This is a genomic window from Desulfobacterales bacterium, assembly GCA_034520365.1.
In the GTDB taxonomy this organism is placed as follows: Bacteria; Desulfobacterota; Desulfobacteria; order Desulfobacterales; family Desulfosalsimonadaceae; genus M55B175.
In genome coordinates, this window is sequence record JAXHNP010000006.1 from 689,388 (window position 1) to 745,191 (window position 55,804).

Annotated in this window: 61 protein-coding genes, 2 tRNA genes and 1 pseudogene (2 of these 64 only partly in view); 53 read left to right on the plus strand and 11 right to left on the minus strand. The window is 49.8% G+C overall.

The window, feature by feature from the left end:
- On the plus strand, positions 1-774 hold the 3' portion of the coding sequence (locus U5L07_11095; protein MDZ7832288.1) for a LamG-like jellyroll fold domain-containing protein. The gene continues 7,449 nt to the left of window position 1, outside the view; 774 of the gene's 8,223 nt are visible here — the last part of the coding sequence; the start codon falls outside the window, past its left edge; its stop codon occupies positions 772-774.
- 206 nt (positions 775-980) lie between these two features.
- Here U5L07_11095 and U5L07_11100 read toward each other — a convergent pair whose 3' ends face one another.
- The gene (locus U5L07_11100; GenBank protein ID MDZ7832289.1) at positions 981-1,184 is read right to left on the minus strand and encodes a hypothetical protein; all 204 of its coding nucleotides are present in this window, start codon (positions 1,182-1,184) and stop codon (positions 981-983) included.
- A 141-nt stretch (positions 1,185-1,325) separates the two neighbouring features.
- On the opposite strand from U5L07_11100, the gene U5L07_11105 reads away from it, so the two are divergent.
- From U5L07_11105 to U5L07_11210, 22 genes and pseudogenes are all read left to right on the plus strand, one after another.
- Positions 1,326-2,560, plus strand: a protein-coding gene (locus U5L07_11105; GenBank protein MDZ7832290.1) for an ISAzo13 family transposase whose coding sequence is annotated in 2 segments (ribosomal slippage) — positions 1,326-1,512 and positions 1,512-2,560 — 1,236 coding nt in all. Because the reading frame shifts where the segments join, the coding sequence is not laid out codon by codon here.
- A gap of 554 nt (positions 2,561-3,114) precedes the next feature.
- Positions 3,115-3,366 carry a UPF0175 family protein gene (locus U5L07_11110; protein MDZ7832291.1) on the plus strand — a complete coding sequence of 84 codons (252 nt, stop codon included), beginning with the start codon at positions 3,115-3,117 and terminating at the stop codon, positions 3,364-3,366.
- A 50-nt stretch (positions 3,367-3,416) separates the two neighbouring features.
- Complete coding sequence (locus U5L07_11115) at positions 3,417-3,749, plus strand: hypothetical protein (GenBank protein MDZ7832292.1); 333 nt, start codon at positions 3,417-3,419, stop codon at positions 3,747-3,749.
- 12 nt (positions 3,750-3,761) lie between these two features.
- Positions 3,762-3,992, plus strand: coding sequence for a DUF4926 domain-containing protein (locus U5L07_11120; GenBank protein ID MDZ7832293.1), 231 nt, complete (start codon positions 3,762-3,764; stop codon positions 3,990-3,992).
- Positions 3,993-4,715: 723 nt separating this feature from the next.
- Complete coding sequence (locus U5L07_11125) at positions 4,716-6,005, plus strand: ATP-binding protein (protein ID MDZ7832294.1); 1,290 nt, start codon at positions 4,716-4,718, stop codon at positions 6,003-6,005.
- Positions 6,006-6,364: 359 nt separating this feature from the next.
- Positions 6,365-6,595: a hypothetical protein gene (locus U5L07_11130; protein ID MDZ7832295.1), complete on the plus strand. Its 231-nt coding sequence runs from the start codon at positions 6,365-6,367 to the stop codon at positions 6,593-6,595.
- 7 nt (positions 6,596-6,602) lie between these two features.
- Complete coding sequence (locus U5L07_11135) at positions 6,603-6,977, plus strand: PIN domain-containing protein (GenBank protein MDZ7832296.1); 375 nt, start codon at positions 6,603-6,605, stop codon at positions 6,975-6,977.
- Positions 6,978-7,516: 539 nt separating this feature from the next.
- Positions 7,517-7,858, plus strand: a complete 342-nt coding sequence (locus U5L07_11140; protein ID MDZ7832297.1) for a HigA family addiction module antitoxin — start codon at positions 7,517-7,519, stop codon at positions 7,856-7,858.
- A 9-nt stretch (positions 7,859-7,867) separates the two neighbouring features.
- Complete coding sequence (locus tag U5L07_11145; protein MDZ7832298.1) at positions 7,868-8,272, plus strand: type II toxin-antitoxin system RelE/ParE family toxin; 405 nt, start codon at positions 7,868-7,870, stop codon at positions 8,270-8,272.
- 146 nt (positions 8,273-8,418) lie between these two features.
- Positions 8,419-8,589 (plus strand): hypothetical protein, encoded by a 171-nt coding sequence (locus U5L07_11150; GenBank protein ID MDZ7832299.1) that lies wholly within the window; start codon positions 8,419-8,421, stop codon positions 8,587-8,589.
- A gap of 86 nt (positions 8,590-8,675) precedes the next feature.
- Complete coding sequence (locus tag U5L07_11155; GenBank protein MDZ7832300.1) at positions 8,676-8,927, plus strand: UPF0175 family protein; 252 nt, start codon at positions 8,676-8,678, stop codon at positions 8,925-8,927.
- Positions 8,928-9,274: 347 nt separating this feature from the next.
- Positions 9,275-10,794: pseudogene (gene istA / locus U5L07_11160) on the plus strand (IS21 family transposase).
- A gap of 229 nt (positions 10,795-11,023) precedes the next feature.
- The gene (istB, locus tag U5L07_11165; protein ID MDZ7832301.1) at positions 11,024-11,755 is read left to right on the plus strand and encodes an IS21-like element helper ATPase IstB; all 732 of its coding nucleotides are present in this window, start codon (positions 11,024-11,026) and stop codon (positions 11,753-11,755) included.
- Positions 11,756-11,772: 17 nt separating this feature from the next.
- On the plus strand, positions 11,773-12,225 hold the full coding sequence (locus U5L07_11170; protein MDZ7832302.1) for a hypothetical protein: 453 nt from the start codon (positions 11,773-11,775) through the stop codon (positions 12,223-12,225).
- A gap of 12 nt (positions 12,226-12,237) precedes the next feature.
- A complete protein-coding gene (locus tag U5L07_11175) occupies positions 12,238-12,468 on the plus strand; it encodes a DUF4926 domain-containing protein (GenBank protein ID MDZ7832303.1) in 231 nt (76 codons plus the stop codon).
- Between the two features lie 905 nt (positions 12,469-13,373).
- Positions 13,374-14,735 carry an ATP-binding protein gene (locus tag U5L07_11180; protein MDZ7832304.1) on the plus strand — a complete coding sequence of 454 codons (1,362 nt, stop codon included), beginning with the start codon at positions 13,374-13,376 and terminating at the stop codon, positions 14,733-14,735.
- A 316-nt stretch (positions 14,736-15,051) separates the two neighbouring features.
- Positions 15,052-15,354 (plus strand): BrnT family toxin, encoded by a 303-nt coding sequence (locus tag U5L07_11185; GenBank protein ID MDZ7832305.1) that lies wholly within the window; start codon positions 15,052-15,054, stop codon positions 15,352-15,354.
- On the plus strand, positions 15,351-15,611 hold the full coding sequence (locus U5L07_11190; GenBank protein MDZ7832306.1) for a BrnA antitoxin family protein: 261 nt from the start codon (positions 15,351-15,353) through the stop codon (positions 15,609-15,611). Before U5L07_11185 ends, U5L07_11190 begins: the two co-directional genes overlap by 4 nt.
- A gap of 377 nt (positions 15,612-15,988) precedes the next feature.
- Entirely contained in the window at positions 15,989-16,315 is a 327-nt protein-coding gene (locus U5L07_11195) for a nucleotidyltransferase domain-containing protein (protein MDZ7832307.1), read from the plus strand.
- Between the two features lie 497 nt (positions 16,316-16,812).
- A complete protein-coding gene (locus tag U5L07_11200; protein ID MDZ7832308.1) occupies positions 16,813-17,127 on the plus strand; it encodes a nucleotidyltransferase domain-containing protein in 315 nt (104 codons plus the stop codon).
- Positions 17,124-17,510: a HEPN domain-containing protein gene (locus U5L07_11205; GenBank protein MDZ7832309.1), complete on the plus strand. Its 387-nt coding sequence runs from the start codon at positions 17,124-17,126 to the stop codon at positions 17,508-17,510. Before U5L07_11200 ends, U5L07_11205 begins: the two co-directional genes overlap by 4 nt.
- Before the next feature lie 380 nt (positions 17,511-17,890).
- Positions 17,891-19,072, plus strand: coding sequence for an ATP-binding protein (locus U5L07_11210; GenBank protein MDZ7832310.1), 1,182 nt, complete (start codon positions 17,891-17,893; stop codon positions 19,070-19,072).
- Here U5L07_11210 and U5L07_11215 read toward each other — a convergent pair.
- A complete protein-coding gene (locus U5L07_11215; protein ID MDZ7832311.1) occupies positions 19,055-20,050 on the minus strand; it encodes a transposase in 996 nt (331 codons plus the stop codon). The genes U5L07_11210 and U5L07_11215 overlap by 18 nt on opposite strands.
- Between U5L07_11215 and U5L07_11220 the strand changes: the two genes are divergently transcribed.
- The gene (locus U5L07_11220; GenBank protein MDZ7832312.1) at positions 20,049-21,662 is read left to right on the plus strand and encodes an ankyrin repeat domain-containing protein; all 1,614 of its coding nucleotides are present in this window, start codon (positions 20,049-20,051) and stop codon (positions 21,660-21,662) included. The two genes, U5L07_11215 and U5L07_11220, sit on opposite strands and share 2 nt — an antisense overlap.
- Positions 21,663-21,981: 319 nt before the next feature.
- The gene (locus U5L07_11225) at positions 21,982-22,923 is read left to right on the plus strand and encodes a glycosyltransferase family 2 protein (protein MDZ7832313.1); all 942 of its coding nucleotides are present in this window, start codon (positions 21,982-21,984) and stop codon (positions 22,921-22,923) included.
- Positions 22,924-23,205: 282 nt separating this feature from the next.
- On the opposite strand, the gene U5L07_11230 is transcribed toward U5L07_11225, so the two are convergent.
- From U5L07_11230 to U5L07_11240, 3 genes are all read right to left on the minus strand, one after another.
- Positions 23,206-25,125, minus strand: coding sequence for a PQQ-binding-like beta-propeller repeat protein (locus U5L07_11230; GenBank protein MDZ7832314.1), 1,920 nt, complete (start codon positions 25,123-25,125; stop codon positions 23,206-23,208).
- Positions 25,126-25,512: 387 nt separating this feature from the next.
- The gene (locus tag U5L07_11235; GenBank protein MDZ7832315.1) at positions 25,513-25,884 is read right to left on the minus strand and encodes a type II toxin-antitoxin system PemK/MazF family toxin; all 372 of its coding nucleotides are present in this window, start codon (positions 25,882-25,884) and stop codon (positions 25,513-25,515) included.
- Entirely contained in the window at positions 25,878-26,126 is a 249-nt protein-coding gene (locus U5L07_11240) for a CopG family transcriptional regulator (GenBank protein ID MDZ7832316.1), read from the minus strand. Before U5L07_11240 ends, U5L07_11235 begins: the two co-directional genes overlap by 7 nt.
- Positions 26,127-26,444: 318 nt before the next feature.
- Between U5L07_11240 and U5L07_11245 the strand changes: the two genes are divergently transcribed.
- The 4 genes from U5L07_11245 to U5L07_11260 all read left to right on the plus strand — a co-directional run bounded on the left by U5L07_11245 (position 26,445) and on the right by U5L07_11260 (position 29,737).
- A complete protein-coding gene (locus U5L07_11245) occupies positions 26,445-26,675 on the plus strand; it encodes a nucleotidyltransferase domain-containing protein (protein ID MDZ7832317.1) in 231 nt (76 codons plus the stop codon).
- The gene (coaBC, locus tag U5L07_11250) at positions 26,672-27,853 is read left to right on the plus strand and encodes a bifunctional phosphopantothenoylcysteine decarboxylase/phosphopantothenate--cysteine ligase CoaBC (protein ID MDZ7832318.1); all 1,182 of its coding nucleotides are present in this window, start codon (positions 26,672-26,674) and stop codon (positions 27,851-27,853) included. The genes U5L07_11245 and coaBC overlap by 4 nt, the downstream gene beginning before the upstream one ends.
- A 353-nt stretch (positions 27,854-28,206) precedes the next feature.
- On the plus strand, positions 28,207-28,479 hold the full coding sequence (locus U5L07_11255; GenBank protein MDZ7832319.1) for a type II toxin-antitoxin system HicB family antitoxin: 273 nt from the start codon (positions 28,207-28,209) through the stop codon (positions 28,477-28,479).
- Between the two features lie 310 nt (positions 28,480-28,789).
- A complete protein-coding gene (locus tag U5L07_11260; GenBank protein MDZ7832320.1) occupies positions 28,790-29,737 on the plus strand; it encodes a Gfo/Idh/MocA family oxidoreductase in 948 nt (315 codons plus the stop codon).
- Positions 29,738-30,220: 483 nt separating this feature from the next.
- Here the strand turns inward: U5L07_11260 and U5L07_11265 are convergent, their stop codons facing one another.
- Positions 30,221-30,754 (minus strand): hypothetical protein, encoded by a 534-nt coding sequence (locus tag U5L07_11265; GenBank protein MDZ7832321.1) that lies wholly within the window; start codon positions 30,752-30,754, stop codon positions 30,221-30,223.
- Between the two features lie 190 nt (positions 30,755-30,944).
- Between U5L07_11265 and U5L07_11270 the strand changes: the two genes are divergently transcribed.
- The 21 genes from U5L07_11270 (at position 30,945) to U5L07_11370 (ending at position 48,540) form a co-directional block, all read left to right on the plus strand.
- Positions 30,945-31,301, plus strand: coding sequence for a 50S ribosome-binding protein YggL (locus U5L07_11270; GenBank protein MDZ7832322.1), 357 nt, complete (start codon positions 30,945-30,947; stop codon positions 31,299-31,301).
- A gap of 435 nt (positions 31,302-31,736) precedes the next feature.
- Positions 31,737-32,294, plus strand: a complete 558-nt coding sequence (locus tag U5L07_11275; GenBank protein MDZ7832323.1) for an acyltransferase — start codon at positions 31,737-31,739, stop codon at positions 32,292-32,294.
- Between the two features lie 132 nt (positions 32,295-32,426).
- On the plus strand, positions 32,427-33,128 hold the full coding sequence (locus tag U5L07_11280; GenBank protein MDZ7832324.1) for a uracil-DNA glycosylase: 702 nt from the start codon (positions 32,427-32,429) through the stop codon (positions 33,126-33,128).
- A 332-nt stretch (positions 33,129-33,460) separates the two neighbouring features.
- On the plus strand, positions 33,461-33,790 hold the full coding sequence (locus U5L07_11285) for a Rho termination factor N-terminal domain-containing protein (protein MDZ7832325.1): 330 nt from the start codon (positions 33,461-33,463) through the stop codon (positions 33,788-33,790).
- A gap of 17 nt (positions 33,791-33,807) precedes the next feature.
- On the plus strand, positions 33,808-34,395 hold the full coding sequence (locus tag U5L07_11290; GenBank protein MDZ7832326.1) for a haloacid dehalogenase: 588 nt from the start codon (positions 33,808-33,810) through the stop codon (positions 34,393-34,395).
- Positions 34,392-35,339, plus strand: coding sequence for a site-specific tyrosine recombinase/integron integrase (xerA, locus tag U5L07_11295; GenBank protein MDZ7832327.1), 948 nt, complete (start codon positions 34,392-34,394; stop codon positions 35,337-35,339). The genes U5L07_11290 and xerA overlap by 4 nt, the downstream gene beginning before the upstream one ends.
- A 269-nt stretch (positions 35,340-35,608) precedes the next feature.
- Positions 35,609-36,148 (plus strand): ATP-dependent protease subunit HslV, encoded by a 540-nt coding sequence (gene hslV / locus U5L07_11300; GenBank protein MDZ7832328.1) that lies wholly within the window; start codon positions 35,609-35,611, stop codon positions 36,146-36,148.
- Positions 36,149-36,401: 253 nt separating this feature from the next.
- Positions 36,402-37,811 (plus strand): ATP-dependent protease ATPase subunit HslU, encoded by a 1,410-nt coding sequence (hslU, locus tag U5L07_11305; protein ID MDZ7832329.1) that lies wholly within the window; start codon positions 36,402-36,404, stop codon positions 37,809-37,811.
- A 2-nt stretch (positions 37,812-37,813) separates the two neighbouring features.
- On the plus strand, positions 37,814-38,689 hold the full coding sequence (gene argB, locus U5L07_11310; protein MDZ7832330.1) for an acetylglutamate kinase: 876 nt from the start codon (positions 37,814-37,816) through the stop codon (positions 38,687-38,689).
- On the plus strand, positions 38,686-39,870 hold the full coding sequence (locus tag U5L07_11315) for an acetylornithine transaminase (GenBank protein ID MDZ7832331.1): 1,185 nt from the start codon (positions 38,686-38,688) through the stop codon (positions 39,868-39,870). The genes argB and U5L07_11315 overlap by 4 nt, the downstream gene beginning before the upstream one ends.
- Positions 39,871-40,066: 196 nt before the next feature.
- The gene (argF, locus tag U5L07_11320; protein MDZ7832332.1) at positions 40,067-40,978 is read left to right on the plus strand and encodes an ornithine carbamoyltransferase; all 912 of its coding nucleotides are present in this window, start codon (positions 40,067-40,069) and stop codon (positions 40,976-40,978) included.
- Between the two features lie 205 nt (positions 40,979-41,183).
- Positions 41,184-41,447, plus strand: coding sequence for a hypothetical protein (locus U5L07_11325; GenBank protein ID MDZ7832333.1), 264 nt, complete (start codon positions 41,184-41,186; stop codon positions 41,445-41,447).
- Entirely contained in the window at positions 41,440-42,645 is a 1,206-nt protein-coding gene (locus tag U5L07_11330; protein MDZ7832334.1) for an argininosuccinate synthase, read from the plus strand. Before U5L07_11325 ends, U5L07_11330 begins: the two co-directional genes overlap by 8 nt.
- Positions 42,646-43,252: 607 nt before the next feature.
- Entirely contained in the window at positions 43,253-44,641 is a 1,389-nt protein-coding gene (argH, locus tag U5L07_11335) for an argininosuccinate lyase (protein ID MDZ7832335.1), read from the plus strand.
- Between the two features lie 342 nt (positions 44,642-44,983).
- Positions 44,984-45,319, plus strand: a complete 336-nt coding sequence (locus U5L07_11340) for a hypothetical protein (GenBank protein ID MDZ7832336.1) — start codon at positions 44,984-44,986, stop codon at positions 45,317-45,319.
- Positions 45,320-45,326: 7 nt separating this feature from the next.
- Complete coding sequence (folK, locus tag U5L07_11345) at positions 45,327-45,851, plus strand: 2-amino-4-hydroxy-6-hydroxymethyldihydropteridine diphosphokinase (protein ID MDZ7832337.1); 525 nt, start codon at positions 45,327-45,329, stop codon at positions 45,849-45,851.
- A 21-nt stretch (positions 45,852-45,872) separates the two neighbouring features.
- Entirely contained in the window at positions 45,873-46,520 is a 648-nt protein-coding gene (gene fsa, locus U5L07_11350; GenBank protein ID MDZ7832338.1) for a fructose-6-phosphate aldolase, read from the plus strand.
- Between the two features lie 21 nt (positions 46,521-46,541).
- Positions 46,542-47,108, plus strand: a complete 567-nt coding sequence (pgsA, locus tag U5L07_11355; GenBank protein ID MDZ7832339.1) for a CDP-diacylglycerol--glycerol-3-phosphate 3-phosphatidyltransferase — start codon at positions 46,542-46,544, stop codon at positions 47,106-47,108.
- Between the two features lie 14 nt (positions 47,109-47,122).
- Entirely contained in the window at positions 47,123-48,127 is a 1,005-nt protein-coding gene (locus U5L07_11360; GenBank protein MDZ7832340.1) for a 4Fe-4S binding protein, read from the plus strand.
- A gap of 254 nt (positions 48,128-48,381) precedes the next feature.
- A tRNA-Gly gene (locus tag U5L07_11365) sits at positions 48,382-48,456 on the plus strand.
- 9 nt (positions 48,457-48,465) lie between these two features.
- Positions 48,466-48,540 (plus strand) — tRNA-Cys (locus U5L07_11370).
- Between the two features lie 4 nt (positions 48,541-48,544).
- Here the strand turns inward: U5L07_11370 and U5L07_11375 are convergent.
- Complete coding sequence (locus U5L07_11375) at positions 48,545-49,186, minus strand: MOFRL family protein (GenBank protein MDZ7832341.1); 642 nt, start codon at positions 49,184-49,186, stop codon at positions 48,545-48,547.
- A gap of 21 nt (positions 49,187-49,207) precedes the next feature.
- Positions 49,208-49,408 (minus strand): hypothetical protein, encoded by a 201-nt coding sequence (locus U5L07_11380; protein ID MDZ7832342.1) that lies wholly within the window; start codon positions 49,406-49,408, stop codon positions 49,208-49,210.
- 394 nt (positions 49,409-49,802) lie between these two features.
- Here U5L07_11380 and U5L07_11385 point away from each other — a divergent pair, with 394 nt between their 5' ends.
- The 3 genes from U5L07_11385 to U5L07_11395 are packed head-to-tail and all read left to right on the plus strand — an operon-like array spanning position 49,803 to position 53,438.
- Positions 49,803-52,037, plus strand: coding sequence for a dynamin family protein (locus U5L07_11385; protein ID MDZ7832343.1), 2,235 nt, complete (start codon positions 49,803-49,805; stop codon positions 52,035-52,037).
- A gap of 10 nt (positions 52,038-52,047) precedes the next feature.
- Positions 52,048-52,833: a ParA family protein gene (locus U5L07_11390; GenBank protein ID MDZ7832344.1), complete on the plus strand. Its 786-nt coding sequence runs from the start codon at positions 52,048-52,050 to the stop codon at positions 52,831-52,833.
- 2 nt (positions 52,834-52,835) lie between these two features.
- Positions 52,836-53,438, plus strand: a complete 603-nt coding sequence (locus U5L07_11395) for a TetR/AcrR family transcriptional regulator (protein ID MDZ7832345.1) — start codon at positions 52,836-52,838, stop codon at positions 53,436-53,438.
- On the opposite strand, the gene U5L07_11400 is transcribed toward U5L07_11395, so the two are convergent.
- The 3 genes from U5L07_11400 to cheB form a co-directional block, all read right to left on the minus strand.
- On the minus strand, positions 53,429-54,040 hold the full coding sequence (locus U5L07_11400) for a RecX family transcriptional regulator (GenBank protein ID MDZ7832346.1): 612 nt from the start codon (positions 54,038-54,040) through the stop codon (positions 53,429-53,431). The genes U5L07_11395 and U5L07_11400 overlap by 10 nt on opposite strands.
- Before the next feature lie 12 nt (positions 54,041-54,052).
- Entirely contained in the window at positions 54,053-55,573 is a 1,521-nt protein-coding gene (locus U5L07_11405; GenBank protein MDZ7832347.1) for a dynamin family protein, read from the minus strand.
- A 122-nt stretch (positions 55,574-55,695) separates the two neighbouring features.
- Positions 55,696-55,804, minus strand: partial view of a chemotaxis-specific protein-glutamate methyltransferase CheB gene (gene cheB / locus U5L07_11410; protein ID MDZ7832348.1) — the end only. Its footprint extends 962 nt past the window's final position; only the last 109 of its 1,071 coding nucleotides appear in the window; its start codon lies off the right edge, out of view; the stop codon is at positions 55,696-55,698.

The window sequence follows — 55,804 nt, forward strand, 5'->3', positions numbered from 1 at the left end:
AGCATTGTTGTTGACGCTACCAACAACTGGTGGGGAGCGGATAATGGCCCCAGCAGCGTAGGCGGGGGCGGTGCCAGCGGTTCAGGCGTCGGTGTTTGGAGTGATGTCATTTATGATCCGTGGATCATTAAGGTGACTAATTTTTGGATTAATTCAGAAGACAAGAGCGCTTCGGATCCAATTGTAGATGTCCTCAATTTTCATACGGTCACCTCGCATGGCAATGTTCAACATGAAAATCCGTTCGGTGAGAATTCGGCCATCGCCTACGACGGTTCCGGAGATTACCTGAGCGTGCCGGCCAGTGCGGACTGGGATTTCGGCGGGGAGGATTTCACCATCGACCTGTGGGTGAATCCGGCTTCCGTCTCCGGCTACAACGGTCTGTTGAGTGCCTTTGAATGGATTTCGGGCTCAACACATGACGCGTACAAGCTCTACATAGACGACGGCGTCTTCACGTTTGATGTCAGGGACGAAGGCACCTGGACGGTTCTCACGGGGGCCACTCCCGCCAGTGTGGGCGCGTGGTACCACGTGGCGGCGGAACGGGACGGGGATGAGTTGACGCTCTACGTGAACGGATTGGCCGAGGACAGCGAGACGTTTACCGGCTCGGCAAACTCCTCGGGGGCGGGCTTGGTCGTCGGGCGGCATATCACGAACTTAAATAACTATTACTTCAGCGGCCACATGGACGAAATCCGGGTGGCCAAGGGCACGGCTCGATTTGGTGGTGATTTTTCCACTGAATTGCCCAATGATCCCAAGTAATTAAACTCAATTTTTCAATAACTTAAATTCAGCCCCTGCCCAGCGATTACTGCTGAGCAGGGGCTGTTTAGCTTTTGCGGTGTGAATTGGGTGTCATGAATTGGGTGTCAAACCTTGAATTGTGAATTAAAAGTTCACGGTTCGTGGTTTAGGGTTCAAGGTTCATGGTTCGGAACTATGGCCATGTAGCGGAAGGCTTCAGCCTTTCAGGTGTAGGGTTCGTAATTAAGCACCAAAAAGAAAAAAGCACCAAATCTCAAATTACAAATTACAAACAAGAACCAAATTGCAATGACCAAAATTTCAAACAAACGGCGGCTTGAGATAAGCGCAGTTGTCATGTTTTCTGGTTGACCTTGAGCAATATCACTGAGGTGAAAAAATGGAAGAATACACAGTGAAAAGGCCATTAAAAAGGCCGCCAACCCATCCGGGGGAAATTCTGCGGGAAGATGTATTGATAAATCTTGGGTTATCGGTAAGGTAATAAGTTAAAATAAAATATACAAATATGTTGACTTTTGTTTCACTTCCATACTACAGTCAAATGTATGGAAACTCAACAGAAAGAAGATCTGATCAGTCAGGTGAAAAAAAGGTTCGAGTTGATGGCGGCTCATTTGTCAGAAAAGGACAAAAGGATATGGGCTGCATCAGAAGCCAATACAATTGGCAGAGGAGGAGATACCATTGTTTGCCAGGCAACAGGTATGTCACGTGTGACCATCGGAAAAGGAAAAAGGAACTGACGGGTAAAGCAGATGGAAGCAAAAAACGCATACGTAAATCTGGGGGTGGGCGTAAGCGTCTGGTGGATAAAAATCCTGCATTGATTAAAGACCTTGATATGCTAATAGATCCGCTTACCAGAGGCGATCCGGAATCTCCTCTCAGATGGACCTGTAAAAGTACCTATAAACTATCAGAAGCCCTTCGTAAAAGAGGGCATAATGTGTCCCAGAAGACTGTGTATTTGATGCTTCAGGAAATGGGTTACAGTATGCAGGCCAATCGAAAAATTAAGGAGGGAAAACAAAGTCCGGATCGGGATGCACAGTTCAATTTTATATATGAGCAGGTAAAAGAGTTTCAAGGCGATGGTCAGCCTGTTATTTCAGTCGATGCCAAGAAAAAAGAAAATATTGGCCAATATAAAAACACCGGTATGGAGTGGGAACCCGCCGGGCAACCAACCGATGTGAACACATATGACTTTCCGGACAAAGAGAAAGGTAAAGCTTGTCCTTACGGTATCTATGATTTGACACGTAATGAGGGATGGGTAAGCGTCGGTATAAGTCGAGATACAGCACAATTTGCGGTTGAAAGCATTCGGCGTTGGTGGAATGAAATGGGCTGTTTCAGGTATCCCGGCGCTACCCGGTTGCTGATCACAGCAGACGGCGGTGGCAGTAACGGCTACCGAGTTCGTTTGTGGAAAAAAGAGGTTCAGTCTCTGGTAAATGAATTGGGAATTACGATCAGTATTTGTCATTTTCCGCCCGGGACAAGCAAATGGAATAAAATCGAGCATCAAATGTTTTCTTTTATGAGCAAGAACTGGCGGGGACGACCATTAGATAGCCTTGGGACTATAGTCAATCTGATTTCAAACACCACAACCCAAAAAGGCCTGAAAATAGAGGCTGATATTGATGATACGCAATATGAAAAAGGTCTTAAAGTTGGTGATGATGAAATGGCTCAGCTAAACATTGAGCGAGCGAGTTTTCATGGTGAATGGAATTACAAAATAATGCCTCAGGAAGTCATGTATACTGGATAAAATTTGTACACTTTATTTTAACTTAGATACTAAGCGAAGCAGCACGAAAACTCGGGGTTTCTCGACAGCAGTTGCATCGCATCTTAGCCTGCACGCATCCGATTACAATAGAAATGGCTCTTCGAATCGGCAAATTTGTTGGAAACGGGCCTGGCATATGGTTACGTATGCAGCAGGCGCATGATCTTTGGCAAGCTGAGCAACGAATGAGGGATCAGTTATCAAAAATTGAACCGGCTTCACCTGATTATTGCAACAATCAAGATTGTCTATGAATGGTTTTATAAAGGAGTTCACGGTTCACAGTTCACGGTTCAGGGTTAAATTCCAAATCTCAAATTACAAATAACAAACAAGCACCAAGCAGAATTAAGCACCAAATAACAAAACACAAATTTCAAACAAGCACCAAATCTCAATGACCAAAAATCGAAAATTCCGCTCCCTGCCTTTTCTGCCTGCAATTGACTTTGCATGGGAACATATTTAAAATATAGATAATGATGTTGATGCCATAGATATTGATTTTCGATTATTCGATTAGGGGAAGGGTTATGACCATGACGAAATTGACCATAGAGGTGCCGGAGACAGCGTTTGCGGCATTCAAGCAGACGCCGGCTGAATTCGTCCGGGCAATGAAAATGACAGCTCTTGTTAAGTGGTATGAAGAGGGCAAGATTTCACAGTCCAAGGCAGCCGAAATCGCGGGTATATCCCGGCAGGAGTTTCTTGAACATTTATATGAGCATAAAATTTCACCGTATCAGCTTGCCCCTGAGGAATTAATCGATGAAGTCGGATAAGCTTGTAGTCAATGCTTCTCGGCCTATGGGATGATACATGATAGAGTGGCATGAAAGTTCCTAACTGTAAAAATGCTGAGGTTCCAGAGAGCAAGATTGTTGATTATCTTCTTTCTCAAAGGCATCCAGAGGGAGGGCCAAAGGCAAGGTTTTTCTTCGGATGGGGGTTCACGGTAGAAGCACGGGGCGTTCTCGCTTCAGCTTTGATAAAGCAAGTCAATGAAAACGATTACGCCAATGCCGAGGAGGGAAGGCATGGAACAAAGTACATTGTCGAAGCTCCGATCGAATCACCAAAAGGAGCAACCACTCCGGTGAAAACAATCTGGATGATCGCGGAAGGCACGAAACATCCTCGATTGATCACCGCATATCCAGCATGATAGAGGAAAGAAATGATAAAGGAACACGATAGAGTCATTCTAACGGAAGCGATTGAAGAACATGGGCTTGAGGCTGGTGACATCGGAGCCGTAGTTTATGTTCATGGCAAAGGAGAAGCCTTTGAGGTGGAATTCGTGACCCTGGACGGAAAAACAGCCGCAGTCTTGGAGTTGGAGTCACATCAGGTGAGATTTGCAACTGCGCGAGAAATCCCCCACGCAAGGCCTCTCTCCGCTGCCTAAGGAAGACTCGGGCGAACAACAGGATCCAGGATTCAGGCTGATACAAAAAACTGGCCAAATCTAGTGCATTGAGCGGCTTGGTTTCTCGGTTGTTTCGGCGGTTCAAGGTTTACAGTTCAGGGTTCACAGTTCACAGTTCACGGTTTGCAATTAAGCACCAAAAATAATTAAGCACCAAATCTCAAATTCCAAATTACAAACAATGGCCAAAAAACAATGACCAAAATTTCAAACAAACGGCGGCCTGAGATAAGTGCACTTGTCATTTCGGGCGGGAGCGGGCAATGTTTTATTAAAGATCCCTCGTCGCTGTCGCTCCTCGGGATGACAGGGGGTAGGGGCTTTCGCTCTTAGGGATGACAGTGAAGGGTGTCAAACCTTGAATTGTGAATTAAAAAAGGGAAGTTCAGAGTTCACAGTTCACAGTTCAGGGTTCAGGGTTCACGGTTCAGTCGAAGCACCAAACAGGAAAAAGCACCAAAAAGAAAAAAGCACCAAATAACAAAACACAAATTTCAAACAAGCACCAAAAATGAAAAGCACCAAATAACAAATCACAAATAATAAACAAGCACCCAAATCAGAAGCATCCGATAACAAAAAATAATCAATCAAATCTCAATGACCAAAATTTCAAACAAGGGCAGCGGAAGGGTTTTGTTCCGAAAAAGTTAAAACTATTTCGGAATATTGGTCCGAAATCGTTTGGCGAAAAAGGTGTGTATGTTTAAAGACAGGCTTGTATATCCGGAACTGGAAAAACAGAAAGACAATCAAAAGATTACGGTTCTGGTGGGCGCAAGGCAAGTGGGCAAGACGACCCTGATGCACCGGCTGTATGAGTCGTTTGCTAAAAAACACCCCTGCCTGTTTTTGGATCTGGATATCTATTCCAATTATGAGCGTGTCAGCTCTTACGAAAACTGTATTAACACGCTCAAATTGAATGGGTACCAGGGGACAGGCGATGAGTTGTTTATCCTTTTTCTGGATGAGTTTCAACGATATGCGGACATCAGCCGGGTGTTGAAAAATCTCAGCGACCATCATCCGGATATCAAGATTTATGCATCCGGCTCCTCTTCACTGGCCATAAATGAACAGATCCAGGAAAGCCTGGCCGGCCGAAAACGGGTTCTGCGGATATATCCGTTAAATTTCAGGGAGTATCTGCATTTTATCGAGCGGCCTGACTTGATCCAAAAACTTGACAATTTGTCAAATATTCAATCCGACCGGCTTTTTGAGCTCATCCCGGAAGCTTTCCAGGAACTGGAGCGCTTCATGATTTATGGCGGCTATCCGGAAGTAGCACTGGTGCCGGACAATGAAAAACAGGCGGTGCTGGCCTCGATCTTTGATCTCTATGTCAAAAAAGATCTGGTGGATTTTTTGAAGATTGAACGAATTCAGCATGCCAGGACACTGATTCGACAGCTTGCGGTCAATCATGGCCAGCAGGCCCGTTTCAGTCAGTTGTCCCAAGTGGCCGGTATTGATGATAAGACAACGAAAAACTATATCGAAATCCTCAAGGAGACATTTCTGATCACGGTTCATACCCCCTGGTTTACCAACCGGAACAAGGAATTGGTCAAAATGCCCAAGATATATTTTTTAGACAGCGGGGTTCGGAATTTTTTTGTCAATAATTTCAATGCCGGTGATGTCCGGTCGGATATGCCGTATATTTTTGAAGGGTTTGTGATTTCCGAATTGATCAAATCAGGGGTCGCATCCGAAAATATTAAATTCTGGCGCACGAAAAACAAGCAGGAAGTCGATATGGTATTAGATGACGGCAGTGTGATCACGCCTGTTGAAATAAAATACAAAAAACGACTCAAGCCATCAGACTACAACGGGCTTTACCGGTTCAGGCAGGCCTATCCCGAATGCGGGACGCCTTTCATGGTGAATCCGGCGAGCAACCGGCCGGCGGAAAGCGGCGTGCTGCGGGTATCTCCTTTTGAGTTGAACCGGGTGAGAAGGGTGTCAAACCTTGAATTGTGAATTAAAAAAGGGAAGTTCAGAGTTCACGGTTCACAGTTCAAGGTTCACGGTTCACAGTTCACAGTTCACGGTTCAGGGTTCAGGGGTCGCAGTTCGCTGTTCACAGTTTACGGTTCAAATTATGAGCAAGCACCAAAAAAATAGAAGCACCAAATAACAAATCACAAAATGCAAACAAACATCAAATCTCAAAAACTGAAATTCAAAACAAATCCCATGTGCTTGCGCCTGCCGTTTCGAAAGGCATTATAGGCGGGCCTTTTTGCGTTGATTCGCTTTTAATATTTGACATCATTTCGGTGAGTGATATACATATATATATATCATATATTAGGTCTGCTGGTAAGAGAGGTTAGGAAATGGGCAGTAAACGGACAATAATTACGCTTGAAGAATCAAACAAATCTTGGTTGGAAGCTTACAGCGCATCTGAAGGGATCTCCATGGCCGAGGCGATTCGAAGAGGGATTAAATGCTTAAAAGCTAATGAAAATAGAAAGCTTTATAATGACTTGGTTAATAAAACCAGGGGCAAATGGAAAAAGGGAGACGGGCTTGATTACCAGCGACAAGTAAGATCTGAATGGTAGATGGGTCATGATTAAACGGCTTTTAGATTCTGTCATTCTTATTGACCACCTGAATACCATTAATGTCGCTTCTGATTTTATCCGATCTCTTTCGCCTGAGGAGACTGCCATTTCAGTCATCACTTATGCTGAAATTATGGTTGGCGTCAAACCAGCGGACAAGGCGTTGGTGAAGTCATTTCTTTACCAGTTTACCATCTTTCCCATTGATATCAGCATTGCAGAAATTGCATCTGACTTAAGGCAAAAACATGGTTGGAAATTGCCGGATGCATTTCAGGCAGCGATTGCAGTGCACCACAATATTCAACTCACAACAAGAAATACAAAAGACTTTTCATCTGCCAAACATAACTTTGTCGAGATCCCCTATACATTATGACTTTGGAAGGGTTCAGGGTTCAGTCGAAGCACCAAACAGGAAAAAGCACCAAATAACAAATCACAAATTACAAACAAGCACCAAATCTCAATGACCAAAATTTCAAACAAGCGGCGGCCTGAGATAAGCGCACTTGTTATTGTCGAGCGGGAGCGAGAAATTTTTACATGAAAGATCCCTCGTCGCTGGCGCTCCTCGGGATGACAGTATGTGAAGGGTGTCAAACCTTGAATTGTGAATTAAAAAAGAAGAGTTCACGGTTCAGGGTTCACAGTTCACAGTTCACGGTTCAGGGTTAAATTCCAAATCTCAAATCACAAATTACAAACAAGCACCAAGCAGAATTAAGCACCAAATAACAAAACATAAATTTCAAACAAGCACCAAATCTCAATGACCAAAATTTCAAACAAACGGCGGCCTGAGATAAGCGCAGTTGTCATTTATCGAAGCGTGCCGGCATGCCGGCGGGGGTAAATCTGTTGGCCTCGCCGTTATGTTTTCTGGTTGACCTTGAGCAATATCACTGAGGTGAAAAAATGGAAGAATACACGGTGAAAAGGCCGTTAAAAAGGCCGCCAACCCATCCGGGGGAAATTCTGCGGGAAGATGTATTGATAAATCTTGGGTTATCGGTAAGCGAAGCAGCACGAAAACTCGGGGTTTCCCGACAGCAGTTGCATCGCATCTTAGCCTGCACGCATCCGATTTCAATAGAAATGGCTCTTCGAATCGGCAAATTCGTTGGAAACGGACCTGGCATATGGTTACGTATGCAGCAGGCGCATGATCTTTGGCAAGCTGAGCAACGAATGAGGGATCAGTTATCAAAAATTGAACCGGCTACATCTGATTATTGCAACAATCAAGATTGTCTATGAAATGTCAATATTTCCAAGGTTGCCCGGCGAAAACTCAGGCAGCTCGAAATCGCCAATCACCTTGAGGATTTAAGAATTCCCCCCGGCAATCATTTAGAGGCGCTTAAAGGCAGTCGTGCCGGTCAATATAGCATTCGCATTAATGATCAGTGGCGGATCTGCTTTCGCTGGTCGAATGGATTCGCATGTGAAGGGTGTCAAACCTTGAATTGTGAATTAAAGAAGGGAAGTTCAGAGTTCAGGGTTCACAGTTCACAGTTCAGGGTTCAGGGCTCGGTCGAAGCACCAAAAAGAAAAAAGCACCAAAAAGAAAAAAGCACCAAATCTCAAATTACAAATTACAAACAAGAACCAAGCAGAATTAAGCACCAAATAACAAAACACAAATTTCAAACAAGCACCAAATCTCAATGACCAAAATTTCAAACAAACGGCGGCCTGAGATAAGCGCAGTTGTTATTATCGAGCGGGAACGAGAAATTTTTACATGAAAGATCCCTCGTCGCTGGCGCTCCTCGGGATGACAGGGTGGAGGTTGGCGCTGCTCGGGATGACAAGGGATGGGAATTGTGCTCCTCGGGATGACAGGGGGGCTGGCGCTCCTTGGGATGACGGGGGGAGGTGCTAAAGTTAAAGATATTGAGCAACAAATAATAAATTCCAAAAAACAAACCAATCCCGATGACCAAAATTCGGAAATCCCCCTCCCTGCCTTTTCTGCCTGCAATTGACTTTGCATGGAAACCTATTTAAAATATAGAAAATGATGTTGATGCCATAGATGTGGATTTTCGATTATCCGATGCGAGGAAGGGCTATGACCATGACGCAATTGATCATAGAAGTGCCGGAGACAGCGTTTGCGGCATTCAAGCAGACGCCGGCTGAATTCGCCCGGGCAATGAAAATGACAGCTCTTGTTAAGTGGTATGAAGAGGGCAAGATTTCACAGTCCAAGGCAGCCGAAATCGCGGGTATATCCCGGCAGGAGTTTCTTGAACATTTATATGAGCATAAAATTTCACCGTATCAGCTTGCCCCTGAGGAATTAATCGATGAAGTCGGATAAGCTTTTAGTCAATGCTTCTCGGCCTATGGGATGATACATGATAGAGTGGCATGAAAGTTCCTAACTGTAAAAATGCTGAGGTTCCAGAGAGTGCATATTCCGGATGATTTCGGCCACCAATTCCGATTCATCTCGGCCACCAATTCCGGATGATTCCGGCCAGTGATTCCGATTGATGTCGGCCACCGATTCCGACGGAAGTCGGCCGGTGATTCCGATCCATTTCGGCCACCCATCACAAGTAATTTTTTGAGCAAAGCTTCGCTGGTGAACAAAAATTATTAGCGGTAAGTTGTGCCTCTTTTAATCATTCAAAGGAGGTGCAAATGCCAGCGGAGCGAATCACCATGCGAAAAATCAAAGAAGTTTTACGTCTCAAATTCGAATGCAGACTCAGTAACCGAAAGATTGCCAACAGTACTTCCATCGCCCGGAGCACGGTAGGCGATTATATCCAGCGGGTCAAGGCTGCGGGCCTTGGCTGGCCGCTTCCGGAGGATATGGATGATGCGCAATTAGAAAAGATCCTGTTTGACCAGGTGCCCTGCACGTCCAAGGATCACCGGCCGCCTTTAAATTTCTCCTATGTCCACCAGGAGCTCAAACGCAAGGGCGTGACCCTCATGCTGTTATGGCATGAATATAAAGCCCAAAACCCCCAAGGCTATCAATACAGCCAGTTCTGTCATCTCTATCGCCAATGGCGCGATAAACTGGACCCGGTCATGCGCCAGGACCACCGGGCAGGAGAAAAGCTCTTTGTCGACTACAGCGGCATGACCGTGCCGATTACCGATTCCGGCAGCGGCACCACCTCCGAGGCCCAGATCTTTATCGCCTGTATGGGGGCTTCCAATTACACCTACGCCGAAGCAAGCTTGAGTCAAAACCTGTCGGACTGGATTGATTCCCATGTCCGGGTATTTGAATTTTTAGGCGGTGTGCCGGAGCTGGTCATCCCCGATAATCTCAAAAGCGGTGTGAACAAGGCCTGTCGATATGAGCCGGATCTAAACCCCACGTATCTGGATATGGCCAATCATTATGACACCGCTGTTATCCCGGCCCGGGTCCGGGCACCAAGGATAAAGCCAAGGCTGAGGTCAGCGTCCAGATTGTGGAACGCTGGATTTTGGCCAGGCTTCGCAACCGGACGTTCTTCAGTGTCACCGAGTTAAACCGGGCGATCGATGAGCTTTTGGTTGAGCTAAACAACAAGTCCTTCCAGAAACTGCCGGGAACCCGAAAAAGCGTGTTTGAGTCCATGGACAAGCCGGCTTTAAAACCGCTGCCCATGGCACGGTATCAGTTTGCCCAATGGAAAAAAGCCCGGGTGCATGTTGATTATCATGTGGAAGTCGACGGCCATTATTACAGTGTGCCTTACCAGCTTATGAAAAAGCAGCTCGACGTCAGGATAACCGCCAATACCGTGGAATGCTTTTATAAGGGCAAAAGGGTGGCCAGTCATGCCTCAAGCGACCGGATGGGCCGGCATACCACGCTCAAGGAACATATGCCCAAAAAGCACCAGCAATATGCGGAATGGACGCCTGAGCGCCTGGTGCGCTGGGCTGGTAAAATCGGCCCCCATACGGCTGAGTTGATCGAAAAAGTGATGGCTGTTCGTATCCATCCTCAGCAGGGCTTTCGCAGCTGTCTGGGCATTCTTCGGCTGGGCAAAAGCTATGGGGAGGAGCGGCTTGAAGCCGCTGCCTGTCGGGCCAATCAAATCGGCGGCAAAAGCTATAAAAGCGTGGAGTCCATCCTGAAGAACGGGCTGGATCGCAAGCCCCTGGCCGAGGAAGAGTCTTCGGGGAAGCCGATTGACCACGCCAACATCAGGGGCGGGAAATATTACGAGTAAAAGGTATGGATCTGATCTTAATTGGGGGCGCTGCCCCCAAACCCCCGGGGTTAACGCATTATGGACCAAAGTATGAGAGATGGGCCGCACGCAGGGTACGGCCCTCATACTTCGGTCACCCTGGCCGGCGCTCGGGTCGCTCCCCAGCGTTGCCCTATCCTCCGGCAAAGGCGGATATCAATATAGCCTATTCATTAAACTTTGAAAAGATAAAAAAGGAAAATATATCATGTTGACCCATCCGATTATGGACAAATTACAGGCAATGAAGTTCTACGGCATGCGAAAGGCATTTGAAGAGCAACTGCAGACGGCTGATATCGAAAAGTTCTCCTTTGAAGAACGCTTGGGTCTGCTTGTGGATCGAGAACATACAGAAAGGCAGGATAGACAGCTAAAGACCCGGCTGAAAAAAGCCAAGCTGCGGCATCAGACCAGTATGGAGGACATAGATTATACCTATCCCCGGGGGCTGGATAAGCAGTTCATATTATCGCTTGCCGCCTGCGAATGGTTAAAAGCCCGTCACAATGTATTTATCACCGGGCCGACCGGGATCGGAAAATCGTATTTGGCCTGCGCACTTGCCCACAAGGCCTGTCTGGAAGGATATAGTGCGTTGTATCTGCGGGTGCCGAAATTGTTCTCCGAGCTGAGTCTGGCCAAAGGCGACGGCCGTTACGGCAAACTTTTGGCCGGCTTCGCCAAAACGCACTTATTAATCCTCGATGACTGGGGCTTATCAAACCTTACCAAGGAGCAGCAGCGGGATTTTCTTGAAATCATAGAGGATCGCTGTGAGATCCACTCAACAGTAATCACCAGCCAGCTGCCGGTATCGCATTGGCACGAGGTCATCGATGATCCGACCCTGGCCGATGCCATCCTCGACCGCCTGGTTCACAATGCATACAAAATCAATCTGAAAGGAGACTCTATGCGGAAGAAAAAAGAAAGTTGACTTAAAGCGAGTAATTTGTGAAGGAAAAGACAGCGTCGCTTTGCTCCGAAAAAGTGGCCGACATCATCCGGAACGAGTGGCCGGAATCAATCGGAACAGGTGGCCGACTTCGTCCGGAACAGGCGGCCGGAATCGCCCGGAATGAGTGGCCGAGTTCGCCGGAATACGCACCAGAGAGCAAGATTGTTGATTATCTTCTTTCTCAAAGGCATCCAGAGGGAGGGCCAAAGGCAAGGTTTTTCTTCGGATGGGGGTTCACGGTAGAAGCACGGGGCGTTCTCGCTTCAGCTTTGATAAAGCAAGTCAATGAAAACGATTACGCCAATGCCGAGGAGGGAAGGCATGGAACAAAGTACATTGTCGAAGCTCCGATCGAATCACCAAAAGGAGCAACCACTCCGGTGAAAACAATCTGGATGATCGCGGAAGGCACGAAACATCCTCGATTGATCACCGCATATCCAGCATGATAGAGGAAAGAAATGATAAAGGAACACGATAGAGTCATTCTAACGGAAGCGATTGAAGAACATGGGCTTGAGGCTGGTGACATCGGAGCCGTAGTTTATGTTCATGGCAAAGGAGAAGCCTTTGAGGTGGAATTCGTGACCCTGGACGGAAAAACAGCCGCAGTCTTGGAGTTGGAGTCACATCAGGTGAGATTTGCAACTGCGCGAGAAATCCCCCACGCAAGGCCTCTCTCCGCTGCCTAAGGAAGACTCGGGCGAACAACAGGATCCAGGATTCAGGCTGATACAAAAAACTGGCCAAATCCTAGTGCATTGAGCGGCTTGGTTTCTCGGTTGTTTCGGCGGTTCAAGGTTTACAGTTCAGGGTTCACAGTTCACAGTTCACGGTTTGCAATTAAGCACCAAAAATAATTAAGCACCAAATCTCAAATTCCAAATTACAAACAATGACCAAAAAACAATGACCAAAATTTCAAACAAACGGCGGCCTGAGATAAGTGCACTTGTCATTTCGGGCGGGAGCGGGCAATGTTTTATTAAAGATCCCTCGTCGCTGTCGCTCCTCGGGATGACAGGGGGTAGGGGCTTTCGCTCTTAGGGATGACAGGGGGAGGGGCTGGCGCTCCTCGGGATGACAGGTGACAGGTGAAGGGTGTCAAACCTTGAATTGTGAATTAAAGAAGAAAAGTTCACAGTTCAGAGTTCACGGTTCATAGTTCAGGGTTCATAGTTCAGGGTTCAGGGTTCGGAGTGCAGGGTTCAGTCGAAGCACCAAAAAGAAAAAAGCACCAAATCTCAAATTACAAATTTCAAACAAGCACCAAAAATAATTAAGCACCAAATTACAAAACACAAATTTCAAACAAGCACCAAATCTCAATGATCAAAATTTCAAACGAATGGCGGCCTGAAATAAGCGCAGTTGTTATTATCGAGCGGGAACGAGAAATTTTTACATGAAAGATCCCTCGTCGCTGGCGCTCCTCGGGATGACAGGGGGTAGGGGCTTGCGCTCCTCGGGATGACAGGGTAAAGGGGCGGGGGCACGCAGAACCCGTTCCGCACCCCGAAAATTAATATCTTATTGATAATATTTCATGATTTGGGTTGTTGGCGAAAAAAGCTATGGTGAATGGTGAATAGGTGTGATGACAAGTACTTTATCCCTAATAAAGAAGGGTGAATCCGAACGGCTTGAGTTTAAAACCGCCTTTGGCAAAGAGGTGATTGAAACCTTATCCGCCTTTGCAAATTCAAACGGAGGCACTGTTCTTATCGGTGTTGGGGATAAAGGAAAGATTGCGGGCGTTCAGGCCGGGCAGGAAAGCGTTCAGCAATGGATAAACCAAATAAAAAATTCGACCAGCCCTTCCATTATTCCGGATACAGAAATTATCTCCCATCAAAACAAGACAATCGTTGCGCTTTCGGTTATTTCCTACCCCATCAAGCCCATAAGTTTTAAAGGAAAATACTATAAGCGGGTTCATAATTCCAATCATTTGATGGATCTCAATGAAATCGCCAACGAGCACTTAAAAACGATGAATCTCAGCTGGGATTTTGCGCCGGATATCGGCCATAGTATTGGCGACATTTCGCTCGACAAGGTGAATCATTTCATTGATATGTGCAATCACTTCAGAGATTATCCTATCTCAGATGATCCCCTGACGGTCTTAAAGAAGTTTGAACTCATTCGGGAAAATACAATCACGTTTGGTTGTTTTCTGCTTTTCTGCAAGAAACCGTCATTGACAACCACCATTGATGCCGGGCGCTTCGATTCTGAAGTTATTATCAGAGACAGTGAAACCATTCGGGACGACCTTTTTTCGGAAGTCGATGCAGCCATGAATTTTGTGCGTAAACACATCAGCAAAAGAATGGTTATATCCGGCAAAGCCCAGAGGGATGAGGTTTGGGAATATCCGCTTGAAGCCGTGAGGGAAATTGTCATCAATATGATAGTTCATCGTGATTACCGGGCCAGTGCGGATTCAACAATCAAGATATTCGGGGACAGGATCGAGTTTTTTAACCCGGGCGGCCTTCCCCCGGGCATTCGCATGGAAGATATTATCTCCGGAAAAATTGCCTCCAATCCGAGAAATAAACAAATTGCTTCGATTTTTAAGGAGGCCGGAATTATTGAAAAGTATGGGTCGGGTATTAAGCGGGTTCGGCAGACAATGAAAAGGGCTGGGGCGCGTGAGCCATTGTTTGAAGGGTTGGCTGACTGTTTCAAGGTTACTTTGTATCCTATTGATGGTTCCGGAAGTGGCGGAGTAAATGGCGGAGTAAGTGGCGGAGTAAGTGGCGGAGTAACGGAAGTGTTGAACTTTATATATAACAACCCAGGTAACAATACCAGGCAGATACAGGATCAATTGGGTGTTACAAGAAGAACTCTTGAGCGCCTTTTGAAAACGCTCAGGGATCAGGGGAAAATAGAGTTTCGCGGGGCGCCTAAAAGTGGGGGGTATTATGTGAAGGGTGTCAAACCTTGAATTGTGAATTAAAGAAGAAAAGTTCAGGGTTCAGGGTTCACAGTTCAGAGTTCAGGGTTCACAGTTCAGAGTTCAGGGTTCACGGTTCACAGTTCACAGTTCGGGGATCAGGGTTCAGTCGAAGCACCAAAAAGAAAAAAGCACCAAATAACAAATTACAAATTACAAACAAGCACCAAAAACAATTAAGCACCAAATAACAAAACACAAATTTCAAACAAGCACCAAATCAAAAGCGCCAAATCACAAACAATAACCAAACCGCCATTTAAAAATCACGTTGACTTTATGTATATAATCATAGTATACACAATTTATGGTTAAACCAAAAAAAATATTGGAAAGTTGTACCGGTTTTGAATGGGATCAGGGCAATCTTACCAAGAATTGGGATCAACATGATGTTTCAAACGGAGAATGTGAACAAATATTTTTTAATAGACCTTTAATAATAAAACAGAACAAAGAGCATTCCAAAAATGAAAATCGATATTATGTGCTTGGTCGTACGAATGTAAATCGCCTGCTTTTTGCCGTTTTTACTGTTCGTAACGACAAAATACGAATAATTTCCGCACGTGATATGACAGATGCGGAAATTGAAAGGTATCTCAAATGAAAATACCAAAATTTAAAAGTGAGGCCGAAGAGCGTCTTTTCTGGCAAAAACATGATTCTTCAGAATATATTGACTGGTCAGATGCAGAAAATGTCGTTATGCCTAAGCTTAAGCCTTCGACCCGATCAATTTCCATCCGTCTCCCTGAGTCCATGATTGAAGAGCTTAAAGTGATTGCAAATAAACGAGACGTACCCTACCAGTCGCTGCTTAAAATTTTTATATCTGAGCGAATTGACGCTGAACTGCATCAGTAATTTTAGCAGCATGAAGGGTGTCAAACCTTGAATTGTGAATTAAAAAAGAAAAGTTCGCGGTTCAGAGTTCAGGGTTCAGGGTTCAGGGGATCGGGGTTCAGGGTTCAGTCGAAGCACCAAAAAGAAAAAAGCACCAAATCTCAAATTACAAATTACAAACAAGCACCAAAAATAATTAAGCACCAAATTACAAAACACAAATTTCAAACAAGCACCAAATCTCAATGACCAAAATTTCAAACAACAAGGGCGGCCGCCGAAGGGGTTTTGTTTTGAAAATTGGTGCTTGGAATTTGGGATTTGTTTGTCATTTGGTGGTTGGGATTTGAGATTTAATCAAATCCGTCTGAGGATTAAAGCAGCAGAAGGAAAAATTGATGAAGATAGAAGAAATAAAAAGAATAGCTGAGGAGTTAATTGCGAAGTTAAGGCCTGAGGTTAAAGTTGTGCGTATTTATGCCTATGGTTCGCAAGTCAGGGGAGAGGCAGTGCCTGGATCCGATCTCGATTTTTTGATAGAAGTGCCTGAGAAAAGCGCTTCTTTAAAAAGACGGATACAGAATGCAGCCTGGGAACTGAGCCTTGAAAAAGAAATCGTAATTTCAGTTGTTGTGGTAAGTGAAAGTGAATTTCACTATGGGCCCTTGTCTGTTAGCTGTCTTGCTCGAAACATTGAGCGCGAAGGAATCGAGATAGCGGCATGAGCAGCGAGGATAACCATTTCCAAGCTTTGATTCGATATCGACTGGAACAAGCTGATCAGGGTGCACAGTTCACAGTTCAGGGTTCACAGTTCAGGGTTCAGGGTTCGGCTGAAGCACCAAAAAGAAAAAAGCACCAAATAGCAAATTACAAATTACAAACAATAACCCAAATCAGAAGCACCAAATCACAAACAACAATCAAATCTCAATGACCAAAATTTCAAACAATTCCATATAGGGCGTTTCTGTTATTTATCGAGCGGGGGCGAGAAATCTTGTTACATGAAAGATCCATGAAAGATCCCTCGTAGCTGGCGCTCCTCGGGATGACAGGGGTAGGGTGTGAAGGGTGTCAAACCTTGAATTGTGAATTAAAAAAGAGAAAAGTTCAGGGTTCACGGTTCACAGTTCACAGTTCACGGTTTCGTTTGATGAGTGGGCCGGTATTCGGTATAAAGTTTTAAATACAATATGGATTTAATGTAATCGGTGAAGAAATGAATAAACAAAACATTATAGCGGAATGCAAGAAAGTTTTGAAAGACCACTACGGCAAACGATTTTATGGCCTGTTTTTATATGGTTCGGCTGCTCGTGGCGATGCGGAAAATACAAGCGATATTGATTTGCTTGTGATTTTATCGGGTGCTTTCGATTATTTTACTGAATTGCGGACGATAGTAGATCTGCTTTATCCGTTTCAACTTGAATCCGAAAATCTCATATCAGCCAAACCGGTTTCATTGGAGGAATTTGAGGCGGGAAGTTCGCAACTTTATCGCAATGCAAAGCAGGAAGGTGTCGCGGCTTGAGTTCGGAAAAATACACCGAAGAAATCCGAGCAAATATTGAAAGGGCAGACCGAGCTGTTGAAGCGGCAAAACAATTATTATCAGGTGGGTATTCTGATTTTGCGGCTTCAAGAGCATATTATGCTGCATTTTATGCGGCAACAGGGCTTTTATTAAAAGAAAAACTGACGTTTCGCAAGCATAGTGGCGTCATCGCCACAATTCATAAAAACTTTATCAAGCCGGGCAGATTGGAAAAGCATCATGGCAGGAATTTGAACTGGCTTTTTGAGTTGCAAGGTGTTGGGGATTATGGGGTTACCCTTCATGTGCCCATGGCAGATGCCAGGCAGGCTGTTGATGCAGCAGCAGAATTTGTGGATGCGGTAAAAAGGATGATTTGATGCGGAGTGGGGCCGGGCGGTGGGGCGGTGTCAAACCTTGAATTGTGAATTAAAGAAGAAAAGTTTAGGGTTCAGGGTTTACAGTTCAGAGTTCACGGTTCACAGTTCACAGTTCACAGTTCAGGGTTCAGTCGAAGCACCAAGAGAATTAAGCACCAAATTGCAAATCACAAATTACAAACAAGGACTCAAATCAGAAGCACCAAATCACAAACAATAATTAAATCTCCACCGCCTCGGTCCGGGGAATAAGGCAGCAGAAGTAAAAATTGATGAAGATAGAAGAAATAAAAGGCCAGGGCAGAAAGAAAAGGATGAGATTTTTTATGTATATTGTAAAAAAGATTGACTTTTTACATAAATGCTTTTAGTTTTTCGTTATGATTCCCCGTGATTCCGAGAAAATCATCCACGCGCAGTTGCACGGCTTTCCGATCGTTACAATCACCGGGCCCAGGCAAGCGGGAAAAACGACGCTGGCACGCGCCGTATTTCCCCACAAACCTTATTTCTCGCTTGAAGATCCCGATATCCGGCAATTGGTTGTTGAAGATCCCAGGGCTTTTCTAAGCCGCATGCCTGATGGCGCGGTGTTAGATGAGGTTCAGCGGGTCCCTGAAATGCTTTCCTATTTGCAGACCCATGTTGACAAAGACGGACGAACGGGTCTTTTTTTAATTACAGGTTCCCAACAGTTCGGCTTGATGGCCGGGATTACGCAGTCATTGGCAGGGCGGACTGCATTTATTGAGCTGCTTCCTTTTTCGGTCGGGGAATTAGAGGCGGCGGGAATTCGGCCGGCCGAGCTTGACCATATGCTTTTTACCGGTGGATATCCACCGTTGTATGATCGGCCGTTATCACCACGTTTCTGGCTGCCGGCTTATGTTACAGCTTATGTAGAACGCGATGTCCGGCAGCTCCTTAATGTCCAGGACCTGGACGCATTTCAGCGGTTTCTGAGGTTGTGTGCGGGACGGAGCGGGCAAATTTTGAATCTTTCATCATTGGCGGCGGATTGCGGTATTACCCATAACACGGCGAAATCATGGATTTCGGTGCTGGAGGCCAGTTATATCCTGTTTCAGTTGCGCCCCCATCATGCCAATTTTCGTAAGCGGTTGGTCAAATCGCCAAAACTATATTTTTATGACACCGGGTTGCTGTGTTGGCTTTTGGGCATTCAGGAGGCGCAACAGCTTGCCACCCACCCATTGCGCGGCAGTATATTTGAAACGTTTATCGTCTCCGAATTGATGAAAATCCGATTTAACCGGATGGAAAATGTGGGTTTTTATTTCTGGCGGGACAGCAACGGCAACGAGATTGACGTCATCGCCGATTATGGCGGCAAACTGATGCCGATTGAAATTAAGGCGGGTCAGACTCTTAATCGGGATTTTTTTTCCGGGCTTGAAAAATGGATGGCGTTAGCCGGTAATCAATCGATTGCGCCTGCGCTTATTTACGGTGGCTCCGAAAAAATGGAGCATAAGGGCGTCAAGGTATTTAATTGGGAGGCGGTGGGGGAGGTTTTGAGGGTGTCAAACCTTGAATTGTGAATTAAGCTGTGCCAGCCATGATTGAAGCTGCTCGCTTTGGTTAATCTGTTTTTTGATTGATGCTACATTGTGGCTTACAGCAGAGTAGGTCATGGCAAACCGGTTTCCGAGTTCCGCATTGGTCATCAGCCCGGTGTTCCACATCAAGTAAAGCAATAAATCCCGTTTCTGTTTGTCCTCACCCCGCAGCCGTCCGGCTTGAACGCATTTTTCCATATCCAGGCCAAGGGTCGCGGCGGCTTTTTCAATCTGATCCCCGCTGTTCATATCCTTTGCCAGTTTTTTCTGCTGAGGGATTTCAATTTCCGGTGTTTCCGGCAGAAACCGGTTTCGGATATTTTCCGCAAACTGCTCAGACCCTAAAATAAATCCGTGGCGAAGATCCTCCATCAGCTGCTTTTCCTCGTTGGCATAATCCTGGACTTTAAGCCGGTATCCGGCGTGCGGGTCGCTGCTGTCGAAAGCGGAAAGGATCTTTTCCGTGCGCAGCCAGTCCGGCCCCTTTTTTCCGTAAGCATATACCGGATAGCTGCTCCATGGATAGTCGATAAGCCGGTTGACAAGGCCGGCTCTTAAGGGATTGCGGTGAATGTAGCAGGACAGTCCGATGAAATAGGATTCGTCTTCGACCAGAATACTTTTATAACGGCCTTGAAAAAGGTGGCCCTGTTTGCTATTGCGATTATTAAATCGCCGGGTGTAGGTGGTGCCGAGCCATTGCATGGCAGTTTTCAGGTTGGCGTGACGGGTTCTGGCCATAAGGTGGTAATGGTTGGGCATAAACACATAGGCAAGAATATCGATTTCGAAACGTTCCGCAAATTCGGCAACCGTATTTGAAAACAAATGCCGGTCTTTTTCAGACATGAAGATTTCCTGTCCGGCATTGCCCCGGGACAGCAAATGATAGATTGCGCCCGGATATTCAATTCGCCATGCTCTTCCCATAATATGCATATAGAGATAGGACTTAACCATGTCAAGGATAATTCACAATTCAAGGTTTGACACCCTTGTCACCCTTGTTTTGCTGGTGGTGGTGGTGGCGTTGTCGGGGTGTGCGGCGCTGCAGGGCAATGGGTTGATAATCGCGGCAGGTGAGGGCGATGCCGCAGAGGCGCAAGCGGCGTTGGAGAAAAGCGTTGATGTGAACAGGGTGGATAAGGAGCAGCGGTTCGCCCTGCTGGAGGCTGCTTCAAACGGGCATCCGGAGGTTGTAGAGCTTTTGGTGGAAAACGGGGCGGATGTTGATTTGTCGAATCGCTCCGGCATGACGGCGCTGATGGCGGCGGCTTCGAGTGGCCATGAATCGATTGTTCGCTATTTGATTGCGCAGGATGCGGATGTGTCGCTCAAAAACCAGCGGGGGTTTACCGCCCTTCACTTTGCTTTGGATCAGGGCGATATCAATGTGATTGAGGCCCTGGTGGAAAAGGGGGCGCCGGTTAATGTCAGCGGGAAAAAGGAAGTCCCCCCATTATTTCTGGCGGTTGAGCGGGCCAATAAAGCCGCTGCCGAACTCCTTATCGAAAACGGGGCCGAGTTGGATGCAAAAAATCCCGACGGCAACACCCCGCTGCATGCGGCGGCAAAAAAAGCGAGCCCTGAATTGGTTCAATTGCTGCTCGATGCGGGGGCGCCGGTTTCCGCAAAAAATGATAATGGGGCGGATGCGCTTTTGGTTGCTGCCGGTTCAAATTACTTTACGATTGTCGAAAACCTGTACAAGCGTGTTGCCGATTCGGTCGACGGAGATTTCGCTCAATATCAGGCAGATGCAGATGAGGATGGCGCCGGGCAGCGGTATAACCTGTATGACATCCTGCAGGCATTGGAGGGCATCCGGCCGGGCTACAGCAGTGACACCGATATAAAAGAGTTCCACCACGCGCTTGCGAACAGCCCCCTTACCCTTGTTGTTTCAGAGGAAACCTTTCAATCCGTGATTGCCGGGCTGCGCAAGGATTACCTCGAGACGGCCACGCTGCTGCTGGAAGCCGGGCTGCCTGTAAATACATCGGATAGAAGAGGCGAGACTGTTCTGATGAAGCTCTGCAAGCAGAAAGACTGTGTGGCTGCGGAGTTTGAGAAAAAATCCATTCAACTGGCCCCGGATGTAGCCGCCCGGCTAAATTCAGCCTGCGAGAATGCGGGAATAATCCACGCCGAACTCATGGTATTGTTTATTAAAAAAGGGGCGGATGTGGCGGCCCGGGATGAAAATGAGCAGACCGCCTTGATGTACGCATGTGAGAATGAAAATTTTCAATATGCGAAGTTTTTGATCCGGCACGGGGCGGATGTGAACAAAGCCAATTATGAGGGATGGACCCCGCTGATCTATGCCGCTGCCAATGAAGATTTTGAAATGGTTAAGCTTTTGCTTGATGCGGGGGCGGCGGTGAATGCCGCTAATTCATTCGGCGAGACCGCGTTGTTGAAGGTGGCGCATCGGAATAATCCGAAGATTGCGGAGCTGCTGGTCAAAAACGGGGCGGATCCGGATATTGAAAATTCGCACAGCAATTCGCCGAGGAGTATCGCCAGGGAGTATGGGTATTCCGAGATTTTGGAGATATTTCGGAGATGAAAGGTCAGGGTTCACAGTTCACAGTTCACAGTTCACGGTTCGCGGTTCACAGTTTAGGGTTCAGGGTGTAGAGTTGTTAAAGGGGGCGTGGGGGCTGTCATCCCGAGGAGCGGCAGCGACGAGGGATCTTTTAGAGAAAAGATTTCTCGCTGTCGCTCGAAATGACAGTGTGGAAAAGATTTCTCGCTGTCGCTCGAAATGACAGTGTGGCCGGTTTTGCCATGGCGGCTGAAAGCTGCTTTCTGCAAAAACACTTTGGTGTTCGCATAAATCGCTTTATATGAAGCAATCAGCAAATGATTAAGAGCGGTGAGAGCAAATGAAACTAATCGTCCAGATTCCCTGTTTTAATGAGGAAAAGACGCTGCCGCAGACGGTGAGGGATATCCCGCGCAATATCGAGGGGATTGATTCGGTAGAGATTCTGATTATCGATGACGGCAGCACGGACCGGACCGTGACGGTTGCCAGGGAGCTGGGGGTTGACCACATCGTTCAGAACTGCGGCAACAAGGGATTGGCCATGACTTTTACGAATGGTCTGAATGCCTGCCTGACGCTGGGGGCGGATATCATCGTTAATACGGATGGCGACAATCAGTACCAGGGGGCGGGTATCGCCAGGCTGGTGCAGCCGGTGTTAAGGGGTGAGGCCGATATTGTGGTGGGCGACCGCAAGACAGACAGTATTGAGCATTTCGGATTTGTCAAAAAAAAGCTTCAGAAAATCGGCAGCATGGTGGTGCGGCTGCTTTCCGGAACCACGGTGCCGGATGCGGTCAGCGGGTTCCGGGCGTTTTCAAGGGATGCGGCCATGCAGATAAACGTGGTCTCCGCCTATTCCTATACGGTGGAGACCATTATCCAGGCGGGCAACAAGAAGCTGCGCATTGCCAGTGTACCGGTGGGCACCAATCCCAAAACCCGGGACTCCCGGCTGATGAAAAGCATCCCCCGCTTTATTGCCCAGCAGATTTCCACCATGGTCCGGATGTATACCATGTTCAAGCCGCTGCGGACCTTTTTTATTATCGGCATGATCTGTATTATTGGCGCGCTGATTCCATCCGTGCGGTTTTTGATTTATTACCTGGCCGGTGAGGGCGGCGGGCATATTCAGTCCCTGATTCTTGCGGCCATTCTGTTTCTGGTCGGCTTTCAGGTGATTATCGTCGGGCTTCTGGGGGATGTGATTTCATTTAACCGCAAACTGATTGAAGAGATACTTTTGCGGATACGGCGCATGGAGATGGATGAGTAGGGTGTCAAACCTTGAATTGTGAATTAAAAAGAAAAAGTTCACAGTTCAGGGTTCACAGTTCACAGTTCACGGTTCGTAAATAAAAAATCCCAAATTACAAAATACAAATTACAAACAAGGACCAAGGGATTAAGCACCAAATTACAAATCCCAAATTACAAACAAATAACAAATTTCAATGACCAAAATTTCAAACAAGGACAAGCTCGGCTGAAGGGGGGTGTTTGATATTTGGTGCTTGGGATTTGGAATTTATTTCAATTACGCGGCCTTTAAAATCCTTTAGTGATTGCCCTCCACTAAGGCTTTAATAAAGCAGCTGAAGTCAGAGCTGGGATCGCTGTCGAGCTCTTCTTCGGGTTCCTGTTCCGTCCTGAAGGCAAAGGTATAGGTTTTCTGCTGGTTCTCTTCCTCAGCTGTGTCATCCGGATTCTTTGTATAATAGGCGATGGATGCGGTATAAACTTTATTGTAGGGCAGTGGGGTTTCATCATCGATTCGTTCAAAAATCGCCGTGGGCCGGAATCCCACATTGTTGTACCGGGTAAAATCCAAAAATGAAAATCCGTCCACAATTTCAGCATCTTTTCCTGTGCCTGTTTTAAGCTGAAATTCATCAATCTGCACCTGATCGGTATCAATGTCCGGGGAAAAATTGACTTTGACCTGTTTGAGGTCCCGTTTAACGTCGGTGCTTTGGTTCATGGGCTCGGTTGAGATAATCGCCGGAATTGAGATGTCACCGGCAAGCCCGGTTCTGGCCGCATTTCTCTGAAACATGGGCCAATCGCTGGCCGCCGGCGCCATGCCGCCGGGATTGACCGCGTACAGGCATTTGTCCCGCGAGCCGAAATATATCGTGCCGTCCGCATCAATCACCGGTGAGGAGTAAACAATGTCATCACCGGTGCGAAACACCCAGTTTTTTGCATCCTCGTCCTCATCCTGCTCCGGATCTAAAGCGAGAAAAATCTCCTTTTTGCTGCCCACGTAGATAACACCATTGGAGCCGACTGCCGGGGAGGAGTTGATATCCGCATAGGGCGGCCCGGGTCTTACTGACCAATTTATGCCTCCATTTGGATTAAATGCCATAAATACCCCATCCCACGTGCCTACATAAATGATGCCGTCCGGTCCGATGGCGGCTGATGAATAAAATCCTGTCCCGTCAGTGAATGACCAGTTTTTGGTGCCGTCCGGATTAAGGCAGTAGAATTTAAAATTGTATTCCTCGGCATCTTCTATCCGGCATTCGCCCACATATATGCGGCCGTTTTTGCCGATTGCAGGGGAGGCATACACTTCGGCGTCTGTGGGAAACGCCCATTTCAAATCGCCATTGTCTGCCGCCAAGGCATAAACATGGCGGTTTGTGGAGCCGAAGTAAACGACATGTTCAAGCCCGTCGTGGCCGATGGACGGGGTTGAGACGATTTTTCCGCCGGCATCGAATTTCCATTTAAGGGTGCCGCTGGCATTGAATGCATACAGGCTGCCGTCGCTTGCGCCGATATAGATGACGCGGCCGTCAGGTCCGATGGCCGGGGAAGAGAAAATATAATCTCCAATGTTAAAGGACCATTTTAGATCCCCGTTCGGCTTGATGGCATAAAAGCGGTTGTCCAGGGAGCCGACATAGATTGTCCTGTTGGGACCGACCGCCGGAGAGGACTGGATTTTATCGCCGGTTTTAAACCGCCAGATTTCCTCGCCGGTCTCCGGGTCAACGGCATAAAGATTTCCGTCATCCGAGCCCACATAAATCGTGCCTTCCGGCCCGATCGCGGGCGAGGAATCTATTTCATCGCCGGTTTGAAATTTCCATTTGGCCACGATAATGCTGGCCGGATCGGATTCTGTGGTTGTGCCGATCTCTTTTTTCAACACCGTGGCGGTGGGCCTGAAAAACCCAGGGCCGTAAGTATGGGTGAAGGTATGGCTGTATTCGTTGGTTTCAACTCTTTCTTCTTCGCTGCCGTCGCCAAAGTCGATGACATATTCTTCAGGCGTGCTGGTTGAGCGGTCCACGCGAACCGTGAGTTTAACTTCCAGGGGGGCTACACCGGATCCGGGATCAGGCGATACCTGGATGGTTCTGGAGGCGAGCACCGGGGCGGCGGTGAAGCTGAGTATTGCCAGAAAGAAAACGGTTATCAGCAGGGGGCGCGACGGCGGCTGGATTTTAAGAGAAATAATCATATCAAAGCCTTGTGATGGTAAAATTTTTTTAACGCGGTAAACCCCACGTTTCGCACGATTGGTCGGCACGGTGGCCGACCCTACAATAGGGCAGGCGCGGCGGCAGACCCTTCACATGGGCGGTCGGCACGGTGGCCGACCCTACAGCAGGGCAGGCGCGGCGGCAGACCCTTCTGTAGGGCAGGCCACCGTGCCTGCCTGAAAAATAGAACAAATTTACCGTGTGGGGGAACACATAACCGCTGAAAACGCTTTTTCTGCAATTCTGATTTGTTATGTCATTGGATGGTCTTTTTGTCAAGTTTTTAGGGGGGGGGGCGGGTGTCAAACCTTGAATTGTGAATAAAAAGGTTTAGGGTCCACGGTCCATCGAAGTTCCGAATTATATCACGTTTCACGTGGCGCTTCCTCGCCCTTCGGTTCCACAAGAAGTTTTATACCCTGTAAAATTTCAAGAAAGCGATTTTTTGATAAGCCCCCGATTTTTTCATGCAGGTCGCCTTTGTTTACGGTAAAAAGCTGAGAAATATTGACCACGCTTTTTTTCGGTAAATTGGCTTCGCCTTTTTTTAAAAGCACATTGCCGGGCGCATCGGCCCTTTTTAGATTGGATGTCAAAGCGCAAACCACGACAGTATTGATTCTGCTTTGGTTGAAAAGGTCGTTTTGAATGACGACATGGGGATGCCGATATCCCGGTTCAGAACCGTTTGGGGGGCTAAGCTCGACCCAGAATATGTCCCCCTGGCAAATTACCATTGATCTTTTACGATTTTATAATGTTTTGGACGCATTTCCGAAACGATCGGTTCAGATTCCGGAAGGTCGTCATAGGCATTGTTTATGCGTTCTAAAAGCTCGGCGTTTTTGTGGCGCTGGATAAATTCCCTGGCAGCCATTGAATACAACCGGCTTCTCGATATTTTTAAATTTTTTGCAAGCATATCCATCTGCTCAAAAACAGGTTTTTCAATTGATATGGCCGTCTTAATATTTGGCATTTCAATTGCCCTTCCTTATGATACTCAATGTGTTAAAATACGCTGATTTTTTTCAGCGCCTTGATCGTGATCGTGGTATTGTATGCATTAAAGTATAACCGTAAGTATGAATTTTGTCAAGGCCGGGTATCAAACCTTGAATATTAAATTGCGGAACAGCGCCCCGGCTGGTATGATAATTCCGGAAGGTCGTGCCGGTATTGCCTGATGTCGTTAATTTGAGCTTTTTCCCCCTCATTTTGGCCTTCTCGCAGAGGGAAAAGGAAGTAAGCGGATGTTTGAGTTTGCCGCAGATATGCGAAGGAAGTTGATTTAACAATGAGCCACGACGCGCTAATTAAAAAGATAGATGAATATTTCCGAAGCCGGCCGGAAGTGGCTGCCGCGTATCTGTTCGGCTCTTATGCGGCTGATACCCAAAAGCCGGAAAGCGATGCGGATATCGGCATACTTTTTTATCATGAACTGGCAGAGCGATTTTCTGACTATGAGGATTTGAATGAATTTATTAAGCAGGTTTTTAGGCACTTGGGGATGGATGCTTTATGAAGGGAAAAGAGATAGTGCTGGGTGTTGCCGGCGGGATTGCGGCATATAAGAGTGTTGAGGTGCTGCGATTGCTGCAGAAGGCCGGCGCGGACGTGCGGGTGATTATGACCCGGAATGCCGAGTGGTTTTTGGGGCGGATGACGTTTGAGGCGATTTCCGGGCATTCGGTGTTTGTCGAGATGTTCGGCGAGCAGTCGGACCCGCATATGCGCCATATTTCCTGGGCGGAAACCGCGGATGCGGTGGTGATCGCTCCGGCCACCGCGGATATCATCGGAAAGCTGGCCAACGGGATAGCCGACGATGCCTTAAGCACCTTCATGATGGCGGTCACGGCGCCAAAGCTCGTCTGCCCGTCCATGAATACCAACATGTATGAGAGTGCGGCGGTGCAGCGCAATTTAAAGATATTGCAGAATGACGGCTATATCGTTGTGGCGCCTGGCGCCGGGGAGCTGGCCTGCGGCGCGGTGGGCGCGGGCCGGCTGCCGGATCCGGAGCAGATTGCGGAGAGTGTCAATAACTGCCTGTTGCCAAAGGATTTCAATGGGAAGCGCGTCGTGGTAACCGCCGGGCCGACGCGGGAGCCGATGGATCCGGTGCGGTTTGTGAGCAATCCGTCCTCCGGCAAGATGGGCTATGCCGTGGCCCGGGCGGCGGCAGCCAGGGGCGCGGAGGTGGTGCTGGTGGCCGGGCCCACGAGCCTGCCTGATCCCTATGGGGTAAAGGTTGTGCGCGTTGATACGGCGTCAGAAATGGCCGAAGCGGTTTTTGCTGAAATGGATGCGGCGGATGCGGTCATCAAGGTGGCTGCGGTGTCGGATTACCGGCCGGTTGAGGTGGCCGGCCAGAAAATGAAAAAACAGGCGGATGAGCTTGTGGTGAAGATGGCCAAAACCGAGGATATTCTGGAAACGCTCGGCAAAAGAAAGAAAAATCAAGTACTTGTAGGCTTTGCCGCTGAAACCGAGGATCTTGAGAAGAATGCTTTGGATAAGCTTAAGCGCAAAAACCTGGATATGATTGTGGGCAACCTGATCGGCGCACCGGACTCGGGATTTGAGGCGGATACCAACAAGATGAAGCTTTTTTTCAAGGACGGCCACGTAGAAGACCTACCCATGTTGGACAAGGATGAGGCGGCGCACGCGCTGCTGGATCGGGTTCTTAGTCTTTGATTTCGCTTTAATCGTAAGAATGCGGCTTGAAAGAGGGTTGAGGGGTAGGGGGCTAGGGTGTAAGTAAGGGGTAGGGTGTAGGGTTTAAGGTGTAGGGTGTAGGGTGTGGGGTTTAAGGTGTAAGGAAAAATTTAAAGATATTTATAATTATTCCAAAATCTTTCGGATACGTCATTCCGAGGAACGACAGTGACGAGGAATCTTGTTTTAAGATTTCTCGCTGCCGCTCGAAATGCCAGTGGGGAGGGCGTTTGCGCGCCTTTTTGAATTGCGTTCTGTAGAAAATGGATTTGGCTCTATATCGTTTGCAGCAGGCGGATGAGTCTTTAAAAAGATTGTTTGAGGAGCATTAAATGAAATTCCGAATTACCGAAGAAATTTGGAGAGAAGGGAATATGTATGTTTCCTATTGCCCTGAGTTGGATATCGCTTCCTGCGGCGAAGACGTAGAAGAGGCAAAAAAAAATTTAAAAGAAGCCATACTCATCAATATCGAAGAAACACGCAGTATGGGGACTTTTAAGGAGTTTCTTGAAGAATGTGGCTTGGAAGAGACCGAAAGTGAAGTTTATGGCATGCGAAAAGAATTAGTTGGATTTACACCAATCGAAATAGCTGTTTCATGAAGATCAAGCCGATCCATTATCAAACTCTTGTAAAGGTATTTGAAAAAGTTGGCTGTACATATTCCAGGACACGTGGAGATCATCTGGTATTTCATTATCCGGGTGCTATTCGACCAGTGGTAATTCCCATGTATAAAGAGGTTCCAGCATTCGTAATTAAAAATAATATGCGGATCGTTGGCATGAGCCGCGAAGAATATTTTGACATTTTGGCTCAAATTTAAGACCGAGGATTGTTTCTTGGCGTGACATTTGAGTTTAATGATAAGGAGCATTTAATATTTCATCCATCAGTTTTATAAGGATTGGCATGTATAAATTTGCTTTGCTCGGGGCGGCCGGTTTTGTCGCGCCGCGCCACATGAAGGCGATTAAGGATACGGGAAATGAACTGGTTGCGGCATTAGACCCCAATGACAGCGTGGGCGTAATTGACAGCTATTTTCCGGAAAGCGCGTTTTTTGTTGAGTTTGAGCGGCTGGACCGGCATGTGGACAAACTGCGGCGAAAGGGCGAAAAGATCGATTATGTGTCCATATGCTCACCCAATTACCTGCATGATGCCCAGATCCGGTTTGCCCTGCGAAGCGATGCCCATGCCATCTGCGAAAAGCCCTTGGTGTTAAATCCCTGGAACATCGACGGTTTGGAGGAGATGGAGCAGGAGAGCGGCAAGCATATCTACAATATCCTGCAGCTGCGGCTTCATCCGGCGATCATAGAGTTAAAGGAAAAGGTGGCCAGGGCTGGCAAGGACACCAAATATGATGTGGATCTTTCCTATATCACCAGCCGGGGCCGCTGGTATTTTATCTCCTGGAAGGGGGATGTGCATAAATCCGGCGGGATTGCGACAAATATCGGGATTCATTTCTTTGATATGCTGATCTGGATTTTCGGGCCGGTCCAGAACAATACGGTTAATATCCTGGAAGCGGACAAGGCGGCCGGCTGTCTTGAGCTTGAAAACGCCCGGGTGCGTTGGTTTTTGAGCGTGGATGCGAAAACACTCCCGGCCGAGGTTTCGGAAAAAGGGCAGCGCACGTTCCGCTCGATTACGGTAAACAGCGAGGAGCTCGAGTTCAGCGGCGGGTTCACGGATCTTCATACGGCCAGCTACCAGCATATTCTGGACGGCGAGGGGTTCGGTGCGAGTGAAGCGCGGCCCAGTATTGAGACTGTCTATACGATCCGCAATGCCGCGCCGGTGGGGCTAAAAGGCGAGTATCATCCGTTTTTGAAACGGTTGGGGATTTAGGTTTAAGTGAGTTTGACTAAATTTTTTGGTCGTAATTGAGAGACGCGAGGCCGTCTTGTCAATTGTCATATGTCAGTTTGTAAGGCTTTAAGTGTCAATTATCAGTTGTAACGGGAGGTGACGGTTCCATCGCCGTAGGCTGCACTTGATTTTGGTGGATAAACAGCATAACCACCCCCAGGTTGCGCCACTGGGTTTCGGGCTATCCTTCCTCACGGAAGCTTCGCTCTTGCCTCCCTGTCTCTCAGCTCATATTTTTCTAATTTTATTTGATGCGCAGTCAAAATTATTCCACGAAATCCTTTTTACTCAATTCTGTATCACTCATCTTCACGGTAAATTTGTTCTATCTATTTTTCAGGCGGGCACGGTGGCCCGCCCTACGCGACAATGCCGACATTTTGTAGGGTCGGCCACCGTGCCGACCTTACATGCGAGAGACCCCATGGTTATGGGGTTGTTCGCCAGAACAAATTCACCGTATCACTCATCTTTGTATTTGACTGTATTCATATGATTTGCCCGATGAATACTTGTAATAAGCTTTCGCAGCACATTTAGTTTATTCTGATACAGATCATAATTTTTTTTGAAAGAATGCCGGGGCTCATGCACAATATCCCGTTCTTCTTTGTGTATTATTTGTTTGAAGGCGGACTCTGCAACTCGCTGTTTGAGTGCGCTTAAATCATCAAGCAGGTTTTTGCGCAGTTCCAGCGCCTCGGCCAGACTGACTTTTTCGCCCTGGTAATCAATCTGGGATTCAAAATTCGAGATCTGGATTGCCTGATTTAGTTTTACCCGTTTTGTCTGAAGTTTTTTAAGTTTTTCCTCAATAGCATCGGGATCAAATTCTGCGGCGGCTTCTTTGACTTCTTCTCTGGTTTTAGAAAAAAGCCGGTCGCGTTGAGCCTCCTTTTCACCAAGAACATGCTCAAGCGTTTTAATGTGCCGGTCATATTCATTCCGCAACTCGATTGCTTCAAAGACGTATAAGTTATTCTTTTCATCAGGCATAATGCTTTTCCTCGAAAAGAGTTTGAGTTGGGGGTCTTGTTGAAATATAGGTTAACATATGGTTTTTAATTTACTTTGGCCTCGGTCATTGGCATACTCTTTTGTATATATGCTGCAGGAGAGCTTGTCAAGCCATAGGCACCAAAGATGCCGGTTATGCAGCCATGCAAGGTGTGAAGGATGGATAAAGATGAAAAAGCGACTCCGTAAGAAAAAGCATTTTGGTGAGTTTACCGAATGGGGGCGGCAGTTAGTGATTAATCGGAATCATAAAGATGGATTCGATGAATTCCTTGACGCTTTCCTTGAAGAGGCAATTGACGCTAATGGATGCTGCTGCGGCGGAGGCGGAAAGGATGATAGACTGAGTGTGGTAGTTGAGTTGGGACGCCGCTCAGACAGTCCTGACGCCAAATTGGAAAAGATTGTTGCATGGCTTGAGGCTCGAATTGATGTACAGGATTGGATGATCGGCGAAGAGTTTGATATTTGGCATGGGGATTTCCGGGATATAGAGGAGGGGGAAGAACAGCAGGATTTGAAGTAAGGCACTGAGGTACTGAGGCAATAAGGTACTGAGGATCTGAGGCACTAAGGCACTAAGGCACTAAGGCACTGAGGCACTAAGGTACTGATGCGCGTTTTTCAAACTGTAAACCGTGAGCTGTGCCGCACCCCCCTTGAAAAAGGGCACACTACCTTAGCCCCCCTTTGAAAAAGGTTGGATTGGGGGGATTTATAACGTGCCATGATGAAAAATCCCCCTAAATCCCCCTTTACGAAAGGGGGACTTAAAGGAAAGCATCTTTTTTATTGCCAAAGGGGAACTTAAAGGAAAACACCTTTTGTCTAAAAGCCTTTTTCCAAAGCCAAAGGCACCGAGACTTTTTAAACCTTAAACCGTGAACTGTGAACCGTGAACTCAAAGTTACTTAGAATAAGTTCAATATCTTTGTTGCGCTGCATCCCTCGGAATTGACGAATGACTTATTTTGTGCATGAATCCAGTTATGTGGATGATGATGTAAGAATCGGGGCCGACACCCGGATCTGGCATTTCTGCCATATCCTGTCCGGCAGCCGGATCGGCGAGGAGTGCAATATCGGCCAGAATGTGGTGCTCGGCCCGGATGTGAGCATCGGCAGCCGGTGCAAAATTCAGAACAATGTGTCGGTGTATAAAGGGGTAACCCTGGAGGATGGCGTTTTCTGCGGGCCGTCGATGGTTTTTACCAATGTCTTTAATCCCAGGTCCCATTTGCGGCGGATGGATGAAATCCGGGAGACGCTTGTTAAAACCGGGGCCACATTGGGCGCCAACTGCACCATTGTCTGCGGCCATACGATTGGCGCCTATTCATTTGTGGGGGCAGGGGCTGTGGTGACCCGGGATGTCCCGGATTATGCTTTGATCGCCGGCAATCCGGCCCGGCAGATCGGCTGGGTGTGCCAATGCGGGGAGAAGCTGCCGGCGGATTTGTTTTGTAAATTTTGTGAGGTTCAATATCAGGAGGCGGATGGCGGGTTGGCGGTTTCTTAACCCCCACCCAATCCCTCCCCCAAAATTGGGAGAGGGGTGAGAGAGACAAGTGGAGAGCTTAAGTTAATGACATTGAAGCCTATGTCCGCCGGTTATTTACACCTCAATTTAAGTACAGAAGCGACTCAAAGCATGAATAAATCATCTGAAGACATGCATTCCATTACATCAAAGCTTCAAAATTACCTGGAGTTTATTTCAAATCTTGGGTTCAAGGGCGCTGACTGCTCGGAGCCGGCACTGGAGATGATTAAATCCTGGGGGCACCCCCCGCTGCCGGTAAATGAATCCCTGGCTGATATTGAGAATGAATTAACTAAGTGCCGCAAATGCCGCCTGGCTGATCACGGGCCTCCCGGGGTTATGGGCGCTGGCAGCCCGGGCGTGCGGGTGATGTTTGTCGGCGGCTGGCCAGAGCCGGAGGACGAATCATCCGGCAAGCCCTACAGCGGAAAAGCCGGTGAGCTGCTTGGGCGGATTATTCAGGCAATGGATTTAACCCGTGCAGATGTCTATATCACGCATGCGCTAAAGTGCCGGCCGCCGCAGAACTATCAGCCGAAAACCGGGGAGATTAAAACTTGCTGCGGCTTTGCCAGGCGGGAAATCCATGTAGTAAAGCCGAATGTGATTTTTGCGCTGGGCGAAGCTGCCGCCTATGCGCTGCTTGAAGAGGAGTCCGCATGGGAGAAGCTTCGCGGCAGATTCCATTATTATCATGATATCCCGGTGATGCCCACTTTTTCGCCGGAACATCTGCTTGCCGATCCTTCGGCCAAGCGAGAAACATGGGATAATATCAAGCAGGTGCTAAAGAAAATTAAAGAACTTTAGATGGCGCTTATAGACATCTTTTACGGCAGGCGCAATTCCCTGGCAAATGCTTGAATAATTGAAAAGTCATTGACAAAACAAAAAACCCTGTATTAAAAATATAAAGTTAAATTATTCAGTTATTGAGCGGGGGTTGCTGGCCTCCGCTTTGTATTTTTTAATGGCTTCGTAAAAAGCCCAATATCTGCGTTGCGCTTCATCTCTCGTCATTCAGCGTACTTCTTTGTACGCTTCATTCCTCGAGACTCGCGGCGCCTTGATCTTGACCTTTTTACTTTGCCATTCACATTAGATTAATCAATACCATCATTTATAAGGAGGGGACGTAAGAAATGGGCAACAAAGAAAAACAGGTAAAGGAGAAACCCCTTGAGAAAATGACCGCTACGGAACTTCGGGCGATCGCGATTGATATGCCGGAGATTACCGGGGCCAGCGGCATGAACAAGACCGAGCTGGTAAAGGCCATCAAGAAGGTCAGGGGGGTCGAGGATTCCGCCAAAAAGAAGGACGCAAAGGTTTCGGTCCGCCAGTTAAAGGAGAAAATCCGGGATCTGAAGAAAAAACGGGCCGAGAGCCTTGAGTCAGATGATAAAAAATGGGCGGATATCTATCGGCGCCGGATCAGCCGGCTGAAGAAAAAAACCCGGCAGGTGGCCTAATCCCGGGCGCATAGTTTATGAAAAATTCGTTTAAGCTCCCCCCGTCGGAGCTGGCCTTTGATATTGACGGCGTGTTTGCCGATACCATGCGCCTTTTCCTGGATATCGCCTACCATGACTTCGGTATCAACGATATCCGCTATGAGGATATCATTGATTATGATTTCCGGGCGATCGGGAGCCTGGATGAAATGGTATCCATGGAGATTTTGGTTAAAATTGTTGAGGGGACATACACCCTGCCGTTAAATCCCATGGCCGGGGCGCCGGCGGTGATCGAGAAATTAAACCGGCACCACCGGCCCACGCTTTTTGTGACGGCGCGCCCGGACGGCGGGCATATTACCGAATGGCTGCTTGAGGTGCTGCCGGTGGGCTCGGGCGATATTGAGGTGATTGCCACCGGCTCCTTTGAGGACAAGCAAGAGGTGCTTCAGCAGCGGGGGGTTAAGTATTTTGTGGAGGATCGGCTGGAAACCTGTTTTTTAATTCAGGAAGCGGGTATTGCCCCGATTGTGTACAAGCAGCCATGGAACCGCAAGCCGCATCCGTTTTATGAGGTTGAAAACTGGCAGGATATTGAAGCATTGATCGCTTTGGAATGAAAGATCACGCATTAAATCTTCTGGTCGAGCAGTTCATTGACTTTCTTTCCCTTGAGAAAGGCTATGCGGCCAATACCTGCCGGGCGTATTCCCGGGACCTTGAAGATTTCCTGCAGTATTTCATGAACAACCGGGCTCTGCCGATGACCATTGAGGGTGACAGCCGGGAGACGGACGCAGCGGATCTTGATGCCGTGAGCAGCCTGGTGATCCGCGGCTATCTGGGCCATCTGCACAAACAAAAGATACAGAAGACCTCGATTGCGCGTAAAATTTCCTCGATCCGCACGTTTTTCAAATTTCTGGAAAAGCACGGGGTGATTACGAAAAATCCCGCGGAATCGGTTTTAACGCCAAAGCAGGATAAACCGGTCCCCGCATATCTGACCGTGGATCAAGTGTTTCGGCTGCTTGATTCCATTGATACAAAGACCCTTTCCGGCAAACGAAACCGCGCGCTTCTGGAAACCATGTATTCAGCCGGCATCCGGGTGTCCGAGCTTGTGGGTCTGGATGTGGCGGATGTGGATTTTTCCGGAAAATCGATCCGGGTGCTGGGAAAAGGCAATAAAGAGCGGCTGGTGCCCATAGGGCAGCCGGCATTGGCGGCCATTCAGGACTATCGGGAGGCGCTTTGCCGCCAGAAAAAATTGACAAACGCAAATCAGGGCCCATTGTTTTTAAATAAGAATATGGGGCGGCTGACCACACGCTCCGTTGCGCGGATATTAAGCAAGGCAGCCCTTGAGGCGGGGCTTTCCGTGCCGGTGGCGCCGCATGATCTGCGGCATTCATTTGCTACGCACATGCTGGATGCGGGCCTGGATCTAAGGATGGTGCAGGAGCTTCTGGGCCATCAGCAGCTGTCCACCACCCAGAAATATACGCACGTTAGCATTGACCGCCTGATGGCGGCCTATGATAGCGCGCATCCGAGGAAGTGAGGGGAGAAGGCACTGAGGCACTAAGGGGTGGAGGGGCTAAACCATATTGAAATCTCAAATCACAAATAACAAATTACAAACAAGCACCAAATTACAAATTACAAATTACAAACAATGGCTAAACAGAGTTAAGCACCAAATCACAAAACAAACATGCCAATGGCAAAAGTCCGCTTAATTGGTTTTGTTTGAAAATTGGTGCTTGGAATTTGAAATTTGTTTGATATTTGGGGTTTGTAATTTGGAATTTATAGAAATCTGGATGTGATATGCCAATAAAAAGTACAACCATACTCGCGGTTCGGCATAACGGCAATGTTGCGGTGGCCGGGGACGGCCAGGTGACACTGGATACGTCGGTCGTTAAACACCATGCCAAAAAAGTCCGGCGCATCTACAATGACCGGATTGTCGTGGGTTTTGCCGGCGCCACGGCGGATGCCCTGACGCTGTCTGAGAAACTCGAGGGCAAGCTGGAGCGGTATAACGGCAACCTGATCCGGGCGGCTGTGGAGCTGGCACGCGACTGGCGGACGGATAAGTATCTGCGGAGGCTTGAGGCCATGATGATTGCCGTGGATGCGGAGCAGATGCTTTTAATCTCCGGCACCGGCGATGTCATCGAGCCGGATGAAGGGGTGATCGCCATCGGCTCGGGCGGCGTGGCCGCCCATTCCGCTGCGGTGGCTCTGATGAAGTACGGGAATATGGAAAACGCCACTGCCCGGGATATTGTGGAAGCGGCCATGAAAATTGCGGGTGATGTGTGCATTTATACCAATGCGGCAGTGACGGTTGAGGAGCTTTGAGGAAATCCCAAAAGGATTTCCAAGGGGGCTGATCTGATCATTCGGTATGATTGGTGGAGCGCAGGCGGAAAGACAATTGACTTGAAGTGTTTTTTTATAAAAAGATCATCTCCTTTAAGTCCTCCTTTGGAAAAGGGTGGGAGTTAAGATTTCTCGCTGGCACTCGAAATGACAGTGGCGAGGGGCGCTGTATGAGCCCATAATTTTTTTTGAGTTAAATGAATATATCATTTTTTGAAAGTGAATTTTTTATATGAGTGACTTAAAACCAACTGAAATTGTAAGAGAACTTGACAAATACATCATCGGCCAGGAAAACGGCAAGCGGTCCGTGGCCATTGCGCTCAGAAACCGCTGGCGGCGGCGCCAGGTGGATCCGGAGCTGCGCGAGGAGATTGCGCCGAAAAATATCATCATGATCGGCCCCACGGGCGTGGGTAAAACCGAAATCGCCCGGCGGCTGGCCCGGCTGACGGACTCCCCGTTTATCAAGGTGGAGGCCTCCAAGTTCACCGAGGTGGGCTACGTGGGCCGGGATGTGGAATCCATGGTGCGGGATCTGCTTGAGCTGACCATTAACCACTTAAAAGCCCGCGAGCAGGAGGCGGTCCAGGAAAAGGCCCGGGAGATCGCCGAAGAGCGGATGCTCGATCTGCTGCTGCCCTCCTCGGGCGAGCGGCAATCCAGTCAGTCCCAGCAGACCAGTGATCAAACCGGGGATGAGGCCATAGAGATCGGTGCGGCAGAGGAGTCCAGGCCAACGGAACCATCTCAGACCACGCGGGATAAATTCCGTAAGATGTTGCGTGATGGCAAGCTGGATGACCGCTACGTGGACATGGAGGTCCAGGATAAGTCCATGCCCATGGTGGAGATCTTCTCCAACGCCGGCATGGAGGAGATGGGGATCAATATGCGCGATATCCTGGGCAACTTTATGCCCAAGGGCGGCGGCAAGAAGCGCAAAGTCAAGGTCTCCGATGCCATGGAGCTGCTTGTCCAGGAAGAGGCCCAGCGGCTGGTGGATATGGAAAAGGTGGTCTCCGAGGCCATTGAAAAGGTGGAACAGTCCGGAATTATTTTTTTGGATGAAATCGATAAAGTGACCGGTAAAGAAGGCGGCGGCGGCGGCAGCGGGCCGGATATATCCCGGGAAGGCGTGCAGCGCGATCTTCTGCCGATTGTTGAGGGCACGACGGTTTCCACCAAGCACGGCCCGGTGAAAACGGATCATATCCTGTTTATCGCCTCGGGTGCATTTCACATGAGCAAGCCCTCGGATCTGATCCCGGAACTGCAGGGAAGGTTTCCGATCCGCGTGGAGCTTGATTCCCTGGGCCGAAAGGAATTCACCCGGATTCTGACCGAACCCAGAAATGCCCTGATCCTTCAGTATATCGCCATGTTAAAGACAGAGGGCATTAACGTGCGGTTTGAAGACGAATCCATTGACGGGATTGCCAAGTTTGCCGAGGATGTGAACAACCGCACGGAAAACATCGGGGCCCGGCGGCTGCACACCCTGATGGAGCATCTGCTGGAGGATCTTTTGTTTGAAGCCTCGGATATGGACGCTCAGGACGTGACCATCGACAAGGCCTATGTTGATGACAAGCTGAAGGATATTGCCGCGGATGAGGATTTGACGAGGTATATACTTTAGATATGACACCCAACACCGCCGATATACTCATCGAAGCGCTGCCGTATATCCGGTTTTTTTCCGGTATGACCATTGTGATCAAGTATGGCGGTCATGCTATGGTGGATGAGCAGTTAAAGGATGATTTTGCCCGGGACATCACCCTGATGAAATACGTGGGCATAAATCCCGTGGTGGTGCACGGCGGCGGGCCGCAGATCAACAACGTGCTTGAGCAGATGGGGATTTCCCCGCGCTTTGTAAGCGGCATGCGCTTTACGGACGAGCAGACCATGGATGTGGTGGAGATGGTTTTGGGCGGCAAAGTGAACAAGGCCATCGTCTCCCAGATCAACCAGCAGGGCGGCAACTCGGTGGGGCTCTGCGGCAAGGACGGCGGGCTTATCCGGGCGGAGAAATTGCAGATCAAGCATCAGCCGGATGAAAACGGGCCGCCGGAAATCATTGATCCGGGTCTGGTGGGCAAAGTCACTGAAGTCAACCCGTCCATTATCCATACCCTGACCCGGCAGGGATTTATTCCGGTGATCGCCCCGGTGGGCGCTGGGGCGCACGGTGAGACCTACAACATCAATGCGGATCTGGTGGCCTCAAAGCTGGCCGGCGCGCTTCAGGCCGGGCGCCTGATTTATCTGACGGATGTGGACGGTATCCTGGATGCATCCGGTAATCTGATTACTTCTATTGATGCGGCAACGATTCAACGGATGCTCGATGACCAGACGATTCACGGGGGCATGATCCCAAAGATCGAATACGCGCTGGCGGCATTGAAAAGTGAGGTGCGAAAAGTCCAGATTATAAACGGCACGCGCCGGCATGCCCTGCTCTTGGAACTGTTTACAGACGAAGGCATTGGAACGGAAGTGACCCAATGAATGAGGAATTCATCAAACACGCGGAATCCGTAATCGCCACCACCTACAAGCGCTTTCCCATTGTGATCGAAGGCGGAATGGGATGCACCCTGTGGGATACGGACGGAAAGGAATATACCGATTTTGTGGCCGGCATCGCCGTCTGCAACCTGGGCCATGCCGCGCCCGAGATCGCCCGGGCGCTTTCCCGGCAGGCGGATAAGCTCTTTCATGTATCAAACCTCTATTACACGGTGCCCCAGGTGGACCTGGCCACCTGGCTGGTGGAACACAGTTTTGCGGACCGGGTGTTTTTCTGCAATTCCGGGGCTGAAGCCAATGAGGCGGCCATCAAGCTGGCGCGCAAGTATTTCTATGACCGGGGCGAGGCCCATCGCCATCGCATCCTGGCCCTGGAGCAGTCCTTTCACGGACGGACCTTTGCCACCCTTTCGGCCACCGGCCAGGAGAAAATCCGCAAAGGCTTTGATCCGATTTTAAACGGGTTTGATTTTGCCCCGTTCAATGATATCGAGGCCTTGAAAAACGGAGTCAATGAGACCACCTGCGCGGTCATGATCGAGCCCATTCAGGGCGAGGGCGGCGTGAGGTGTCCGTCGGAAGGCTATATTGAGGCGGTCCGGAAGGTCTGCGACGAGACGGGGACGCTCCTTATTTTTGACGAGGTCCAGACCGGCATCGGCCGGACCGGCCGCTTGTTTGCCTATGAGCATTATGATGCGGCGCCGGATATCATGACTTTGGCCAAGGCGCTTGGAAACGGGCTTCCCATAGGGGCCATGCTGGCCCGGGAAGACGTGGCGGCCGCATTTCAGCCAGGCTCCCATGCGTCCACATTCGGCGGAACGCCTTTGATTACGGCCGCTGCGCTCGAGGTGCTGCGCGTGATGGAGCGCGAAAATATTATCGAGAACTGCCGGGAAGTGGGCGAATATTTCAGGGGGCAGCTGCTTGAGCTCCAGAAGCGGCACCCGGTAATTCAGGATGTCCGGGGCGTGGGCCTTATGATCGGGATGAGCCTTTCCATCGAAGGCCTGCCGATTGTCAATGCCTGCATGGAGAAGGGGTTTTTGATCAACTGCGTCCAGGAAAAAGTCTTGCGGTTCGTACCGCCGCTAATTATCACGAAAAATGAAATCGATGAGCTGATCGAATGTCTGGATGAGATTTTTGCGGAGTAATTATTGATACCTTGATTGTCATTAGCTTTAGCCTTCCGCCGCTGTCATTCCGAGGAGCGACAGCGACGAGGAATCTTAAAAAATCATACAATTTTAAGATTTCTCGCTGGCGCTCGAAATGACAGCAGCGCCAATTTTTACGCTTATGTTAATTGCATTGATTGAGATCGAAATTTAGGTGAAACAAGGAGCCCCATTGAACACGGATCTTTTAACCCTGGCGGCGCTTGACGCCTCAGATATGAATAACCTGTTTGACCGGGCCATCGAGCTTAAAGCCCGGCATAACAAAGGCATTAACGACCAGCCGCTTTTGGGCAAATCCGTGGGGCTCGTCTTTGATAAACATTCCACCCGCACGCGGCTCTCTTTTGAGGTGGCGGCCATTCAGCTTGGCGGGGTGCCGATTTTTATCAGCAGCAAGGACACCCAGATGGCCCGCAATGAACCGATCAAGGATACAGCCCGGGTGCTGTCCAGATATCTTGACGTGGTGGCCATAAGAACCTACTCCCAGGCCTTTCTGGAGGAGTTTGCCGAGGCGGCGGACATTCCGGTGATAAACGCCTTGACCGACCTTTATCATCCCTGCCAGGTGCTGAGCGACTTGCTGACAGTGATTGAAAAAAAAGGCGGTTACAAGGATCTGAAAATCGCCTGGCTGGGGGACGGCAATAACATGGCCCATTCCTGGATTAATGCAGCTGCGGCTCTCGATCTGACGCTCACGCTGGCCTGCCCGGAAGCGTACCTGCCGGACTCGGAAATAATTGAATCCGCGGCTGCCAAGGGCGGCCGGATTTCGGTGGTCAAGGATCCCTATGAAGCGGCAAAAGATGCGGATGTGGTAAATACCGATGTCTGGGCCAGCATGGGCCAGGAAAGCGAGCAGGAAAAGCGCGAAGCCGTGTTCAAGGATTTTCAGGTCAATTCCGAATTGATGGCCAGGGCCAGATCCGATGCCATTGTCATGCACTGTCTGCCGGCCCACCGCGGCGAGGAGATCACCGAGGATGTGCTGGAGGGCCCCCAGTCGGTGGTCTGGGATCAGACCGAGAATAAGCTGCATATGCATAAGGCGATACTGGATGTTTTATTAAGGCACTGAGGGACTGAGGTACTAAGGTACTGAGGGCTGAGACGTTGAGGTATTTAGGGTTTTACGGGTTTGCAGGGCATTTGCTGCTGTCATTTCGAGCGAATGCGAGAAATCTTAAGATTCCTCGTCGCTTTCGCTCCTCGGAATGACAGTTGCGAAATGCTGCTTTCGCTCCTCGGAATGACAGTTGCGGAAAGTCTCGCTGGCGGGCGGAATGACAGTTGCGGAAAGTCTCGCTGGCGCGCCTCGGAATGACAGTTGCGAAATGCTGCTTTCGGGCCTCGGAATGACAGTTTCGGAATGTCGCTGGCGGAATGACAGTTGTGTAAGGTTGCTGGCGCGCCTCGGAATAACAGCCAATGCAGGGGAAGGCTTTAGCCTTCCTCATGCTAAAATTGATACATTCCTTTTCTTCCCCCTTTTTGAAAAAGGGGGATTAAGGGGGATTTTCTGCCAAAAGGAGCCGGATTTTGGATAAAAAAGTCAACAAGGTCGTGCTCGCCTACTCAGGCGGACTCGATACCTCGGTCATTTTAAAATGGCTGATTGAAACCTATAATTGCGAAGTCGTGGCATTCTCCGCGGATATCGGCCAGCAAGAGGAGCTGGATCACCTGGATGAAAAAGCCAAAAAGACCGGAGCGACAAGCGTCTATATTGATGATCTGCGCGAAGAATTCGTCAAAGATTACGTATTCCCCGCGTTTCGGGCCAATGCCATATACGAAGGCCAGTACCTGCTGGGCACCTCGCTTGCGCGCCCCCTCATCGCCAAACGGCAGATGGAGATTGCGGCCATTGAAGGCGCGGATGCGGTAAGCCACGGCGCCACAGGCAAGGGAAACGACCAGGTCCGCTTTGAACTGAGTTATTTTGCCATTGATCCGGCGATTAAAATCATCGCCCCGTGGCGGGAATGGGACCTGAATTCCAGAAGCGCATTGATGGCGTTTGCGGAAAAGCACGGCATCCCGGTGCCCACCACAGCGGACAAACCCTACAGCACGGACCGGAACCTGCTGCACATCAGCTATGAGGGCGGCATTCTGGAAGATCCCTGGAACCCGCCGCCGGCGGATATGTTCACCCTTTCCGTGTCGCCGAAGGAGGCGCCGGACACCCCGGAGGAAATAGATATCACATTTGAAAAAGGTGATCCGGTGGCGGTGAACGGGCAGGCCATGTCACCGGCCACGCTTCTGGCGGAGTTGAACCGGCTGGGCGGCCGGCACGGCATCGGCCGGGATGATATCGTGGAAAACCGGTTTGTGGGCATGAAATCGCGCGGCGTGTACGAGACTCCGGGCGGCACTATTCTTCGAAAGGCCCATATGGCGGTCGAATCCATCACCATGGACCGGGAAGTGATGCACCTGCGGGACTCCATGATCCCTAAGTATGCGGAAATGATCTATTACGGGTTCTGGTTCTCACCCGAGCGCGAGCTCCTCCAGAAAATGATCGATGATACCCAGCAGAACGTAAGCGGCGTGGTCCGCCTGGAGCTCTATAAGGGCAACTGCCGGGTGCTCGGCAGAAAATCCGAGGAGTCGCTTTACAACGCCGATTTCGCCACATTCGAGGATGACACGGTGTACCAGCAGCAGGATGCCGAAGGGTTTATTCGGTTGAATGCCCTGCGGTTAAGGATCAGAAAGCTGATGGCGGGAAGTTGAGGCACTGAGGGGCTGAGGCACTAAGGTGCTGAGGTACTGAGGCACTAAGGCACTGAGGTACTGAGGTACTAAGGCGCTGAGGGCTAAGGTGCTGAGGGGCTGAGGCACTGAGGTACTGAGGGATTGATCAAAACCCAGCGCTGCTGTCATTCCGAACGTCAGTGAGGAATCTTAAGATTCCTCGTCGCTGGCGCTCCTCGGAATGACAATGGCAAAGGCTGTTGCTTATCGAATGACAGCTGATGGCGGGAAGTTGAGGCTCTGAGGGGCTGAGGTGCTGAGGTACTGAGTCACTGAGGCACTAAGGGATTGATCAAAACCCAGCGCTGCTGTCATTCCGAACGTCAGTGAGGAATCTTAAGATTCCTCGTCGCTATCGCTCCTCGGAATGACAATGGCAAAGGCTGTTGCTTATCGAATGACAGCTGATGGCCTTTCGCGCTCAATGACACGGCGTTAAGCCAAACCAATGCAGGGGAAGGCTTCAGCCTTCCTGATATTCAATTGATAAACTCCTTTAAGTCCCCCTTTGAAAAAGGGGGATTTAGGGGGATTTAGCTTGTAACCCAATACCTAAAACCTAATACCCAAAACCTAAGGTTTTCACATGGCAGACAAACCCTGGGACGGCCGGTTTTCAGAGCCCACGGATAAAGCGGTGGAGCGGTTTACCTCATCCATTGATATCGATAAGCGGCTGTACCAGCATGACATCAACGGCAGCATCGCCCACTGCCGGATGCTCGGCAAATGCGGCATCCTGACCGCTGATGAGGCCAATGCCATTATCGAAGGCCTTGAAAAAGTGCGGGCTGAAATCGAACAGGGGCAGTTTGAGTTCACGGATCGGCTGGAAGACATCCACATGCATGTGGAGGACCGGCTCTCCGCCCACGTGGGAACCCTTGCCAGAAAACTCCATACCGGCAGGAGCAGAAACGACCAGATCGCCCTGGATGCCCGCCTGTACCTGCGCGATGAAACCCATGACATTTTAAACGCCCTGCTTGAATTAAGACGGATCATTGCCGCTTTTGCGGAAAAGCATTCAGCCGTGGTCCTGCCGGGCTATACCCACATGCAGCGGGCGCAGCCGGTCTTGCTCGCCCACCACCTGATGGCCTACTATGAAATGTTTACCCGGGACACCGAGCGTTTCCGGGATGTGCTGGGCCGGATCAATGTCCTGCCGCTGGGGGCTGCGGCCCTGGCCGGCACCACCTATCCCATTGACCGGGCCTATGTGGCCGATCTGCTCGGGTTCCCGAAGGTTTCTGAGAACAGCATGGATGCGGTATCAGACCGGGATTTCATGATGGAGTTTCTGTCTGCGGCCAGTATCTGCATGATCCATTTCTCCAGATTCTCCGAGGAGCTTATCATCTGGTCGTCTGCGGAGTTTCGCTTTATTGAAATATCCGATGCCTTTGCCACGGGCAGCAGCATCATGCCCCAGAAAAAAAATCCGGATGTCCCGGAACTTGTGCGGGGCAAATCCGGCCGGGTGATCGGCAGCCTGGTTTCTCTGCTCACCCTCATGAAATCCTTGCCCCTGGCCTATAATCGCGATATGCAGGAGGACAAGGCGCCGCTCATGGATGCGGTGGAAACCGTAAAATCCTGCATTGATATTTACTGCCGGATGCTGCCCAATATCCGGGTGAACGAAAAGGTGATGACCGAGGCCGCCCAAACCGGGTATTTGAATGCCACGGACCTGGCGGATTATCTGGCGGTGCGCGGCATGCCGTTTCGCGAGGCCCACGGGTGCGCCGGCCGGGCGGTCACTTACGCCCTGGAAAGCGGCAGGGAATTGCATGAGTTGACTTTGGAAGAACTGAAATCCTTTTCATCTCTTATTGACGATGATATTTATGCCGCCCTGTCCCTGGAGGCCATGGTGGATCGCCGCCGCTCACACGGGGGAACGGCCCGGGAGAACGTGATGAGCCAGATTCAGAAGGCGATGCGGCAATTGGCGGAAGAAGATAGGTAAAGGGTAAAGGGTGTAGGGTAAAGGGTGTAGGGTGTAAGGTGTAAGATTTAGGGTGTAAGGTATAAGGTGATTCTTTCTGCTGTCATTTCGAGCGACAGCGAGAAATCTTTAAAAAAGATTCCTCGTCGCTTGCGCTCCTCGGAATGACAGGTTCGGAAGTCTTTTTAGCAATTCGGGTAACTTATAAAGTTTCCCAAAAGAAAATATAGAGCGATGATCCCTGTTAACAGTCGGGCTGGCGTCCCATTTCGCTGGTGGTTCATATTTGCGGTAATCGGTGCGTTTTTTTTAACCCCTGCATGCGGCAAGAAGGCACCGCCGCTTCAGCCGGCCCGATTTGAGATGCCGGAGGTGGAGGATCTCACCTACGAGGTGGATAGCGGCCGGTTGACCCTGACCTGGCCCATGCCGGAGTGGGACCCGCCGCAGGGGATTGAGCTGGCCGGCTTTCATGTGTACCGGACAAAGATCAGGCAGGAAGACGTCTGCTACCATTGTCCGATCCATTTTGAGAAAGTTGATGAGGTGGCTGTGGACGATTTATCCGCCTTGCTTCGATCGGACGCCGAATATCAAGCGACACTGGAGAAAGGCTTTCAGTATCATTACAAGGTCGCCCCGTATACAAACAGAGGACGGGAAGGCGGGGTGTCGCCGATTATTACTGTAAATTATTAACATAGTTATGGGTAGCAGAATCGAGCATTCAAATACCGCCATTATCGCCATTGGCTCAAATATGGGCGATAAGATGGAAAACTCCCGGCAGGGGATTGCGGCGCTTGATGCTTCAGGCAAGATAAAAGTGCTCAGCCAATCCGGGTTTTATTTAACCGAGCCGGTCGGGTATGCGGATCAGCCGTGGTTTATAAACTGTGCGGTCATGGTGCAGACCGCACTTGCCCCCGTGGCTTTGCTGCAGTTTTTAAAGAAACTGGAACATGATTTGGGCCGGCGCGCCGGGGGTATCCGAAACGGGCCGCGGGTGCTTGATTTTGATATTATATTCTACAATGACTGGGTGATCGAATCAGCGGAGCTGATCATCCCGCATCCCCGGATGCAGGACCGGGGGTTTGTGTTAAAACCCTTGTGCGATATTGCTGTGGATTGGGTGCATCCCATCTTTCAAAAAAGTGCGGGCCGACTGCTGGCGGAAATGGATGCGCAGCACGAGGAATGCATTTCTGTGGCGGGGCTTTCCAATTAAAATTTAAAGGAGAATCTATTCATGAAGTTTTTTATTGATACGGCAAATGTGGCGGAGATCCGGGAAGCCAGTAATATGGGCATGGTGGACGGGGTAACCACCAATCCCACGCTGATTGCCAGAGAAGGCCGGGATTTTAAGGAAATTATTACGGAAATCTGCGAGATCGTGGACGGCCCGATCAGTGCCGAGGCCATATCTTTGGATACCGAAGGAATGATCAAAGAGGCCCGCGACCTGGCAAAGATCCACGAGAATATCGTGGTTAAAATCCCTATGACCATTGACGGCATGAAAGCGGTTAAAACTTTAGCATCCGAGGGGATTCATACCAACGTGACCCTGGTTTTTTCCCCGCTTCAGGCGTTAATGGCGGCCAAGGCGGGCGCTACCTATGTGAGTCCTTTTGTGGGGCGGCTTGATGATCTTTCCCAGGATGGCATGACGCTTGTTGAGCAGATTCTTAACATGTATACCAATTACGGGTTTGAGACGGAAATAATTGTGGCCAGTGTCAGAAACCCGCTGCATGTGTTGAGTGCGGCCATGATGGGCGCCCATATTGCCACCATTCCGTTTAAAGTTTTGGACAAGCTGGCTGCCCATCCCATGACGGACAAAGGCATCCAGGCATTTCTTGCGGATTGGGAAAAATTCTCTGAAAAATGATAAAATCAGGATGATTGATTAATGGAGCGCAAATCTTCCATTGTCGGCTGGATAAGCCACCCCAACAGCCTGACCCTGTTTCGCATCGCAGCGATGCCGCTATTGATCATTCTGCTGATGTTTGAAACCCGGGCGCTAAGCGTTCTGGCTGCGTTTGTTTTCAGCGTGGCCGCCATTACGGATTATTTTGACGGCTACGTGGCCCGCAGGTATCATCTGGTGTCCACTTTGGGCAAAATCATGGATCCGCTGGCTGACAAGCTCCTGGTGTCCACAGCCTTGATCATGATGATCCCCCTGGATCGGGTGCCGGCCTGGATCATCTGCCTGATCCTCGGCCGGGAGCTTGCGGTTACCGGGCTCAGAAATATCATTGCCGAGCGCGGGGAGGATGTGGCCGCCTCATGGCTGGGCAAGTTCAAAACCGGGTTCCAGATCGGCGCCATTATTCCGCTGCTGATACATTACAGCTTTTTCGGCATCCCCTTTCAGCTGATCGGTGAAATCGTGCTCTGGGCGGCCCTGGTTATCACCCTGTGGTCGGGGGCGGACTATTTTTTGCGCTTCCGGCGGCTGCTCGAGTATTAAGGAAGGAGTGTCTCATGACTAAGGATATTTACGAACAGCTGACAGATAAAATCATGCTCACCGGATCGCAGTTGATCCCCGAGCTCTTCCGGATGGTCGCGGACGCATCAGAGGCAGAGCTGCTTTTGGCCATGCCGGGCACGCCCGAGGAGCTTGCGGAAAAAACCGGCCGATCGGCGGTTGAGGTGGAAGCCGCCTGCCAGGCGCTTTATCACAAAGGCGTGGCGTTTAAGTCCTATCGCGGCGGAAGTCTCAAATATAAGATGTGCCGGGATATGATCCAGTTCCATGACGCCACTATCCTCTGGCCGGAGGCGCCAAAGGCGTTTCATGATTTGTGGCAGCGGTTCATGGACGAGGAGTGGCCGCATTTCGCGCGCCTGGCGGACCAGTTTTTCCCCAAGGCCTTTACCCGGGTCATCCCGGTGGAACAGGCGGTGGATGCGGGCAGCCAGCAGGTGCTGGATATCGACAGTGCGGACAGGATCATTTTAAATGCCGGGACCGTGGCGGTGACCCGGTGTACCTGCCGGCTGATAGCCCATAAATGCGAAAGTCCTCTGGAAGTCTGCATTCAGGTGGATAATGCCGCCAAATATACGCTGGATCGGGGTACGGGCCGGGAGATCAGTAAAGACGAAGCGCTTCAGATCCTGCGGGACTGCGAGGACAAGGGGCTTGTGCATGTCACCATGAACAAGGCCCATGCCGGCCATTTTATCTGCAACTGCTGCGACTGCTGCTGCCAGGCATTGCCGCTGGTCATTTCCGAAGGGTTGAATATCCTTGATCCCAGCCGGTACCAGGCGGAAATTGATCCGGAATTATGCACCGCCTGCGGCACCTGCGAGGAACGCTGTGTATTTAATGCGATCGTGCCTGCGGAGCCTGAAAATGATGATTCCGTTATGCAGGTGGTTTCCGAAAAATGCATGGGCTGCGGGCTTTGCCAGGCGGCATGCCCTGAAGCGGCCATAACGCTCAATGCCGTGCGGCCGAAGGATTTTGTTCCGGAATAACCGGGATTTCCAATTTCACCGCATCTACTGCGTCAAATAATGTCTCGCATAGGCCACTATAGCTCGACATCATTTTCCTTGTATCTGCGGCAAACTTGAAAATCGCTCAATTTAGTCTGGAATAGCAATAGCGTAGGGCAGGCCACCGTGCCTGCCAGAAAAATAGTTGGAAGGAATTTAGCGTGCGCACATCAGTGAAATTTGCGCTTGACAAGCCAATCAAAAATATTTAGTTATAGGATTACATTTTTTGAGCGGGAATAACTCAGTGGTAGAGTGCAACCTTGCCAAGGTTGAAGTCGCGAGTTCGAATCTCGTTTCCCGCTCCATTTTTTTTTGGCGGCATAGCCAAGTGGTAAGGCAACGGCCTGCAAAGCCGATATTCTCCGGTTCGAATCCGGATGCCGCCTCCAAGTTTTAAACTCCCCCCACCAGCAAAACCCGCAAATCCATCACATTAGTGCCGGTTGGCCCGGTCATCAGCAACTCCCCGCTCTGTGTGAAAAAATGATAGCTGTCGTTATTATCAAGGTAGGTGTAAGGGGAGAGCCCGGCATCAAGGGCTTTTTTGAAGGTGCTGGTATCCACGCCCGCGCCGGCCGCATCCGTGGGGCCGTCTGTGCCGTCGGTGCCGCCGCTTAAGACCACCATCATGTTTTCATCCCGGATATCAATGGCTGCGGCCAGGGCAAATTCCTGGTTCCTGCCGCCCAGGCCGTCCCCCTTAATCGTAACGGTTGTTTCCCCGCCCGAAAGCAGGCAGGCCGGCGGGGCAATGGGGTTTTCGCTTTTAACTGTGATCACCCCACCGGTGATCCGATCCCCGAGGAGCGATTCGAGTGCGGCGGTCATGTCTGCCGTGGCTTTGCCCGCACCGATGACGTATAAATCGGCATAGGCGGATAAATCAAATGATGTGTCCTGGATTTGAAGCCGGGTGTCGTTAAGCTGGCAGGCGTTTAGAAACGCGGTTTCGGCATTTACCGCATTGATTCCGGATTGAAAAATATCTGCCGCATCCTGCCGAAACCGCTCTAAAGATGGATGGACCGGGGCCATAGGGTTACCGCATGGGAAGTGTTATGATTCCGCCGCTGTTTTATCGGTTGCCGCGGCGGTTGACGGCTCATTTTCGGTTTGTGTGGATTTCTTCTTGGTTTTGGGTTTTTTTTTCTTCAAGCATTTTTTGTCTTTACGGACGAATGCGCATAGCTTTGGATTGTAATACTCCTTGCAGTTTAAAGGATTATATAGCGGGCATTCCGGATGTTTTTGAGACATATGCCAATTTCCCCTTGATTTATATTCCTTACGGACTTTTGCCAAAAGCGATGTAAATATAACATAAACCGGATAATTTCACAAGGACGAACGGTCAACAGGACGAACGGTCGGCACGGCACGGTGAATTTGTTCTGGCGAACAACCCCATAGCCATGGGGTTGTTCGCATGTAAGGTCGGCACGGTGGCCGACCCTACGAAGGGCCGTTTTTCCCCTTGCGTAGGGCAGGCCACCGTGCCTGCCTGAAAAACAGAACAAATTTACCGTGGGAAAACGGAAAACCAAACCGCATTGAAATCCCTTTGACAATTGCGCATCGGAATGTAATAAAAATTTCAATTTAGCTTCAATTTAGGTTCAATTTAGGCTCAAATCAGGAGAACTGACGCGATATGCAGGACTATGACAATTTGAAACATGAACTTCAGGCGGTTAACCAGGGAATCTGCGAGTTAATGCAGCGGGCCCGGCAAATTCCGGCCACCTCCGAGCAGATTTTTGAGGAGTGGGAAACCGCCTGCCATAAAATTGAGGGCCAGCTTGAAGATGACCTGATCCGGGTGGCGGTGGTGGGGGCCATTAAATCCGGCAAATCCACCCTGATAAACGCCATGCTGTCCGGAGAGTATCTGAAACGCGGCGCCGGGGTTGTCACCTCTATGGTCACCCGGCTGCGGCGCGGTCCCCGGCTTAAAGCCCGCTTGTATTTCAAATCCTGGCAGGAGGTTAATGCGGACATTCAAAAGGCGCTGGCCCTGTTTCCGGCCTCGGAATGGGGCAGCCGAAAGGCATCCTTTGATATCCGGGAGGCCTCAGACCGGCAGGCGCTTAAACAGGCGCTCAAGAACCTTTCCACCCGGGATCTGGTCACCAACGACACCCGGAATTTAAACTCCCTTTCCCTTTCCGCCTATCTTGAGGGCTATGAGCACGTCCGGGAGATTATCGGTGATGACAGTGTGGTCAAAGAATTCAGCGGCCAACAGTTTGCCGCCCACCAGGATTTTTCCGGCAATGACACCCTGGCGTTTTATTTAAAGGATATCGCCCTTGAGGTGGATTCTGAAAATATCGCGCCCAATATTGAAATCGCGGACTGTCAGGGCAGCGACTCCCCGAACCCTTTGCACCTGACCATGATCCAGGATTACCTGCTTTCCGCCAACCTGCTGGTGTATGTGATCAGCAGCCGGACCGGCATCCGCCAGGCGGATATTAATTTTCTTTCCATGATCCGCCGCATGGGGTTTATCGAGCATATCGTGTTTGTAGTAAACTTTGATTTTGGCGAGCATGAGGCTGCAGCGGATTTAAATCAGCTGGTGGACAGGATCAAGGATGATCTGGGCATTATTCGGGCAGATCCCCAGGTTTATACCTTTTCCGCCTTATACAGTCTGTTTCGCTCGCTGTCTGAAAACCTTTCCGAAAAGGATCGTCAGCGGCTTGCGATGTGGCGGCAAGAAGAGAACCTGGCCGCGTTTTCCCATGCTGAAGAAGCGCGCTTTAACCGGGCGTTTCATGAAATCGTGACGAACCAGCGGTATGCGCTTCTGTTTAAAGCCCCGCTGGACCGGCTGACCATGATTGCCGTCGGTATATTAAAGTGGTGCCGGATGAACCGGGATCTTTTGGGTAAAGGCTCAGACGAATCCGCCGAGCTCATCAAAAAAATCAAAGGCGAACAAAAACGGATCAACCGCGTGCAGTCCATGATAAAAAGCACGGTGGAGGGGACAATCCAGCAGGTGAAGCGGGATATAAAAAAAGATGTGGATGATTATCTGGACCCGCGCTATGGCGAAGCAGTAGCGCCGGTGATTGAATTTGTCAGAAACTATTCCATTTCAACGGACAAGTATAGCGAATATTTGGCCGCCGGCCGGTTTTCCGATGCCCTTTACATGGTGTTTCAGGAGTTTACCCATGAACTGGACGCATTCATGGCGGAGACCGTAAACCCCAAAATTTTTAATTTTATAAAAACTGAAGAAGACCGGATCAAGGAATATTTCTCCACCATTACCGGCCCCTATGAGGCCATGGTGGTCGATGCCATGGCGCAGTACAATCAGGTACTGGAAAATCTCGGACTTGAGACAATCTCGGAGGGGTATGTGGAAATCCCCCTGCCGGACTTTCAGGCGCTGAAAAGAGAGCAGGGCCTTGAACTGCCGCCGGCTGACACTACCATGAATTACAGCCGGGCGATTAAAACCGAGGCGATCATGCGCTTCGGCATGCAGAATCTGGCAAGCCGCATCAAGCGGCTGTTTCGCCGATCCGCCGGGCAGTCTGCCGCCGAAGGGCAGGCCGCGTTAAAAACCGCGGCCAAACGGATGAAGCGGGAAACCGAGGGAGGGATTTCCTTTCAGTTTAAAAATTACAAGGAAAACATTAAATTCCAGTACCTGTTTCATCTGGTGGATGCGGTGGCGGATCATTTGTATGCGGAAATTATGGACCGGTTCCATGATTTTACCAATGACCTGGTGACGCTCGGCGGATATGCGGGAAAACATCAGGATGAAGGGGCCCGGCTGGTCGATCAGTTAAATGAAATGGCCGAGGTGGCGTCGGATTTGGAGAAGCGGCTTAAGGAAATTGGCTCCCGGATTAACATGTAAAGGAGGCGAAATGGCGAAGAAAAACACCCGGATTGTGGCGGTTGCCAATGAAAAGGGCGGGGTGGGCAAAACCGCCATGGTGATCAATCTTGGGGCGGCCCTGTCAAAGCAGGGCAAAAGGGTGCTGATCGTGGACATGGATCCGCAGCATAATGCCACGAGCGGGCTGGGCATTGCGGTCACGGATGACATGATCAGTATTTATGATCTGATCAGCGGAAACAGCGATGTTTCGGTCGAGGATGCCGTGTTTCCGACCAAATGGGCGGGGCTTGCGGTGATTGCCGCGCACCCGGATCTTGCCGGCGCCGAGGTGGAGCTGGTGGATGCGAAGGAGCGGGAGAACCGGCTGAAGCATGCGATTTCCCCCCTGATCGGAAAATATGATGTGATCATTCTGGATACCCCGCCGAGCCTGTCGCTTTTAACCATCAATGTATTTTCCTGCGCCAATGAGGTGCTGGTGCCCTGCCAGACTCATCCCTATGCATTTAATGCCCTGGAAGACCTTTTTGATACCATTGGCGCGGTTCAGGAGGAGATTAACCCCGAGCTTAAGATTATAGGGGTGGTGCCCACCTTCTTTGACCAGCGCCTCCGGGTGTGCCGGGAGATCATGGATCGGCTGAAAACGGATGAGCGGTATCAGAATCTGGTGCTAAATACCGCCATTCGCTCCAATATTACCATTGCTGACAGCGCGGATGCGGGCAAGCCCATTGTTTTTTACCGCACCGGCAGTTTCGGCGCAAAGGATTACACAAGCCTGGCCGAGGAATTTCTGACGGGGGCATGAATATGGACGGCGAACCGAGAACCCGGGATGCCCTGGTTAATGCGGCAGTTGCCATGTTCCAGCAGAACGGGTTTCAAATGACCCGGGTCTCTGATATTGTGGCCACGGCCGGGGTGGCCCAGGGCACGTTTTACAACTATTTCCGGTCCAAGGAAGCCATATTCCGCGAAATCTGCATGGATTTCATGGAACAGGTCCGGGAGCGGTTTGTTGAACGGACCGAGCACATGTTTGACGGGGACACCGCGGATGAGATCCGGCATAATGTGCACCGGGTGATTCAGGATGTATTCGCCATCTACCAGGAGAATCTGGCGGTGGCGGAACTGCTGTTCCGGGAAGGGATCGGAAACGGCGGGCTGTTCAAGGAAATCTACGAGGATATTTTGAATCTGTTTCTGGAGTTGATCCGGGAGCAGGTGGAAAAGGGGATGCAGAAGGGGTTTCTGCACATAAAGGAGGCCGATATGGCGGCGGTGTTTTTATTCGGCCTGTTTGAGCGGACCCTGTTTTATTTTCTGCTGGTTCGAAAGACCATGGACATGAAAAAGCTGGAAAATGAGCTGGCGGATTTTATGCTGCGGGGGCTGGCGTTTCAGGAATGAACTTCCTCATAAATATCCCGAATCGTCTCCCCGGAAAATCCCCGCTGTTTTAAAAAACTGTAAATCTTCCGGCGGCGTTGCATTTCCGATAGATTCCGCCACCTTTCCAGTTTGGGCCGAATCGCCGCCCACCCCGCCTGATGCTCGTCATAGCCGCTTAATGCCGCCTCGATGACGGCCTCGCTGATGCCTTTTTGCTTCAATTCCCAGGTGAGCCCGAATCTGCCGCGCGGCCGGTGCCTTAACCGGTTTTCAATCCAGATCCGGGCGAATTCCGCATCATCGATATAGCCGTATCCGTCAAGCCGGCTGATGGCCTGATCAATCGCCTCCGTACAAAATCCTTTATGCCTCAGATGGTTCTCGATTTCCTTGCGGCTCCGGGGCCTTACAGCTAAGAAGGAGATCGCCCGTTGAAAGGCCTTGTCCTTTTCATCAATGGCTTTGAGCTCATCGATTCGAGCCTGGTCAAGGGCCTCGCCTTTTTTCAGACGGCCGGCCGCCCATAGGGGAAGGGAGAAGCTGTACGCCTCGTCTATATAGACATTGACCCGGTCTTTGCGCTTCTTCTGGGGGGAAATGGCCGTGATGATGCCGGACATACAGAAACAGCATTAAAACTTTTTGGGCTCGGTGATCGCGTAAGGATCATCAAACGTGTCCGGCTCGGGTTCCGGCTCTTCTTCTTCTGAATGATAATAATAAAGGGGCTTGGCAGAATCCTCGACCATCGCCTCCGGGTCCTGTTCCATGTTGGCCAGCTCATTTAAGGCTTTTCGAATCTCCCGCGTGCCTTCTTCATAGACCCGGTTGACCGTATTGTACTCATCCCGCACCTTGTAGAGGGGAAAACGGCCGCCTGATTTCTGGAGATAGGTATAGACCAGATCCCGCACCGCCGCCTGCCAGCTGTCCCGGCGGGTCTGGGTGTTCAAGGGAATCAATTGATCGATATTTTTCAAGTAGCTCCGGTGAAAGGCCGAGTGAATGTATCGCATGGGCAGGGTCGTCCAGAAAATCAGAAACAGAATCGCAGCGCCGACGCCGCCGCTCAGTGCCACGGGGTCTGTGGGGCCTCCGAAGATGCCGGCGCTCATGCCGCCGAAAACCGCCGCACCGCCGGCAAACAGGCTTATGACAAATCCCAGGAAGTTGAATTTAAACCGGAATTTCCGGAGTCTGGTCCGATAGTTCACAATCGCCTCAAGAAAAAGGTTTAACCGTTCCGCATGGGTTTCCACAAACGAGGCCATATTGTCCAGCCGATGCTGCGGTGCCTGGAGAACCGCGTTTTTCAGTTGTTTGCGCTGGTTCTCCAGAAGATAGAGAAAATTCTGCTGCCCGCTTTCGCAGGGCTCCGGATTTCTGGAGGCCCTTGAGGAGTAGGTCAGGTGAATCGGCGGGATATCCTTTCGCCCGGTAATCTGGGAGAGGTTCCAGCAGAGCGTGCCGTAGACCTGGAGCAGATCGGTCAGGGAGGCGCACTCATCAACCCGGTTTAGAATATAGAGCACCCGGTCTTCATAGGTGCGCGTGGCAATGGTCTCCCGTAGACTGGTATGCGCCTCCCGAACGGTTCCGGCTTTGTGCGGGTCAAAAAGCACCAGCACCAGGTCTGCCAGGTGGGCCAGATCGCCGATTACCTCCTGGTAGTTATACCCCCGGTCCCGCTCCGTTACACTGTCGAGCATCCCCGGGGTGTCGATTAAGGCCAGGTTTTTTAAAAACGGGGAGTTAACCTTTTTCAGGCGAAAATGGGCGGCAAACCGCTGCCCGTGTTTTTTGAGCATTTCAAAGGGGTATTCCGGATCATTTAAGAGAAATTTGCCGTCGCGGTGCTCGGTGACGCGGATGTTTTCCGTATCCTGTACTTTTTCGTCATAGGTGATAATGGTAAAGGAGTCATCCGTGGGTGCCTGGCCGATGGCCTGGATGTCCGCGCCTAAGAATTCGTTGATCAAAGTGGACTTGCCGGAGGAGTAGTTGCCCAGTACAAGTACCATGGGGCGCCACTTGATGGTTGTTTCAAGCGGGACGTCGCTATACCCGTATTCCCGGGCAACCGGTGTCAGATGGCTCTCCACCATCGAGACGATTTCAGCGCGCAGCGAATTGATATAATTTTCCTGATACATATATGTGCTCTCCTGTAAGCCCTCTGCTTAACCCGCCCGCGTTTTTGCCGAAGGGCAGGGATTGCCTGAGTTTATATGTGCTTATATCAGAAGTTTTCCCGGGCATCAATGAAATGGTAAAGTCATGCCGAAGACTTTGCCTGCCGGGACAGCCGGGCGACCTCAGCCTTCAGAAAATCGGCGATTTCATCAGGCGAAAGCACATATCCGGCCGCATCCAGCCTGATCGCC

What these genes read in the sequence shown, in the direction of transcription:
- U5L07_11135 (MDZ7832296.1), top strand. Translation starts at nt 6,603, where the DNA reads ATGATTAAACGGCTTTTAGATTCTGTCATTCTTATTGACCACCTGAAT.
- U5L07_11395 (MDZ7832345.1), top strand. Translation starts at nt 52,836, where the DNA reads ATGGACGGCGAACCGAGAACCCGGGATGCCCTGGTTAATGCGGCAGTT.
- U5L07_11400 (MDZ7832346.1), bottom strand. Translation starts at nt 54,040, where the DNA reads ATGTCCGGCATCATCACGGCCATTTCCCCCCAGAAGAAGCGCAAAGAC.
- U5L07_11120 (MDZ7832293.1), top strand. Translation starts at nt 3,762, where the DNA reads ATGATAAAGGAACACGATAGAGTCATTCTAACGGAAGCGATTGAAGAA.
- coaBC (MDZ7832318.1), top strand. Translation starts at nt 26,672, where the DNA reads ATGAAGGGAAAAGAGATAGTGCTGGGTGTTGCCGGCGGGATTGCGGCA.
- U5L07_11150 (MDZ7832299.1), top strand. Translation starts at nt 8,419, where the DNA reads ATGGGAATTGTGCTCCTCGGGATGACAGGGGGGCTGGCGCTCCTTGGG.
- U5L07_11190 (MDZ7832306.1), top strand. Translation starts at nt 15,351, where the DNA reads ATGAAAATACCAAAATTTAAAAGTGAGGCCGAAGAGCGTCTTTTCTGG.
- U5L07_11245 (MDZ7832317.1), top strand. Translation starts at nt 26,445, where the DNA reads ATGAGCCACGACGCGCTAATTAAAAAGATAGATGAATATTTCCGAAGC.
- U5L07_11255 (MDZ7832319.1), top strand. Translation starts at nt 28,207, where the DNA reads ATGAAATTCCGAATTACCGAAGAAATTTGGAGAGAAGGGAATATGTAT.
- U5L07_11235 (MDZ7832315.1), bottom strand. Translation starts at nt 25,884, where the DNA reads ATGGTAATTTGCCAGGGGGACATATTCTGGGTCGAGCTTAGCCCCCCA.
- U5L07_11260 (MDZ7832320.1), top strand. Translation starts at nt 28,790, where the DNA reads ATGTATAAATTTGCTTTGCTCGGGGCGGCCGGTTTTGTCGCGCCGCGC.
- U5L07_11390 (MDZ7832344.1), top strand. Translation starts at nt 52,048, where the DNA reads ATGGCGAAGAAAAACACCCGGATTGTGGCGGTTGCCAATGAAAAGGGC.
- argH (MDZ7832335.1), top strand. Translation starts at nt 43,253, where the DNA reads ATGGCAGACAAACCCTGGGACGGCCGGTTTTCAGAGCCCACGGATAAA.
- U5L07_11200 (MDZ7832308.1), top strand. Translation starts at nt 16,813, where the DNA reads ATGAATAAACAAAACATTATAGCGGAATGCAAGAAAGTTTTGAAAGAC.
- U5L07_11155 (MDZ7832300.1), top strand. Translation starts at nt 8,676, where the DNA reads ATGACCATGACGCAATTGATCATAGAAGTGCCGGAGACAGCGTTTGCG.
- U5L07_11225 (MDZ7832313.1), top strand. Translation starts at nt 21,982, where the DNA reads ATGAAACTAATCGTCCAGATTCCCTGTTTTAATGAGGAAAAGACGCTG.
- xerA (MDZ7832327.1), top strand. Translation starts at nt 34,392, where the DNA reads ATGAAAGATCACGCATTAAATCTTCTGGTCGAGCAGTTCATTGACTTT.
- U5L07_11280 (MDZ7832324.1), top strand. Translation starts at nt 32,427, where the DNA reads ATGAATAAATCATCTGAAGACATGCATTCCATTACATCAAAGCTTCAA.
- argB (MDZ7832330.1), top strand. Translation starts at nt 37,814, where the DNA reads ATGACACCCAACACCGCCGATATACTCATCGAAGCGCTGCCGTATATC.
- U5L07_11325 (MDZ7832333.1), top strand. Translation starts at nt 41,184, where the DNA reads ATGACAGTTGCGGAAAGTCTCGCTGGCGCGCCTCGGAATGACAGTTGC.
- U5L07_11215 (MDZ7832311.1), bottom strand. Translation starts at nt 20,050, where the DNA reads ATGGTTAAGTCCTATCTCTATATGCATATTATGGGAAGAGCATGGCGA.
- U5L07_11125 (MDZ7832294.1), top strand. Translation starts at nt 4,716, where the DNA reads ATGTTTAAAGACAGGCTTGTATATCCGGAACTGGAAAAACAGAAAGAC.
- folK (MDZ7832337.1), top strand. Translation starts at nt 45,327, where the DNA reads ATGGGTAGCAGAATCGAGCATTCAAATACCGCCATTATCGCCATTGGC.
- U5L07_11380 (MDZ7832342.1), bottom strand. Translation starts at nt 49,408, where the DNA reads ATGTCTCAAAAACATCCGGAATGCCCGCTATATAATCCTTTAAACTGC.
- U5L07_11375 (MDZ7832341.1), bottom strand. Translation starts at nt 49,186, where the DNA reads ATGGCCCCGGTCCATCCATCTTTAGAGCGGTTTCGGCAGGATGCGGCA.
- U5L07_11405 (MDZ7832347.1), bottom strand. Translation starts at nt 55,573, where the DNA reads ATGTATCAGGAAAATTATATCAATTCGCTGCGCGCTGAAATCGTCTCG.
- U5L07_11100 (MDZ7832289.1), bottom strand. Translation starts at nt 1,184, where the DNA reads ATGGCCTTTTCACTGTGTATTCTTCCATTTTTTCACCTCAGTGATATT.
- U5L07_11340 (MDZ7832336.1), top strand. Translation starts at nt 44,984, where the DNA reads ATGCCGGAGGTGGAGGATCTCACCTACGAGGTGGATAGCGGCCGGTTG.
- hslV (MDZ7832328.1), top strand. Translation starts at nt 35,609, where the DNA reads ATGCCAATAAAAAGTACAACCATACTCGCGGTTCGGCATAACGGCAAT.
- U5L07_11210 (MDZ7832310.1), top strand. Translation starts at nt 17,891, where the DNA reads ATGATTCCCCGTGATTCCGAGAAAATCATCCACGCGCAGTTGCACGGC.
- hslU (MDZ7832329.1), top strand. Translation starts at nt 36,402, where the DNA reads ATGAGTGACTTAAAACCAACTGAAATTGTAAGAGAACTTGACAAATAC.
- U5L07_11240 (MDZ7832316.1), bottom strand. Translation starts at nt 26,126, where the DNA reads ATGCCAAATATTAAGACGGCCATATCAATTGAAAAACCTGTTTTTGAG.
- U5L07_11275 (MDZ7832323.1), top strand. Translation starts at nt 31,737, where the DNA reads ATGACTTATTTTGTGCATGAATCCAGTTATGTGGATGATGATGTAAGA.
- U5L07_11185 (MDZ7832305.1), top strand. Translation starts at nt 15,052, where the DNA reads ATGGTTAAACCAAAAAAAATATTGGAAAGTTGTACCGGTTTTGAATGG.
- U5L07_11315 (MDZ7832331.1), top strand. Translation starts at nt 38,686, where the DNA reads ATGAATGAGGAATTCATCAAACACGCGGAATCCGTAATCGCCACCACC.
- U5L07_11140 (MDZ7832297.1), top strand. Translation starts at nt 7,517, where the DNA reads ATGGAAGAATACACGGTGAAAAGGCCGTTAAAAAGGCCGCCAACCCAT.
- U5L07_11265 (MDZ7832321.1), bottom strand. Translation starts at nt 30,754, where the DNA reads ATGCCTGATGAAAAGAATAACTTATACGTCTTTGAAGCAATCGAGTTG.
- U5L07_11220 (MDZ7832312.1), top strand. Translation starts at nt 20,049, where the DNA reads ATGTCAAGGATAATTCACAATTCAAGGTTTGACACCCTTGTCACCCTT.
- U5L07_11230 (MDZ7832314.1), bottom strand. Translation starts at nt 25,125, where the DNA reads ATGATTATTTCTCTTAAAATCCAGCCGCCGTCGCGCCCCCTGCTGATA.
- U5L07_11285 (MDZ7832325.1), top strand. Translation starts at nt 33,461, where the DNA reads ATGGGCAACAAAGAAAAACAGGTAAAGGAGAAACCCCTTGAGAAAATG.
- U5L07_11290 (MDZ7832326.1), top strand. Translation starts at nt 33,808, where the DNA reads ATGAAAAATTCGTTTAAGCTCCCCCCGTCGGAGCTGGCCTTTGATATT.
- U5L07_11180 (MDZ7832304.1), top strand. Translation starts at nt 13,374, where the DNA reads ATGACAAGTACTTTATCCCTAATAAAGAAGGGTGAATCCGAACGGCTT.
- fsa (MDZ7832338.1), top strand. Translation starts at nt 45,873, where the DNA reads ATGAAGTTTTTTATTGATACGGCAAATGTGGCGGAGATCCGGGAAGCC.
- U5L07_11130 (MDZ7832295.1), top strand. Translation starts at nt 6,365, where the DNA reads ATGGGCAGTAAACGGACAATAATTACGCTTGAAGAATCAAACAAATCT.
- U5L07_11175 (MDZ7832303.1), top strand. Translation starts at nt 12,238, where the DNA reads ATGATAAAGGAACACGATAGAGTCATTCTAACGGAAGCGATTGAAGAA.
- pgsA (MDZ7832339.1), top strand. Translation starts at nt 46,542, where the DNA reads ATGGAGCGCAAATCTTCCATTGTCGGCTGGATAAGCCACCCCAACAGC.
- U5L07_11270 (MDZ7832322.1), top strand. Translation starts at nt 30,945, where the DNA reads ATGAAAAAGCGACTCCGTAAGAAAAAGCATTTTGGTGAGTTTACCGAA.
- U5L07_11360 (MDZ7832340.1), top strand. Translation starts at nt 47,123, where the DNA reads ATGACTAAGGATATTTACGAACAGCTGACAGATAAAATCATGCTCACC.
- U5L07_11385 (MDZ7832343.1), top strand. Translation starts at nt 49,803, where the DNA reads ATGCAGGACTATGACAATTTGAAACATGAACTTCAGGCGGTTAACCAG.
- U5L07_11110 (MDZ7832291.1), top strand. Translation starts at nt 3,115, where the DNA reads ATGACCATGACGAAATTGACCATAGAGGTGCCGGAGACAGCGTTTGCG.
- U5L07_11195 (MDZ7832307.1), top strand. Translation starts at nt 15,989, where the DNA reads ATGAAGATAGAAGAAATAAAAAGAATAGCTGAGGAGTTAATTGCGAAG.
- istB (MDZ7832301.1), top strand. Translation starts at nt 11,024, where the DNA reads ATGTTGACCCATCCGATTATGGACAAATTACAGGCAATGAAGTTCTAC.
- U5L07_11115 (MDZ7832292.1), top strand. Translation starts at nt 3,417, where the DNA reads ATGAAAGTTCCTAACTGTAAAAATGCTGAGGTTCCAGAGAGCAAGATT.